Source organism: Type-D symbiont of Plautia stali (genome assembly GCF_001485335.1).
In the GTDB taxonomy this organism is placed as follows: Bacteria; Pseudomonadota; Gammaproteobacteria; order Enterobacterales; family Enterobacteriaceae; genus Pantoea; species Pantoea vagans_C.
Genome location: NZ_BBOC01000009.1, coordinates 1 through 56470, shown reverse-complemented (window position 1 = coordinate 56470; position 56470 = coordinate 1). Strand labels below are relative to the sequence as shown.

The following is a 56470-nucleotide window of genomic DNA, read 5'->3' as shown; positions in this document are numbered from 1 at the left end:
CGCCTTTGGTAAGTTCAAGCTGAACCTCGGTACGCGTGAAATGTTCCGTGAAGATGAGCCAATGCCGTTAACCAGTGGTGAGTTTGCCGTGCTGAAAGCCTTGGTGAGCCATCCGCGTGAGCCGCTGTCACGTGACAAGCTGATGAACCTGGCGCGTGGTCGTGAGTACAGTGCGATGGAGCGTTCTATCGACGTGCAGATCTCGCGTCTGCGTCGCATGGTAGAAGAAGATCCGGCGCATCCACGCTACATTCAGACCGTATGGGGTCTTGGCTACGTCTTTGTTCCGGACGGCAGCAAAGCATGAGGCGATTGCGCTTCTCTCCTCGCAGTTCGTTTGCCCGCACTTTGCTATTGATCGTTACCTTGCTGTTCGTCAGCCTGGTAACGACCTACCTGGTGGTGCTGAATTTCGCCATTCTTCCCAGTCTGCAGCAGTTCAATAAAGTTCTCGCATACGAAGTCCGTATGTTGATGACTGACCGGTTGCAGCTGGAAGATGGTACGCAGTTGGAAGTGCCTCCGGCATTTCGCCGCGAGATTTATCGTGAACTGGGTATTTCGTTGTATACCAACGCGGCGGCGGAAGAGAGCGGCTTGCGCTGGGCTCAGCATTACGAATTCCTCAGCGAGCAGATGGCGCAACAGCTTGGTGGCCCGACCGATGTGCGTGTCGAGGTGAATAAGAATTCCCCAGTGGTCTGGCTGAAAACCTGGTTGTCGCCAGACATCTGGGTGCGCGTTCCACTGACGGAAATCCATCAGGGCGACTTCTCGCCGCTGTTCCGCTACACCCTGGCGATTATGTTGCTGGCGATTGGCGGCGCCTGGCTGTTTATTCGTATTCAGAACCGACCCCTGGTCGACCTGGAGCACGCAGCGCTGCAGGTCGGTAAAGGCATTATTCCTCCACCGTTACGTGAGTACGGCGCCTCTGAAGTACGTTCAGTGACGCGGGCATTCAATCAGATGGCTGCGGGGGTCAAGCAGTTAGCCGATGACCGCACACTATTGATGGCTGGCGTCAGCCACGATTTGCGTACCCCATTGACGCGTATTCGTCTCGCGACTGAGATGATGGGTGAGCAGGATGGTTATTTGGCAGAGTCGATTAACAAGGATATCGAAGAGTGCAATGCCATCATTGAGCAGTTCATCGATTATCTGCGTACCGGTCAGGAGATGCAGACCGAACGTGCCGATCTGAACAGCGTGTTGGGTGAAGTGGTGGCTGCAGAGAGTGGCTACGAGCGTGAGATTGAGAACGCGGTGATGCCAGAAGAGTTAATGCTGGATATCAACCCGCTATCGATCAAACGCGCGGTAGCGAATCTGGTGGTCAATGCGGCACGTTATGGCAATGGCTGGATTAAAGTCAGTAGCGGTCAGGAGCTGAATCGCGCCTGGTTCCAGGTGGAAGATGATGGCCCGGGCATTAAGCCGGATCAGCTTCAACATCTGTTCCAGCCGTTTGTTCGCGGTGATAGCGCGCGCAGTACCAGTGGCACCGGCTTAGGCCTGGCGATTGTGCAGCGTATTATTGATGCGCACGATGGGTCGCTGGAGATTGGTGACAGCGAACATGGCGGATTGCGTATCCGCGCGTGGCTACCGATTCCCGAGCATAGTGCACCGGCGGTGATCAGCAATCATCAAAGTTAAAAAGTAGCGGCGCAATTTATTGCGCATCATTCAGCGATATTACCGCTTCAGGTATGCGCGATAAATCGCGCCGCTACCGAATTTGCGCCCAACGAGCCGCCTTCTGGCGGCTCGTTCATATCACAACTGCGGGCCAGCCTGCACCAGCGCCTTACCTGCATCGTTATCGGTGTACTTCTCGAAGTTAGTGATAAAACGCTGCGCCAGATCTTGCGCGGCTTGCTGCCATGCGGCTTCGTCCTGCCAGCTGCGACGCGGATCCAGAATCGCATCGTCCACCTGCGCCAGCGAAGTGGGCATCTGCAGGTTAAATACCGGCAGCGTCTTCGTCTCGACGTCATCCAGCTCACCCGCCAGAATCGCGTTGATAATGGCACGCGTCTCTTTCAGGGAAATACGTTGGCCACTGCCGTTCCAACCGGTGTTCACCAAATACGCTTGTGCCCCAGCCGCTTCCATACGCTTCACCAGCACATCAGAGTACTGCGTTGGGTGTAGCGTCAGGAAAGCGGCACCAAAGCAGGCAGAGAACGTTGGAGTGGGCTGCGTGACACCGCGCTCGGTACCCGCCAGCTTGGCCGTAAAACCTGACAGGAAGTGATACTGCGTCTGTTCCGGCGTTAAGCGTGAAACCGGCGGCAGCACACCAAAGGCATCTGCCGTCAGGAAAATCACGCGCTTGGCATGCCCTGCTTTAGAAACCGGCTGCACAATGTTGTCGATGTGCTCAATCGGATAGGAGACTCGGGTATTTTCGGTCTTGCTGGCATCTGCGTAATCCACACTGCCGTCGGTGCGGACCACTACATTCTCCAGCAGAGCATCACGGCGGATGGCGCGATAGATTTCCGGTTCGGCTTGCTCAGACAGATTGATGGTTTTGGCGTAGCAGCCACCTTCAAAGTTAAACACGCCATCGTCATCCCAACCGTGTTCGTCGTCGCCAATTAACTGGCGATCGGGATCGGTGGAGAGGGTGGTCTTGCCGGTACCAGACAGGCCGAAAAACACCGCGACATCGCCAGTTTTACCGACGTTTGCGGAACAGTGCATGGCAGCGATGCCTTTTAACGGCAGCAGGTAGTTCATGATGGCGAACAGGCCTTTCTTCATCTCACCACCGTACCAGGTGCCGCCAATCAGCTGCATGCGTTCGGTGAGATTGAAGGCGACAAAGTTCTCAGAGTGCAAACCCTGCGCCTGCCAGTCTGGATTCGTGCACTGTGCCGCGTTCATCACCACGAAATCGGGCTTGAATGCCGCCAGTTCCGCTTCACTTGGGCGAATAAACATGTTTTTGACGAAGTGCGCCTGCCATGCCACTTCCATCACAAAGCGCACGCTGAGGCGGGTGTCCGAATTTGCGCCGCAGTAAGCGTCCACAACAAACAAACGCTTGCCCGAGAGCTGTGCGGTGCAGCGGTCTTTCAGCGCCTGCCAGGTTTCCTGTGACAGCGGCTGGTTGTCGTTCTTGCCGTTGCCGACGTCGTTCCACCACAGGGTGTCACGCGTGGTGTCATCCCGCACAATGTACTTATCTTTTGGCGAGCGCCCAGTGAAGATGCCGGTATCCACGGCAACAGCGCCGCTCTGCGTCAGGATGCCTCGCGCATAACCTTCCAGTTCCGGGCGGGTTTCTTCCTGAAACAGCGTATCAAAGTCAGGGTTGTACACCACTTCCGTGGTGCCGCTGATGCCCAAAGTGGCGAGGTCTTGCGATGTCAGGCCGTTAGCGCGCATGTGGCTGCTCCTTAAATCGTACTTCATAGCATTTTATGTGGGGGATTCTGCGTCCTGCCTCGCATAGCCGGGCAGGGCAGATCGCGCGCAGTCTACACGTCTCGGCGGGCTGTAAAAGTGAGGATAGTTAAAAATGCGAGCTGGAACGTGACAAGCAGCGAAATCTGCCACTTAAGAAATTAAAGTCAGCGTAAATTAGTTAATTTTCGCCGGGAGTGATGGGGGAATGTCTGAAGAAATGCGGGCGGCATCACCGCCCGACAGAGAATTAATGCACTTGATCGCTGTTGTTGGTTGGTGCATTGCGAATAGCTGCAATGTCTACCGCATCGTACACATAGTGCGAACCGCAATAGTCGCAATGCATATCGATTTTACCGTCTTCCTCAAGGATCTCGTCCACTTCCTCAACAGGTAACGTATTCAGCACTTCGCCGCAGCGTTCGCGTGAGCAGGTGCATTTGAAGCTGACTGGTGTAGGGTCAAATACCGTCGCTTCTTCCTGATGGTAGAGGCGCCACAGTACATCGGTCGCAGGCAGTTCGATCAGCTCTTCGCTCTTCACGGTTTCGGTCAGCGTGGCGAGATGGTTGAAGTCATCCTGGCTTGATTCCTGCGCAGGCAACACCTGCAGCAGAATACCGGCTGCGCCTTTCTCGCTGGTGCGAATAAACAGACGTGTTGGCAACTGCTCAGAGCGCATGAAGTAATCTTCGAGGCAGCCTGCCAGCGTATCCGCTTCCAGACCGACCACGCCCTGATAACGCTCGCCTTTTTCAGGTGAAATGGTGATCACCAGATAGCCGTTGCCGACCATCTCTTTCAGGCTGCTGCCTGGGGCAATCTCCGCGTCTTCTTTTACGCGCGCCACACCGCGCAGTTCCTGATTATTATTGCCATTAATCACTGCCAGCGTCAGCGGGCCATCGCCCTGTAACTGCACAGTGATGTCGCCGTCAAATTTCAGCGTAGCGGTCAACAGGCTGGTCGCAACCAGCAGTTCACCCAGCAGGATTTTTACCGGCTCAGCATAGTTGTGGTCCTTGACGATTTCGCGCCAGGTTTCAGAAACGTTGACCAGCTCGCCGCGCACGGCGACGTTTTCAAACAGGTAACGGTGCAGTTGATCTTGAACAGACATAGTGTTTCTCTCGTTGGGGCGGATATTACTCATCGCCCGACAATTTAAATTTCATCAGATCGCGACGCTCTTTTTTATCCGGGCGGCGATCGGGATGCGGCATCGTAAGGGCGTTCATCTTGCGTGCCAGCGCGGTTTTCTCACGCTTATCAATACTGGCGGCAGTTTCCGCGTACATCTCTTGCGCTTCGCTGGCGGGGCGGCGTTGCTCACCAATCGCTGTGATGATGACCGTGCGCTCATCGTTGCCCTGACGCAGCGTTAGCTCGGCCTGCAATTCAACGATTTTGCTCGGTTTGCTGCGTTGACCGTTGTAATGCACTTTGCCGCCTTCGATCATTTCGCGGGCGATGGCGCGGGTTTTATAAAAGCGCGCAGCCCACAGCCATTTGTCGAGGCGGACGCCTTCGCTGGTTTTCTCTTTCATTGCGGCTCCTGCTTTAGCGCAGCGTTTCACACAACTGGCGATAGTCTCGCACTGCCGTATGACGCTGGAAAGTTTGATCGGGCCGACCGGAATCCGGGTTGCTGACACCTAAGCACCAGCGAATCCCCCAACGGGCAGCCGCATCCAGAATCGGCTCACTGTCATCAATGAAAAGCGTGCGCGCACTGTCGAATGCAGTTTGCTGCTGAACGGCCTGCCAGAGACGTGGATCCTCTTTCGGATACCCAAAGGTATGGGTGGAAAGTAATAAATCAAGGTGGGCAGCTAATCCGGTCTGTTCCAGCTTCACATCAAGATTGTACGGGTGTGCATTGGTCAGCAAAATGGTGCGCTTGCCCGCAGCCCGCAGCGCCTGCAAAAAAGGCACTGTGTCATCACGCATCGCCGCGCGGTGGCGTTTTTCCCACGTCATGGCGCGGATATCCAGCGCCAACTCCTGTGACCAGTAATCAAGACAATACCAGTTTAGCGTATGCGCCACGGCTTGATACTTTTGCTGAATCAGCAGATGCGCTTCCGCCAGCGTGATGTCACGTTCGCGGCTCAGGGTTTCCGGAACATGTTCCAGCCAGAAATGGCGATCAAAGGCGAGATCAAGCAACGTGCCATCCATATCCAGCAGCACGGTATCGATCTCAGACCAGTTAAGCATTGGCATCTTCACCCCCTAAAAACAGGGCGACAGGGTAGCACAGAAGGAAAGGGCTCAGAACAGGGAGCGCACGCTCTGCATAGTGCTGAGATTGTGGTTGAAGCACTTGTCGTAATATTGCTGGATTTCCACCATCCGTAGGCGATTTCGGTGAATGCGGCGCAGAGCCAGCAAGCCGTTGGTGACCCCACAGAGAATCAGCACCAGCATCAACAAGGCGGTACCCAGATAGCGCCACTGCGCCATGGTATCGGGTTCATTATGCAGCGCAATGTGACGCGTGCCGTTGGCGTCAGTGGTAATGCTGGTAATGATGCCATTGGCGGCGAACGGCGTATGTAACAGCATGCCGGACATGCGTTGCAATTCACGCCACTGAGACGGCGCATCAAGGTCAAACAGCGAAACTGACGGCTGCGGCTGTGTCACCATCTGACGGCCCTCATCGCTGATAATCAGGAAACCACCGGGTGGTGGACTATTCAGCGTTTCCGCTGCGCGACGGGTTTCACGTGAGAAGAAAGTGGAGGTGGCGGTATTGACCAGATTCTCCAGTGCTTCGGCGCTCACCGGACGCAGCAGAACGTTCATACCGTTGAGCTTGCCCGTATCTGCGCGATGGATGAGTGAATCCCAGTCTTTCGCATTACCCAAATTCACCAGCGCGTTCTTCAACCGCACACAGTCTTGCTGCTGGCTGCACAGATCCTGCGTTTTCAGCACCAGATCGGAGAAGTCATCCAGCAGAATCATGCCTGACTTTTGAATGGCAGAGGCGAGCTGCGGGTTGAGTTTAGGATCGGTATTGGTTTCCGGATGCAGCTGGCGCGTGGTGGTATCCAGCAGCGCGGCAGCCTTATCAATGATGTCAGACTGAGGTTGCGGCAAAGGTGCTGCATTGTTCCAGTAAATCGCTGAGCAGTCGAACGGCATATAAGCATAGCTACGATTGCTCTGGTAATTTCCTGGCACTGAACACATGCCGGTACCACTCACTTTCAGGCTGTCGCCAATGTGCAGCGGCAGTGCACTTAGCTTATCGACGCTATTGACCTCAATGCTTTCTGTGCCTTTTACCCACGCGAGACTGAGCTTGATCGGCATGCTCAGTGGAATCCAGGTAAACAGCATCACCAGTACCAGCAGTGAACCACAGGCCAGCACCAGATTTCGGCGCCAGCGCTGCACGGGGAAGTTGCGCACTTCATCATGGAGTGAGAGGAAGCGGCCCTGGCGCACGACCTGGCGGTTAAGGTAAATATCGACATCCGTCATCTGACCCAAGTCATGTGCAACGTAGGGCTGCCAGTGGGTCGGGTAAACTAAATCGATAATACCGAGTGAGATGTTGCTCTGCTCCTGATTGGATTCACCAAACAGGCCCCAGCGTTTTGGCGCGCCGCGCAGGCAGTGCACTTCTCGCAATCCTTTCTCGCCAGGGAAACGGTAGAGGAACCATAAACTGGTGGCGATGATCAAGCCGGCGGGCAGGGCAATCCACACCATCAGGCTACCTGGCAGCACCAGACTGAGGAACAACAGCAAGAAAGCGAAACAGATCGCGACGGCTTCGCGTGTGCCGTCCGGACGTGACAAACGATACTCTTCGGGCGTTTCTTTACGCACCTGCAGCAATTCGACATTCTCACTCTCTTCCTTGCGGATGGAGGCGTTCGTCGACATTGACCGCACCAATGGCGGCAGCGCAGGCTGCTCGATGGCATAGTTCACCAGTGAGTGACCGTTGAGAGAGATCACCAGCGGCATTGTCTGCGTGCGAATCAGTTCTACATAGTTCTCTTCAGCGATGTACTGTTCCCACAACGGAGGAAGATGGACTTCCACTTCATCCAGGTAATAGCGCCATTGATGGGCGTCATCGGTAGAAAGGCCGTAGCGGGTAATAGAACGCGTGACGGGATAGACATTGTTGCTTTGCGCGGTAAGCGTCAGGGCTTCTGGCTCTCGGGACTTCTTAGAGGAGCGGGCATCGCTGCGTTGTCGCTGTTTCGCCAGTGACGCAATGTAGGTTTCCACTGCACTGCGTTCTTCATCGGTGAGTTTACGGCAGGGCGGACTAATAAACGGCAGTGGTTTCGCCAACGGCGGACGATGCCGCATAGCGTACCAGTAGCCAATGCCTGCTACTAATGAGCAGACCAGCATGACAGCCAGAATGATGATAAAAGTGCTCATGCTTTGCTCAATCTAGCCAAAAAACTGCCTTCACGTTTAAGATGTACTCCCGGTGGAACCATCAATACAAGTCAATTTTGGCGAGCAGAAGTCATTCTGACAAGAAAAAACTCAGATAAAATAACGCACAAAATCATTGAATTATAAATTATTAGATTATTCCTTAGTAGGATGTTAACCAGGCGGCACTCAATTAAATATCGGTATTTTCTGAATTTAGTCAAACCGGGTTGACTTATTGTGAAAATTTAAGTCTAGCGATAACAAGAAGTTGTTAGCAGCTGTAAGTGGATATGTGTCACCATGCTTTCCATTCGTTGCGTGTCGCACAATGCTTCGGGCTTCGGTATGCTGGCATTATCGCGTTTCACAAGGTTGTGCAAAGTTTGAGGCTGATATGAAAATGACATTGAAAAAACCTGACATCCTCAACGTGGAAGCTGTCGCTCGCTCCCGCTTATTCACCATCGAAGCGGTTGATCTCGCTTTCAGTAATGGTGCACGCCGCGTCTATGAACGTATGAAACCTTCCGATCGTGAAGCGGTGATGATCGTGCCGATTATCGGTGAGGATGTCATCCTGATTCAGGAATATGCCGTCGGGTTGGAAAGCTACGAGTTGGGCTTCCCAAAAGGGTTGATTGATCCTGGCGAAAGCGCCTTTGAAGCGGCCGACCGTGAACTTAAAGAGGAAGCGGGTTTTGGTGCCAGAAAGCTGGAAACGCTGGGCAAACTCACCATGGCACCCTCCTATTTCTCCAGCAAGATGAACATTGTGGTGGCGGAAGAGTTGTATGAAGAGAAGCTGGAAGGGGATGAGCCAGAACCGCTAATTGTACGGCGTTGGCCGCTTAACAACCTGCTGGCACTGCTGGACGAACCGGATTTCCGTGAAGCGCGTAACGTCAGTGCGCTGTTTTTGGTACGTGAATGGCTGGTGAAGCAAGGGCGCTTAACCTACTGATTTACGCCCTGCACAGATAAAAAAGCCGGCAAACAGTGCCGGCTTTTTTCATTAGAACAGTTCGTGGCTTTCGCCGTTGTCCATGATAGTGGTGCCGACATCATGGGACGAGTACTCGGTGGGCTGAGTACCGTTGATAAAGTACTCCTGACGGGTATTGCCTCCGCCGTTAGCCAACTTGCCGGTACCACGATCGATGGTCACGGTGACCACGCCATCCGGCGGTGTCAGAGGCTGGACAGGCACACCATCCAGAGCGGATTTCATGTACTCATCCCACGCTGGCTGCGCACTCTTCGCGCCACCTTCATAGCCAGAGATCTGATCTGGAATGGCACCTGACATGGTCGAGCGGCCCAGCGCACGCGAATCATCGAAACCGATCCACACCGAGGTCACTACGCCTGGACCATATCCAGAGAACCAGGCGTCTTTCGAGCTGTTGGTGGTACCGGTTTTTCCGCCGATATCATTACGCTTCAGATCGCGGCCTGCACGCCAGCCCGTTCCCATCCAGCCCGGTTCGCCAAAGATATTGGAGTTCAGCGCGCTTTTGATCAGGAATGACAGCGGCGTGTTAATCACGTGCGGTGCATATTGCTGATCGCCAGCCGGCTGTGGCTGAGCGGGTACTTGCTCCAGTTCCGGTTGTGGCACGGTCTGGTTTTGCGATTGATCGGAAGTCGAAATGTTTTCCACACTCTCTTCGTTCAACGCCACGGATTTCTTGGTTTCACCGTAAATCACCGGCAGGTTGCACTGCGGACAGGCAATTTTCGGCTTCTCTTCGAATATCACGCCACCCTGTTCATTTTCAATTTTGGTGATGAAGTAAGGGTCGATCAGGAAGCCACCGTTCGCCATCACCGAATAACCGCGCGCCATTTGCATTGGTGTAAATGAAGCCGCACCTAAAGCCAGTGACTCGGTATGGATAATGTTCTGCGCCGGGAAGCCGAAGCGCTGCAGATACTCTGCGGCATAATCCACGCCCATGGCGCGCATCGCACGGACCATCACCACGTTCTTAGACTCACCCAGGCCCTGACGTAAGCGAATGGGACCCGCGTAAGTCGGTGGGGAGTTTTTCGGACGCCAGTCGGCGCCGGCACCGGCATCCCAACGCGAAATTGGTACGTCGTTAAGGATAGAAGCCAGCGTCAAACCACGGTCCATGGCGGCGGTATACAGGAACGGTTTGATATTTGAACCCACCTGACGCAGCGCCTGCGTTGCGCGGTTAAACATACTCTGGTTGAAGTCAAAACCACCCACCAGCGCGCGTACCGCACCGTCTTCCGGATTGAGCGACACCAGTGCTGAGTTCACCAGCGGCACCTGACCTAACCACCAGTCATTATTCACTTTGCGCACCCAAATCTGCTGGCCGGTTTGCAGCACCTGCGTCACGCTGCGCGGCGTTGGGCCCTGCAACGTGTCAGATTTGTACGGACGCGCCCAGCGGACGCCTGCCAGACTCAGCGATACGCTGCTGCCATCTTTCATCATTGCAGTCGCTTCATCAGCGCTGGCGCTGGTGACCACGGCGGCATTTAATGGGCCGTAAGTCGGCAAGTCTTTCAGGGCGTTTTGAATACGGCTCTTATCCCAGCTGGCTTCACCCACTTTCCACAGTACGTTGGTGGGGCCGCGGTAACCATGACGCATGTCGTAAGCCATCACGTTATCGCGCACGGCTTGCTGCGCGGCTTCCTGCAGATGACGAGTGACAGTGGTATACACCTTGTAGCCATCTTCGTAGGCGCTATCACCGTAACGCTTCACCATCTCCTGGCGCACCATTTCGCTCAGATAAGGGGCAGAGAACGCAATTTCGGGGCCGTGGTAGACCGCGACCAGTGGCGTATTGCGCGCCTCATCATACTGCTGCTGGGTGATGTAATTCTGGTCGAGCATACGCGCCAGCACCACATTACGACGCGACAGCGCGCGGGCATGTGAGTAAAGCGGGTTGAACGTTGAAGGTGCTTTCGGCAAACCAGCGATCATCGCCATTTCGCTTAACGACAGCTGATCAACGGGTTTACCAAAATAGACCTGTGCCGCCGCCCCTACGCCATAGGCGCGATAGCCGAGATAGATTTTGTTGAGATACAGCTCGAGGATTTCATCTTTACTCAGCAGCTGCTCAATGCGAATCGCGAGGAAGGCCTCTTTGATCTTACGCATCAGCGTGCGTTCAGGACTAAGGAAGAAGTTACGCGCCAGCTGTTGCGTAATGGTACTCGCACCCTGTGAGGCGTGTCCGGATACCAGCGCAATGCTGGCGGCACGGAAAATCCCCACCGGATCGACACCATGGTGCTCGTAGAAACGGCTGTCTTCGGTCGCAATGAACGCTTTAATCAGCTCAGGCGGCATCTGTTGCAGGGTGAGCGGCACGCGGCGCTTCTCACCATACTGGGCGATCAACTCGCCGTCAGCGCTGTAAACCTGCATGGGGGTTTGCAGACGCACGTCTTTCAATGTGTTCACGTCTGGCAGCTGTGGCTCAATGTACTTGTACAAGCCATAGACCGTGCCGGCTCCCAGCAAGATGCAACACACTGCAAGAATCAATAAATACTTTACGAACTTCACCTGAGAATTCCCATCTGTTGTCGTTTGGGCAGTTTATAAACAATCGCGCGGTAGTATAAAGGCAAGCCTGACGCTTTGATATACCCGTCATACTTCAAGGGGTAGGTGCGCCAGGGTAGACCTTTTTTTACCTTTAAAGATAAGGAGATCGCGCACATGGCTTTTCAGCGCTGGCAAATCGGACTGGACATCCAAAATGGACAACTCTGCGCCCTGGGCATTGAACGCCGACGTCATGGTTGGCAACTGCGACACTGGTGGCAGCAACCGGTGCCGCACGATACGTTACGCAACGGCGTGTTGCAAACGACCCCGTTGTTACAGGAGATGTTAACGCGCTGGCAGCGTCATCTGCCTAAGCGTTATTCTCTCCGCGTTGGGCTGCCTCCACAGTTGGTGCTGCAACGCACGTTGCCGTTGCCGGAGACTTCTCTGAGTGAGCCGGCCATGAGCCGCTATGTTGCCTCTTCGGCGCAACGTTTATTTCCTGTCGAGCCCGCTTCGCTGTCAATTGACTACCGAGCCGCAGGGAAAGCTTCGCAGATATGCATCACCGCCGCGCGGCGCGAGGTGATTGCACAGTGGCTCTCACCGTTGAAGCAATCCGGCTTGCGGCCTGATGTGTTTGAACTCAGTAGCCTGGCGCTAACCCAGATTGCCATGCGCATGCCACTGCAGCGTGACCAGCTGTTGATCCATCCTCTGCACGACCACTGGCTGTGGACGCTAGCGGGCGAACAGACCACATCAGGTGCCGGGTCTGAACCTTTGACACTGGCGCAATTACGCGACACTTTCCCGCAGGCCGCTGCAGTATTCTGTACCTCTTCGCAGATACTGTCTGAACCCGGCGTGACCTGCTGTAAACCCCTCTCATTACTGCAATATCGACAGCCGCCGTTGCCTGCTCACGAAGGTGACTTTTCAATTGCGCTTGGTTTAGCGCTGCGTCCAGAGGATGCATGATGCTGGCCGTCAATCTGCTTCCCTGGCGCAGACAGCAGTGGCAGCGTCGCCGTCGGCAGAGCGTTGTGCTGTTGGGATGTAGCCTGACAATAACCGGGATTGCTTTACTGGCAGGGTGGTGTCGCAGCAGCGAGGCCTTGTACCAGCAACAGGCGAGGTTAAACGAAGTCAGCCATCTTCGAGACGGTCTACAACAACAGCTCAGGTTACAGCATTCACTGCTTCAGCAGCGTGACGCACTCCTGCGTACGCGCTTTGTCTGGCAACAACAGCAGGCGGAACATCAGCGTTGGCAGCTATTCTGGCAACAGTTGCCCGCGTTGATGCCAGACACGCTGTGGTTGAATCGAGTGGAGCGGCGGCAAGGCGTGCTGGTGCTGGAAGGGCAGGCACAGAGCATGTTGTCAGTAAGAGATTTCCGCCAGCAACTGATGACGCAACCGCTGTTGGCCAAAGTCAGGCCGGGCCACGTGCAGCGTCTGTCTGGCGGTGATTATCGCTTCACATTACAAGCGCGTGTACAGGAGATAGCGAATGAATGAAGCGCTGCTTCGTTGGCTGGCACTCTCTCTGGCCATACGCATGGCGTGCCTGGTCATGATGTCAGCGCTGCTGCTGGCGCTGGCGTGGTGGGTTCTGTTGCGACCACTACAGCATCAGCACGATGTACTGGTGCGACAGCAGGATGAAATGACACAGCAGGTTCACCTGCGTCAGCAGCAACTCGCCGCGCGCCCACACATCAATACGTTAGAAAGTGAGATCGCGCTGTTATTGCAGCCCGCGAGGGCAAACGTCGTGCGGCAAACCCTCGAAAATCTGGTGGCGGCACGCGGAACACAGCTGGAGAGTTGGCAGCCCTCGAGCCAACCTCAGCAACTGCATCTGCGGCTTGACTGGCCACAATTTCTACCGCTATTCGATGAGCTGGCACAGGCGCACGTTTCTGTTCCGCAGCGCTTTGAGCTGCGCACAGAGAAGGGGACGCTGATAACGCAGATGTGGCTGGAGGATGAAAATGCGGATTAGTGTCGGGCTGTTGCTGCTGTGCAGCAGCCTGGCGCTGGCTCGCGATCCTTTTCAGCCGTTGACAGAAAGGCTCTGTCTGCCGCAGGCGGCAGAACCCGATGGCTGGCGTTTGCAGGGCATTGTCGGGACGTCGCAGCGTTATGTCGCCTGGCTGGTTTCACCACAGGGCAAAAGTCATCGCCTCACGACGCAGGCCACATTGCCACACACCGCGTGGCAGGTTACAGAACTCACCTCGCGTAGCCTCACATTGCGTGCAGCACAGCGTTGCCCGCCACAGCAAATCACTTGGGTAATAAAAGGAGGATTTTATGAAATGGATGGCCCTGACATTATGGCTGATCCTGAGCGCGCCACTGCTGGCCCGTGAGGATCGGTTAAGCCTGGTGTTTGATGATGCGCCGGTTGAACGCATTTTGCAGGCGCTGGCCGATTACCAGCAAACCAACCTGTTGATTGCACCGGGCGTTGAAGGGCGACTATCACTGCGCCTTGAGGATATCGGCTGGGACCGCGCGTTGGCGTTGGTGACGCAATTGGCAAAATTGACCGTGGTACAGGAAGAGGGCGTGCTATTGGTGTATCCGGAGAGCTGGCAGCAAATGCAGACGCAGCAGGCTAAAGCGGAGCAGGATGAGCGACAGCAGCAGTTACCCCTTGAGCAGCAGACCATCATGTTGCATTACGCCAGTGCCAACGATATTTATCGCAGTTTACTCGCAGAGCGCTCACTACTGACGCCTCGCGGTAGCGTGACGGTGGATAGCCGTACCAACAGCTTGCTGCTGCGAGACACCGCTAAAGCACTGCAAGACACCACGCGCTGGTTGAAGGCTTTGGATAGGCCACTGGAACAAATCGAGTTAGCGGCTCACATCATTACCATTAATGAAGAACACCTGCGTGAGTTAGGTGTGAGCTGGAACACATCTCCGGCTCAGAGTGTGACAGCGGCGTTGCGCCAACCTCAGTTAGCCATTCCCTTAGCGTTGGATAATCCCGCTTTGCGCGCAGGCGTGACGCTTGGCCAGGTCAGCGGTGAGTTACTTAACCTTGAGCTCAGCGCGCTGGAGCAGGAAAACCACATCGAAATCATCGCTAGCCCGCGCCTGTTTACCTCTAACCAGCAGACCGCTTCTATCAAACAGGGGACTGAGATTCCTTATCAGGTGAAGTCCGGTAATAGCGGCGCGACGGCGATTGAATTTAAAGAAGCGGTATTGGGCATGGAAGTGACGCCAGTGGTGTTGGGCAATGGGCGTATCCAGTTAAAACTGCGATTAAGCCAAAATATGCCGGGACGCAGTCTGAACGTGGGGGAAAACAACGTGTTGAGCATTGATAAGCAGGAAATTGAAACCCAGGTGACGCTGCGCGATGGTGAAACCCTGGCGCTGGGCGGTATTTTCCAGCAACAGCGTTCGCAGGGTGAAAAGCGTGTGCCAGGCTTAGGCGACATCCCCCTTGTAGGAGGGTTGTTCCGTCAGCAAACGGAAGAGCATAAAAAGAAAGAACTGGTGATCTTCATTACCCCTCGACTGGTCAGGGAAGCAGCGCTTACTGCAGGATAAAGCGGAAAATTCACTCTGAATGACCAACTGCGTTGACGCAGGGCAGGAATTAGCTTACAAGGTTTAGCGATTTTTAAAACGGTGTAACGGAACGCGGCAGGATAACCTTCCGATGGGCGTCAGTCACAAGCGATACTGGCGTCAGAATAGATTTTCCCTAAAAAAATCGAGTTAAAGTTCGATGGCAAAAACGTGAATTCCAGCACTGATAAGCATCAGTTATTGGAATGCTCACATGCGGCCAACACGCTTGTAGCTTGAAGTGTGAGGGAAAAAAGGAGGGGCGTTACCGTCTCGCGAACCACAGACCGGTCCTGTTCGTAGGTCGCCGGGGGCAATTTATTCGGTTGCCAAACGGCCATGAGTGTTGAGATAATTTTCCGTCTGACTCTTGTTAATGCTCATGAGGTCTCAGTTCCTGTCCCGCCAGCAACGCTGAACGCGGGGTATCATCAACGAATTCTTAGTAATACCGATAAAATGGCAGAGAAACGCAATATCTTTCTGGTTGGGCCGATGGGTGCCGGCAAAAGCACTATTGGTCGTCAGTTAGCTCAGCAACTCAATATGGAATTTTTCGATTCCGATCAGGAAATTGAGCGACGTACCGGAGCGGATGTAGGCTGGGTATTTGATGTGGAAGGCGAAGCTGGCTTCCGCGATCGCGAAGAGAAGATCATCAACGAACTGACCGAGAAGCAAGGCATTGTCTTGGCAACCGGTGGTGGTTCTGTCAAATCCCGTGAAACCCGCAATCGTCTCTCCGCCCGCGGCGTGGTCGTGTATCTCGAAACCACTATCGAGAAGCAACTTGCTCGTACTCAGCGTGATAAAAAACGTCCGCTGTTGCAGGTTGATGAGCCACCGCGTGAAGTACTGGAAGCGCTAGCTGGCGAACGTAATCCGCTTTATGAAGAGATCGCTGACGTCACCATTCGCACTGATGATCAAAGTGCAAAAGTTGTCGCCAATCAGATCATCAACATGCTGGAAAAAAATTAATCCAGCGCCCTGAGGGCTCAGCAAATAGGTATCGGTCATCATGGAGAAGATCACTGTCTCACTCGGGGATCGCAGTTACCCCATCACCATCGCTGCCGGACTGTTTAACGATCCGGCTTCTTTTTGGCCCCTAAAGGCAGGCGATAACGCCATGCTGGTGACCAATGAGACGCTGGCCCCGATCTACCTTGATAAGCTCTCGTCACTGCTTAGCCAGGCGGGAGTAAAGGTGGATCAGGTGATTTTACCTGATGGCGAGAAGTACAAGACGCTGGCCGTGATGGACGAAGTCTTTACCGCATTGCTGCAGAAACCACACGGCCGTGATACCACGCTGATTGCGCTTGGTGGTGGTGTGATCGGTGATCTCACTGGATTTGCAGCAGCCAGCTACCAACGTGGCGTGCGCTTTATCCAGGTGCCTACCACGCTGCTCTCTCAGGTCGACTCCTCTGTCGGCGGCAAAACGGCCGTCAACCATCCGCTTGGCAAAAACATGATTGGTGCTTTCTACCAGCCCGCTTCTGTGGTGGTGGATACCCAATGTCTGGCGACGCTACCCGCACGCGAACTGGCGTCGGGTCTGGCGGAAGTGATCAAATACGGCATTATCCTTGATGGTGATTTCTTCCAGTGGCTGGAGCAGAATCTTGATGCGCTGCTGGCCCTGGATGAAAAAGCCATGGCGTACTGCATTCGCCGCTGCTGTGAACTCAAAGCCGAAGTGGTTGCCGCCGATGAACGTGAAACCGGTCTGCGTGCACTGCTCAATTTGGGCCATACTTTTGGTCATGCGATTGAAGCGCACATGGGTTATGGCAACTGGTTACATGGTGAAGCGATCGCGGCGGGCATGGTGATGGCAGCGCGCACTGCTGAACGCCTGGGGCAGTTCTCATCTTCAGATACCGATCGCATTATCGCGCTGTTGCTGCGTGCCGGGTTACCGGTGCATGGCCCAGCCAGCATGAAGGCAGAAGAGTACTTGCCGCACATGATGCGTGATAAAAAAGTGCTGGCGGGTGAAATGCGTTTGGTGCTGCCTCTCGCAATTGGTCGCTCTGAAGTGCGTGCCGGTGTTGCGCATGATATGGTGCTGGCAGCGATTAACGATTGTAATAATTCCTAATGAAGACCCTCATCATTCGAGTCGCAGCCAGTCGATAATTGAATGTGTGATTAAGCACAGCCAGCCTGGCAGCAGCTTGAAGTATGACGGGTACAGCGGTGAGTTGTGATGCGGTGCGTGGGAAGCGTGCCGTTTTACGGAGGAGGCTAGATGGATGAGTTCAAACCGGAAGATGAGTTAAAACCTGATGCCAGTGACCGCCGTCCAACGCGGCCTCGCAAACAGTCTTCCGCCCCGAAAACCAAGGTTCCGGTATCACGTCAGCATATGATGATGGGCATCGGGATCCTGGTACTGCTTTTAGTGGTGCTGGGCATCGGTTCCGCATTAACCGGCCCGGATGAGAAGAAACCCGCGGCTACAGCCAGCAATGGCAGCGCGGCGCCAGCTTCTGGTGGCGGTGAAAAAAGCATCGACCTTTCCGGTTCGACGTCCATGAGTGGCCAGCAGAACGCTGCGCCGTCTGCAGACGGTAGCGTGACTCAGACTCCTGCGGGTACGCAAGCTCCTGCGAACAGCGATCCCAACGCCATCTCGATGCCTGCGGTCTCCTCGACGCCGACTCAGGCTGCGCCAGTGGATACTCCCGCTAATCAGCAACGTGTGACATTGCCGGGCGATCTCAACAGCGCGTTGAACAATCAGCAAGGCCAGGTGGATAACGCCGCGCAGGGTGCACAGGGCAATAGTTCATTACCGACTGCACCGGCAACGGTCAGTGGCAACGGTAAAGCGATAACACCGCCAGCCATGCGCTCTGAAACACCATCACGTACCAGCAGCAACGGCACGCGTGAGACGCACAACGGCACCACGCACAAAGCCCCAGCGGCGACCACCAAGCCTGTGCCAGTGGTCAAAGAGAATAAAACGCATGCCACTGCAGCGCACAATGCACCGGCTGGCGCCAGCAAGTCTATCCCAACGGGCGGCAACTATACGCTGCAGTTGAGTGGGGCTTCAAAAGAAGAGAGCCTGAATGCGTGGGCGAAGAAACAGAATCTGAGCGGTTACCACGTGTATAAAACCACGCGTAACGGTGAGCCGTGGTATGTGTTGGTGAGCGGTGCTTATGCCACTCCAGCAGATGCCAAGCGCGCGGTGGCGTCACTGCCTGCCGAAGTGCGTGCGGCAAATCCGTGGGTGAAACCGCTGAGCCAGGTGAAAAAAGAAAGCCAGTAATTGATGTGGGGCTGCGGAAACGTGGCCCCGTTTAAAGCGCAGAGCTGCTGTCGGTTCCACCACAGCCAATAATTAAGATGTAATAACCACGACAGCATGAAGAAAAATCGCGCTTTCCTTAAATGGGCCGGAGGGAAATACCCGCTGCTTGACGATATTCGTCGTCATTTGCCACAAGGTGATTGTCTAATCGAACCCTTTGTCGGTGCCGGTTCCGTATTCCTCAACACTGATTATGACCGCTATCACCTGGCGGACATTAACGGTGATCTGATCAATCTGTATAACATCGTCAAAACCCGCACTGCTGACTTTATTGACGATGCGCGTCTGCTGTTTACGCCTGAAGGTAATATGGCGGAGACCTACTATGCGCATCGTCTGGCGTTCAACGCCAGCAAGGATGCGTATCAGCGCGCGCTACTGTTCCTGTATCTCAACCGCCACGGCTACAACGGTCTGTGCCGTTATAATCTGCGCGGTGAGTTTAACGTGCCTTTTGGCCGTTATCGGAAACCTTACTTCCCAGAAGCGGAACTGCTGTGGTTTGCCGAGCGGGCACAAAAAGCGACCTTTGTCTGTGAATCGTACGATGTTACTCTGAACAACGCCCCTGCTGGTTCAGTGGTTTATTGCGATCCGCCGTATGCGCCCTTGTCAGCGACGGCCAACTTTACCGCTTATCACACCAACAGTTTTAGCCTGCGCGAGCAGCAGCATTTGGCTGAACTGGCCAACAAGCTGGCGCAGGAAAACGGTATACCGGTACTGATTTCTAACCACGACACGCTGCTCACTCGCGAGTGGTATCAGAATGCGGTGTTAAATGTAGTCAAAGCCCGGCGTTCCATCAGCCGAAGCATAAGTGGTCGCACTCAGGTTGACGAACTGCTGGCGCTTTTCCGCTAGTCTGTTTCGTCCGCGACCAACGCATTTCGCCAGCTGTGGCTGGCGCACAACATTGGGAGAATCGGATGAAACAATTTTTGCTGGCCCCTTCAATTCTTGCTGCTGACTTTGCCCGCTTAGGTGAAGACACCGCGAAAGCACTGGCGGCAGGAGGAGATGTGGTTCATTTCGACGTGATGGACAACCACTATGTTCCCAATCTGACCATGGGGCCAATGGTGCTGAAAGCGCTGCGCGATTACGGCATCACCGCGCCCATTGATGTGCATCTGATGGTCAAGCCGGTTGATGCGCTGATCCCTGAGTTTGCCAAAGCCGGTGCGACTTACATTACTTTCCATCCTGAAGCCAGCGAGCATGTGGATCGCACACTGCAACTGATCAAAGAGCACGGTTGCAAAGCCGGTCTGGTATTCAATCCCGCCACGCCACTCGATTACCTCGATTATGTGATGGATAAACTCGACATTATTCTGTTGATGTCAGTGAACCCAGGTTTTGGTGGCCAATCCTTTATTCCAGGTACGCTGGATAAACTACGCAAGGCGCGTCGTCTGATTGATGTGAGTGGCTACGATATCCGCCTGGAAGTGGATGGTGGTGTGAAGATCGATAATATCGGTCAGATCGCGGCAGCGGGCGCGGACATGTTCGTGGCCGGTTCAGCTATCTTTGGTCATCCTGATTACAAAAAAGTGATCGACGAAATGCGTGGCGAACTGGAGAAAGTTAATGGCTCATTTCACTGATATCCGTGCCTTAGCCTTTGATCTGGACGGCACGCTGGTGGATAGCGCACCAGGTCTGGCACAGGCCATCGATCATGCTTTGGGCGATTTGCAGCTGCCAGCGCCGGGTGTGGCACTGGCTTCAACATGGATTGGCAACGGTGCCGACGTGATGATGAGCCGCGCACTGACATGGGCCTTAGGCCGTGAGCCGCATGCCGAAGAGCAGCGCGATGCGCGTACCCTGTTTGACAAGTATTACGCCGAAACGGTGGAAGCCGGCAGCACGCTGTTTCCACAGGTAAAAGAGACGCTGGCCGCATTACACGCGAAAGGCTTGCCGATGGCGATTGTGACGAATAAGCCGACACCCTTTGTCGCGCCATTATTGCAGTCCTTGGGCATTGCCGAATTCTTCACGCTAATTATTGGCGGTGATGATGTCGTGGTGAAAAAGCCGCATCCCGCAGCGATCTTCCTTGTTTTGGGTCAATTTGGCGTACTGCAGAAAGAATTACTGTTTGTGGGTGATTCCCGTAATGATATTCACGCGGCCCAGGCAGCGGGTGTACCGAATATCGGCATGACGTTCGGCTACAACTACGGCGAGCCGATTGCTGCCAGCCAACCCGATTTAACTCTCGATACTTTTAGCGAACTTTTGCCCGCTCTCGGGCTGTAATTATCAGGACATATTATGAGCAAACCCATCGTTTTCAGCGGCGCCCAGCCTTCCGGTGAACTGACCATTGGCAACTACATGGGTGCGCTACGTCAGTGGGTGCAGATGCAGGATGATTTCCACTGCATTTACTGCATCGTTGATCTGCACGCCATCACCGTTCGTCAGGATCCGGCTGCGCTGCGTAAAGCCACGCTGGACACCCTGGCACTGTACCTGGCTTGTGGTATCGACCCGGCGAAAAGCACCATCTTTGTTCAGTCGCACGTGCCAGAACATGCGCAGCTGAGCTGGGTGCTGAACTGCTACGCCTACTTCGGCGAGCTAAGCCGTATGACGCAGTTCAAAGATAAGTCTGCGCGCTACTCAGAAAACATCACTGCAGGTTTGTTCGATTATCCGGTGCTGATGGCAGCGGATATTCTGCTGTATCAGACCAACCAGGTGCCGGTGGGCGAAGATCAGAAGCAGCATCTGGAACTGAGCCGCGATATCGCTGGTCGTTTCAACGCCCTGTATGGCGATGTCTTCAAAATCCCTGAGCCGTTTATTCCAAAATCTGGCGCCCGCGTGATGTCATTGCTGGAGCCGACTAAAAAAATGTCCAAGTCGGACGACAACCGCAATAACGTGATTGGTCTGCTGGAAGACACCAAAGCGGTGGTGAAGAAGATCAAACGCGCAGTAACTGATTCCGCTGAGCCACCCGTGGTACGTTACGATGTGAAAGAGAAAGCCGGAGTGTCAAACCTGCTGGATATTCTGTCTGGCGTCACCGGCAAATCTATCCCGCAGCTGGAGCAAGAGTTCGAAGGCAAAATGTATGGCCACCTGAAGGGCGAAGTGGCTGAAGCGGTTTCTGGCATGCTCACCGAGCTGCAGGAGCGCTATCATCGTTTCCGTAACGATGAGGCATTCCTCAATCAGGTGATGCGTGATGGCGCGACCAAAGCGCGTGCACAAGCGCAGGAAACGCTGAAGAAAGTCTACGAAGCCGTGGGTTTTGTGGCACAGCCATAAACCATGCGTGAAATGATCTAAAAAGGCGAGTCATCATGACTCGCCTTTTTTGTTTAGAACCAGCGTAACTGGCTGCGCAGGCCCACCACGTGCCCGACAATGATCAGCGCCGGGCTGGCAAACTGCTGTGCCAGCTGACTGAGTTCTGCCAGGGTGGCGGTTTCCACCTGCTGTTGCGGGGTGGTGCCATTCTGCACAATCGCCACCGGCGTGTTGGCGTCCATGCCATGTGCCAGCAGTTGACGCTGAATCTCTGGTGCCTGCGTCAGCCCCATATAAAACACCAGCGTCTGTTGTTCTGCGGCCAGTTTTCCCCACTCCATTTCACCCTGCTGTTGCAGATGCCCGGTGACAAAACGCACGCTCTGCGCGTGATCGCGATGGGTCAGTGGAATACCGCTGTAGGCCGCGCAGCCGGAAGCGGCCGTGATACCCGGCACCACGCTGAAGGGAATGTTGTGCTGTGCCAGCACCTCCAGTTCCTCACCTCCGCGACCGAAAATAAAGGGATCGCCACCCTTTAGTCGCACTACGCGTTTGCCGCGCTGTGCCTGCTCGAGCAGGAGCTGATTGATTTGCGATTGGGGCACACAGTGATTACCCGCCTGTTTACCGACAAAGATGCGTTCCGCGTCGCGACGCACCAGATTGAGGATCGGATCCGAGACCAGGCGGTCATAAACCACAACATCGGCCTGCTGGATACTCTGCAAGCCTTTCAGCGTCAGTAAACCCGCATCTCCTGGACCCGCGCCCACCAGCACCACCTCGCCTTGCTGGGCCAGCGGCGCGTCAAACAAGGTCTCGACGATGTGGTTCGCACGCGGTTTATCATGATTAGCCAGTGTTTGTGCCAGGCGATCGCTGGCAAAGAAGCGTTCCCAAAATGCACGTCGCTGCGCCATGCTATTGAAGGTCTGCTTGACTCGGCCACGTAACGAACCAGCAAGGGAAGCCAGTTGACCAAGATGCTGTGGCAGCATCGCCTCCAGCTTTTCACGTAGCAGGCGAGCCAGCACCGGCGCACGGCCACCCGACGAGACGGCAATCATCAGCGGCGAGCGATCAACAATCGATGGCATGATCGCGCTGGCTTCCTGTGGTGCATCCACCAGATTGCAGAAGATACGGCGCAGTTCGGCTGCATCCCCCACTTGTTGATTGACGGCGTCATCATCGGTGGCGGCAATCACCAGCCAGCAACCTTCCAGCCAGCTCTCCTGAAAGTGGCCGGGCAGTAACTGTAACTTTCCCTGTTCAGCCCACTGTTGAAAAACAGGGGAGAATTCCAATGCACCGACATGCAGATCGGCACCGGCGTCCAGCAGCAAACGCGCTTTGCGTTCTGCCACATCACCACCACCGACCAGCAAACACCGTTTACCCTGCAGACGGCAAAACAGGGGGAAATAGTCCATCGCTCATCCTCAAAAAAGCCCGCGAGCTGCGTGATGCTCGCCCATCGCGTCTTTTGGTCGCCATAAATGGCGCCCCTACATAACCGTAGGGTGCGCATTTATGCGCACCTGGAGCGATGCGCGAACGGATTGGCATCATGCGGGCTTTAAAACGTTAAACCGATTTAAGCGCAGCGGCTTGTGTTGCCGCTTGCGGTCTCTGAGCGTGCGGTGTGGCATACCAGTAACCAAGGCCCATCAATACCATGCCGGAGAACATGTTACCCAGCGTGACCCACAGCAGGTTATGGCCGATCCCGCCCAACGTCAGGTCGGCATTATGCTGGCCAAACCACGACAGTGCAAAGACCGTCATATTCGCTACCGAGTGCTCGTAACCGGAAGCGATAAACGCCAGCAGGCACCACCAGATGGCGATAAATTTTGCCGTGCCCTCGGTACGTACCGCCATCCAGATCGCCAGACAAACCAGCCAGTTGCAGAGTGCGCCCTTAAAGAACAGTGCCATCGCAGGTTGCGTAGTTTTCGCCAGCGCCGCGCTGTGAATCAGCGCATTAGCATTCGGCAGCATGGCACCCGCTGCGTAATAGTAGAGCAGGGCAACAAACACCGAGCCAATCAAGTTACCCAGCCAGGTTTGTGGCAGCACACACCACATTTGCCCGTGGCTGATGGTGCCGGACTTGGCGCCAATCATCAGGAACATCGTGTGCCCAGTGAACAGCTCGGAACCGGCGATAATCACCAGCGTTAAAGCGATACCAAAAGTCGCGCCCATGATCAGCGGTCGATAAGCCGGGTCCGCAAGATTACCGAGGGTAAAAATCAGGACGATAGCCAAGCCAACATAAGCACCGGCCATGGCCGAGCTGATCCAGAAGGCCAGCGGGCTCTGCTGTGCAGTACGTACGATGCGCGCCGCATTGGCGGCGCATTTGTTCAGGGTGTCAGTAAACATAGTGACGTCTCATAAAGTGAAGGAATTCTGTCAGGCGCACACTTCGACCAGCCCCTCAGTGACGCGCACCGGATAGCTCGCCACTGAACGGGATTCATCTTCCATGCAAACACCATCGCTCAAGCGGAAGCGCTGTTTTTTCAAGGGGCTGGCGACCCACAACGTCTTCTGGTGCTCGGCAATCAGGCCGCGCGATAACACGCTGGCTTCAGAAAAAGGATCGATATTGCTTAATGCAAACAGTTGCTCATCGTCACGCGGACGGAAGATGGCGATCTGCTGGCCTTTGACCAGCGCACAGACGCCGCTGGCAGGCAGGATTTGCTCTATTTCACACACCGGATGCCACTGGCTCATGCGTCGATCTCCTCAATCAGGGCAACGGCAATGCGCTCGGCGGGACGTGCCGGGCGATGTTGATCGCGCTGGTGAATGTGCTGAATCAGCGGATCTCGCTGATCGCTGTTGATAAAGGTGCTGAAGTGGCTTTGCTGCTGCGGATCGTTCACCGTCGCGGTCCATTCGCACGCGACTTCACCGCGCAGGCGGGTCAGTTCGCTTTCCAGCTGCGCATTGATGCTGAGTTTGTCGTCGATGATCACGCTACGCAGATAGTCGATGCCGCCTTCCATACTTTCCAGCCACAGCGAAGTGCGCTGCACGCGGTCACCGGTGCGGATGTAAAACATCATGAAGCGATCAAGGTAGGTCAGCAGCGTGTCGCGATCGAGATCGGCGGCCAGCAGATCGGCGTGGCGCGGCTTCATGCCACCGTTGCCACAGACGTACAGGTTCCAGCCTTTCTCGGTGGCGATGATGCCCACGTCTTTACCTTGCGCCTCCGCACATTCGCGGGTACAGCCTGAGACGCCAAACTTCATTTTGTGCGGGGTACGGATGCCTTTGTAGCGATGCTCCAGCTCGATGCCAAAACCGAGGCTATCTCCGACACCATAGCGGCACCAACTGCTGCCGACGCAGGTTTTCGCCATACGCAGCGCTTTGGCATAGGCCTGGCCGGTTTCAAATCCCGCATCGATGAGCTGAGCCCAGATAGCGGGTAGATCGTCGCGCTGGGCGCCAAACAAGCCAATACGCTGTGAGCCGGTGATTTTGGTGTAGAGGTTGTACTGACGCGCCACGGCCCCCACGGCCATCAAGCCTTCAGGGGTGATTTCACCGCCGGGTGAACGTGGGATCACGGAATAGGTGCCATCTTTCTGGATATTGCCGAGGAACAGATCGTTACTGTCCTGAAGCGGTGCATGCTGCGGTTTCAGCACATACTCATTCCAGCAAGACGCCAGCAGCGAGGCCACGGTGGGTTTGCACACCTCACAACCGTAACCTTGGCCATATTTCGCCAGCAGCGCCTCGAAGGATGTGATCTCTTCAACGCGCATCAGGTGATACAGCTCTTGGCGCGAATAGGGGAAGTGCTCACACAGGTGATGATTGACTTCAATCCCTTGACGGCTCAGTTCCGCGTTGAGAACTTGGGTGATCAGCGGGATACAGCCGCCGCAGCCGGTGCCGGCACGGGTTTCAGTTTTCAGCATCGCCACGGTATGGCAGCCGCCTTGCACCGCGTTGATGATATCGCCTTTGCTGACATCGAAGCAGGAGCAGATTTGCGCGCTGTCCGGCAGCGCATCCACGCCCATTACCGGTTTGTCGCCGCTGCCAGCGGGCAGAATCAGCCTCTCCGGTTGGTCTGGCAGTGGGATGTTATTCAGTGCCAGCTGCAGCAAATTGCCGTAGTCGCTGGTATCACCCACCAGCACTGCGCCAAGCAGGGTGCGGTTGTCTTCGCTGACGATCAGGCGTTTATAGATGTGTTTCTGCTCGTCGAGCCACATATAGCTGCGTGCGCCCGGCGTACGTCCTTGCGCATCGCCAATGCCGCCCACGTCGACGCCCAGCAGCTTGAGCTTGGCGCTCATATCCGCCCCGGCGAAGGCATTGTCACGGCCCAGCAACACGTCACTGGCAACCTGCGCCATTTTGTAGCCTGGCGCCACCAGGCCGAAAAGACGATTGTTCCATGCGGCACACTCCCCGACGGCGTATATGGCCGGATCGCTGGTTTGGCAGCGGTCGTTAATGGCGATACCGCCGCGTTGTCCAAGCGCCAGCCCGCACTGTTTTGCCAGTTTGTCTTGTGGGCGAATACCGGTAGAGAAGACGATGAAATCGACATCCAGCATGCTGCCGTCGGCAAACTCCAGCGTTTTGCCGCCATTGGCATGATGTACAATCTGCTGGGTGTTTTTGCCGGTGTGCACCCGCACACCCATCTGTTCGATCTTACGGCGCAGCTGTTCGCCGCCTTGTCCGTCCAGCTGTTCCGCCATTAAGCCAGGCGCGAACTCAATGACGTGGGTTTCAATGCCGAGGTTTTTCAAGGCACCAGCGGCTTCCAGCCCCAGCAGGCCGCCACCCATCACGGCACCACGTTGACTGCGGCGCGCGCAGGCTTCAATGGCATTGAGGTCTTCGATGGTGCGATAGCAAAGCAGTCACTGCCCTCTGCTCCCTTAATCGGCGGGATCCACGGATAGGAGCCAGTGGCGAAGATCAGCGTGTCGTAATGCACCGCGCGACCAGTGTTGGAGTGAATCAGTTTTTCATCACGGTTGATGGTGACAGCACGTTCACCCATCAGCAGATTCACCTGATGCTTTTCGTAGTAACCGGGACGCACCAGTGAGAGTTCTTCAGCAGTGTGATGGGAAAACCAGGCGGAAAGGTGGACGCGGTCATAGGCGACGCGGGGTTCTTCACAAAAGACGGTCAGGGCGAATTGGCCGGGGTCGGCTTTGTCGATCAGTTCTTCGATAAAGCGGTGGCCAACCATGCCGTTACCAATAATCACGACATTGTGCTTGCTCATGCTTGCCTCAAAATTTGCGGTATCTGCGCCTACCTTAGCGCGCTACTTTTGCCGCTCATTGATGTATATCAAGCGTCACGCCATATACTCATTTTGAGGTATGTAACTGATTTTGAACATTTTTCATAAGTGGCTCATTTGGTTGATCATTGTGCAATGCGGGCAATCCAAAAATCGATGACGCTGGCGAATGGCTATTCGTGCTAGCTTAAGCTGTTGCTTTAAAACAGGAGAGAGGCATGGCGAACCGGTCACTGAAGTGGATCAACAACCTGCGCTTAGCGGGCCAGCAAGGCCTGTGGCAGATGGAAATCAACGGCGGGAAAATTGCGGCGATTCGCCCCCAACCACCGCAGGTGCAGGAGCAGGACGATGCGCTGGATGCCGAAGCCGGGCTGGCAAGTGCACCTTTTATTGAGCCGCATATTCACCTCGACACCACACAAACCGCCGGTCAGCCTGCGTGGAACCAATCCGGCACGCTGTTTGAGGGCATTGAGCGTTGGGCAGAGCGCAAAGCGCTGCTCAGCCATGAAGATGTCAAACAGCGCGCGCAGCAGACGCTGAAGTGGCAAATTGCCAACGGTATTCAGCATGTGCGCACTCACGTTGATGTCTCCGATCCCACACTTACCGCGTTGAAAGCCATGCTGGAAGTGAAAGCCGAGATGGCACCGTGGATCGACATCCAGATTGTGGCTTTCCCTCAAGAGGGGATCCTCTCCTATCCCAACGGCGAAGCGCTGCTGGAAGAGGCGCTGCGCCTCGGTGCGGATGTGGTCGGTGCTATTCCGCATTTCGAATTCACCCGTGAGTATGGCGTGGAGTCACTGCACAAAGCCTTTGCCCTCGCCAATCGCTATGACCGAATGGTGGATGTGCACTGCGATGAGATCGATGATGAGCAATCGCGCTTTGTCGAAACGGTGGCGGCACTGGCGCACCGTGACGGCAATGGCGAGCGGGTGACCGCCAGCCACACCACGGCGATGCATTCCTATAACAATGCCTACACTTCACGTCTGTTCCGGCTGCTGAAGCTGTCAAAAATCCACTTCGTGGCGAATCCGCTGGTGAATATCCATCTGCAGGGGCGTTTTGACAGTTATCCGAAACGACGGGGCATCACGCGCGTGAAAGAGCTGCTCGACGCCGATATCAACGTCTGCTTTGGCCATGATGATGTGTTTGATCCCTGGTATCCGCTGGGCACCGCCAGCATGTTGCAGGTGCTGCACATGGGGTTGCATGTCTGTCAGCTGATGGGCTACGAGCAGATCGACAATGGCCTGAAACTGATTACTGAGAACAGCGCCAAGGCGATGCAACTGGAGCACTACGGTCTTGCCGTAGGAGATGATGCCAGCCTGATTATCCTGCCTGCGGAGAGTGGATTTGATGCAGTACGCAGGCAAGTGCCGGTGCGTTATTCGATACGTCAGGGAAGGGTGGTGGCCGCAACGCAGCCTGCAAGGAGTGAGATTTACCTGGGCGCAGCAGAAGCGGTCACGTTTAAACGGTAGTGAGACCGACGTGGGCGGCCTGAAGGCCGCCCACTCAAGCGCGTTAGTGCGTCACATGGCCGTGCTGGCGATGTTTGGTCACAAAGCCGAGCAGTACACACATCACAAACACCACGGCATACAGACCGTTAGCGGTAGAGAGTGCCGCATGTGCGCCACCGCTCGCCACAATCGGGCCGGTCACGACGAAGGTCAGCATGGTGCCGACGGTGCCGCATGTCAGGATAAAGTTCACCAGTTTCGGTGAAGAGACTTTGGTTTGCAGCGATCCCAGCGTAATGATGGTGGTGTAGATAGCGCTGGAGCTGAAGCCCAGAATCATGATGATCCAGTGCAGCATGCTGGCATCATTTGTGGTGACGAACCAGTACATCAAGCCCGTTGCCAGGGCGGCCAGAACCATCAGAATACGTTGCAGATCGAAGAAGCGCAGCAGGAAGCTGAACACCCACATACCCACCATGTAGGCGGTCCAGAAGTTACCCACCAGCTGACCAGCCGCGGCGATATCCATGCCCATCGACTTGGTAGCGTACTCCGGTACCCAAGAGATAAAGCCCAGCTGACCAAGGATGTAGCAGAGTGCGGCAATCGACAGGAACAGCACGCCAATGCCCCATTTCTCTTTCTCGCCGCCTTGCACCGCAGCTTCGCTTTTCAGCTCAGGGAATTCCACCATCAGCGTGAGTACGAAGATCGCCAGGTAAATCACGCCAATGCAGGCATACACCCAGTACCACGGCAGTGCACGCGCCAGCAGTACACCCGCGATGATCGGGAAAATAGTGCCGGCCATGCTAAAGAAAGAGTCGGTAAACAGCAAACGTGAACCGCGCTGGCGGCCATCATACAGATGCGTAATCAGGAAGGTACCGATCGACATCGTAATACCGCTCACCACGCCAAGCACAAACATGCACAGCGAGAAGATGGTCAGATCGTGGCTGGTCATCAAGCCCGCGACGGCAAGGATCATCAGCACAAAGCCAAAGATCAGCTGGCGTTTCAGCGGCACAATCACCATCAACCAAGCGTTCAGGAATACCGCGACCAAAATACCGGCATTCAGGAAGGTGAAGGTGTTGCTCATTTCTGAAATCGGCAACTGGAAGTACTGGGCAATATTATCCAGCACCATGCCGGTAACAATAACCAGCGCGCCGGTGAGTGCGTAAGAGAAAAAGCTGATCCAGGTAAGGCCAATGCGATTACGGTTTGTCATGTTCTGAACCTGTGAAGCGCCGGGATGGGCAAAAAGTGTCATGAATTGTAAATGGAACTGTGATCTTAATAAACAACGAGTGAAACAAGCGCGAAATATTTCATTAATAGTGTGATTCTCGTCACGCAAATGATTGCGTAAGCGCAAAAGTATGACAATCGCAACATCAGCGTAAATATCGGTAAAACGCTGGCTCTTGTATAACTTGCTCTTTACAATCAATCTCGTTTTGAGCTTGCACTCCATGGTAAGGAATCATTCATGTTTAAACGTACTTTGACAGCGGCGGTTGCCCTGTTAGCGCTCTCTTCTGTATCCGCTACTGCTCTTGCAGCCAAAGGGGATACGCATGTGCTGCTCACCACTTCTGCGGGCAATATCGAACTCGAACTGAACAACCAGAAAGCCCCGGTTTCGGTGAAGAACTTTGTCGACTACGTCAACAACGGTTTCTACAACAACACCATTTTCCATCGCGTGATCCCTGGCTTTATGATCCAAGGCGGCGGCTTCACAACGGACATGCAGCAGAAGCAGACCGTTGCACCGATCAAGAACGAAGCCGACAACGGTTTGCGTAACCTGCGTGGCACCATTTCGATGGCGCGCACTGCAGATAAAGATAGCGCGACCAGCCAGTTCTTCCTGAACGTTGCGGATAATGCCTTCCTCGATCACGGTCAACGTGATTTCGGTTATGCGGTATTTGGTAAAGTTGTGAAAGGCCAGGATGTGATCGATAAGATTGCGCAGGTGCCAACCAAAGATGTCGGCCCATACCAAAATGTGCCGTCAAAACCGATTGTTATCCTCTCTGCCAAAGTCCTGCCTTAATCGTCTGACGCGCCATTCTCCAGTGGCGCGCTCTGCCGTGCTCCGGCAAAGCTAAAATTTGCTCTTATACTTAGGGCAAATCGCTTGCCGGAGGCCCTATGACCAGCAAACTCACTGAAAAACAGAAAACCACACTGTGGCAGCAGCGCCGTGCGGCCAGTTATCAGGCCAGTTGCCGCCTGGCCGGTTATGCGCCTATCGACATCCCCACTGAGCAGCAGGAAGATCGACTGGAATCATTGAGGAGGCAATATGGCGGATAACAGTCTGGCGGTGCGCGATCCCTATCTATGGCATAACGACAGGGTGCTAAAAAATCGTCTCGATATTCATGATGAAGCGCAATTGCGTAAAGCGGAGTTGGCTTTTAGCGCGGCACGTCTGGCGACGCTGGAGTTAGGACCGCGCAGCAGAGGGATGCCGTGGCTGTGCCATATTCACCGCACCCTGTTTCAGGACCTCTACAGTTGGGCCGGTGAAGTGCGCAGCATAGATATCTGGCGCGACGAAACGCCATATTGCCACTGTGAATATATTGAGAAAGAGGGCAATGGGCTGATGGCGGCGCTGGAGGATGAGCAACAGTTGGTCAACCTGCCGCAGACGGAGTTTGTGGCGCGCCTGGCGCACTATTACTGCGAGATATTCGTGCTGCACCCGTTCCGCGCGGGAAATGGCCGGACACAGCGTATTTTCTTTGAACAGCTGGCGCTGCATGCTGGTTATCTGCTGACGTGGGATAAACTGGAGCGAGATGCCTGGCGCAGCGCGCTCTTTGCCGGTGTGGCGGGCGATCTGGCACCGTTGACGGCGCAGTTTGCGAAAGTGGTGAGCCCCGCTCGTTAAAATGCGTAGAATAGCGGCGGTTTTTCTGGCCTGAGGGCACTATGCTGCTGCTAATTGATAACTACGACTCCTTCACCTGGAATCTCTACCAGTACTTCTGTGAACTGGGCGCGGATGTGCGCGTGGTGCGTAATGATGCCATTACCGTGGCGGAAATCGAGGCGCTGCCGCTGACACATCTGGTGATTTCTCCGGGTCCCTGTACCCCGGATCAATCCGGTGTCTCGCTGGAGGCGATTCGTCACTTTGCTGGACGCCTGCCGATACTTGGCGTGTGCCTTGGCCATCAGGCGATTGCGCAGGCATATGGTGCGCAGGTGGTCCGTGCGCGCCAGGTAATGCATGGGAAAACTTCCGTGATCCAGCACACCCAGCAAGGCGTGTTTCGCAACCTTAATAATCCTCTCACCGTGACGCGCTACCATTCACTGATTGTGGCGCGCGATACGCTGCCCGCTGAATTCGAAGTCACCGCCTGGAGCCTGCGCAACGGCGAGCCGGATGAGATCATGGGCTTCCGCCATCGCACCTTGCCGCTGGAAGGGGTGCAGTTCCATCCTGAGAGCATCCTCAGCGAGCAGGGCCATCAACTCTTGGCTAATTTTCTGAACGCGTAACTTATGTTTGCCTTCGTATGATTTTTTATGCATATTTTGTGATTATAATTTCACTTCAGCTCAACAAATAACCCAATGAGGTCGGCAATGGCAGCGGAAAAACTAGCGGTAACCCGGGAAACGTTCGATAACGTAATTTTGCCTGTTTATGCACCTGCGCAGTTTGTGCCGGTTAAAGGCAAGGGCAGCCGAGTCTGGGATCAGCAGGGCAAAGAGTATATCGACTTCTCCGGCGGCATCGCGGTGACTGCTTTAGGCCATTGCCATCCGGCGCTGGTGGAAACGCTGAAATCGCAGGGCGAAACCTTGTGGCACACCAGCAACGTATTCACCAACGAACCGGCACTGCGTCTGGCCAGCAAACTGATTGCCGCGACATTCGCCGATCGCGTGTTCTTTGGTAACTCAGGCGCGGAAGCCAACGAAGCGGCCTTCAAACTGGCGCGTTATTACGCCTGCAAGAAACACAGCCCGTTTAAAAGCAAAATCATCGCCTTCCACAACGCGTTCCATGGCCGTACCCTGTTTACCGTCACTGTAGGCGGTCAGCCGAAATACTCTGACGGCTTTGGACCGAAGCCTGCCGATATCGTGCATGTGCCGTTTAACGATCTGGATGCCGTCAAAGCAGTGATTGATGACCACACCTGCGCCATTGTCGTCGAGCCGATTCAGGGCGAGGGCGGTGTGGTGGCAGCGACCGCAGAATTCATGCAGGGCCTGCGCGCGCTGTGTGATGAGCATAAAGCGCTGTTGGTGTTGGATGAAGTCCAAAGCGGCATGGGGCGTAGCGGCAAGCTGTTTGCTTACGAGCATTACGGCATCAAACCCGACATCATCACCAGTGCAAAAGCGCTGGGCGGCGGTTTCCCGGTGAGTGCGATGTTGACCACCAACGAAATTGCCTCTGTGATGGCGCCAGGTGTGCACGGCACCACTTACGGCGGTAACCCGCTGGCCTGTGCGATTGCCGAAACCGCGCTGGATATTATCAATACACCAGAAGTGCTAAATGGCGTGGAAGCGCGTCGCCAGCAGTTCGTGGAAGGTCTGCAGGCCATCAACAGTCAATTTGAACTGTTCAGTGAGATTCGCGGCAAAGGTTTACTGATTGGTGCGGCGTTGAAACCGCAGTACGCCAGCAAAGCACGCGACATCCTCAATGCATCAGCCGCAGAAGGATTGATGGTGCTGACGGCGGGCACCGACGTGATTCGTTTTGTGCCTTCGCTGGTGATCGAGCCAACCGATATCGCAGAAGGTATGGCGCGTTTCGCCAAAGCCATTGAGAAGGTGCTGGCGGCGTAACTAGCTTTTCGGTCGTAACACCTTGAGCCAGCGACCATGATGCGGTCGCTGGCTCCATGCCAGTGAAGAGATAGTGTGCATCACGTTCAGGTGTTGCAGGATGCGCTTCACATGCTGTTCCACAATCGTCACCGGCCCCTCATTCAGATTCTCCGGCGCTTCCAGAATGTTGCTGTCATTGCCTGGTCCATCGTATGCCAGCCGCTGCTGACAGCGTTGCAGCGCAATTTCACAGGATTGCAGATAACGCTCCGCCAGTTTCGGCGTCAGCATGGTGTGCTCACGTGCCAGAATCGTCATGGCGTTGAGATGCTCGACGATAAACTGACTGTGTGTTACCCACATGCGCATATCTTTCAGGTACTGCGCGTTGAAGCCCGGTTCGCTTGATGCCTGGTTAAGCGAGTTGAACAGCGCATTGTGCGCTTGGTTGACCTTCATGCGTTGGTACGCCAGTTTTTCCGGCGATTGTTCCGGCCCCAACAGCATTCGTAACGCTTCCTGATAGGCTTCCAGCGCATCATGGGCGTTGCTGCGCAGCAATCCGCTCTGCCACTGCGGCCACAGCCAGATCATGCCTGCAAACGCAATCAGACAGCCCATCAGCGTATCCATCATGCGTGGCAATAAGAACTGTGCGCCATTGAGCGACAGCAGCTGTAACGAATACACGGCGGTAACGGTGAAGCCAATCATCGACCAGCCATAATATTTGCGCGTCACCAGATAGCTGGCGAGGGTGATGGCCAGCATAAACAGTAAGGTGACCGATTCGGGTACGGCCAGTCGCAGTGAGGCGGCGGCAATCAGCAAGCCGGCAAAGGTGCCGAGCGCACGGTGCTGAATGCGCACCCGCGTGGCGCTGTAGCCATTCTGACTGACAAACATGATGGTCATCAGAATCCAGTAGGGCTTAGGAATGTTGAAGAACAGCGCGACTGCGCTGCCGAACATTAGCATCACCGAGATGCGTGCGGCGGTGCGTAAAGCGGCAGATTTCAATGACAGATAGCTGCGCAACGCGGGGAAGAACGGCAGACGGCGCTGACGATCCGCCATCAGGTCACGCGTGTACAACGGCTTCTGTGTGCGTAAGACGCGTGCGATACGGCTGAAGTGGTAGTAACAGAAGTTGCCGACCGGATTATCCGGGTGCTGGCGCGCGATTTTTTCCAGCGCCCCGAGTGGCTTTTCCATATGGAAGCGGTCCGGCAACTGATGATAGAGAATCGCATCGGCGAGGATGCGCAGGCGCGCGGAGATGGTTTTCGCATTCCAACGGATCACCGCCTCAGCGTGGCTCTGCTCGACCAGCTTTTGCACCTCTTCCGGCTGATGCAGGCTCACCGAAATGTGTTCCTGTAAATCCAACGCCACCTGAAACGCTCGCGTCAGACGCTTATGGCTGTTATCGCGGCTGGCCGAGAGCATATGCATTTGCTGATAACAGGTGGTGATCAGATCGACGGCTTTTTGCTGGCGTGCCAGTAGCGGCGGTAACGCTTTTTCAGGATCGGTGAGTTGCGTCAGCAGCGTGTACTTCGCATCACAGTAATCTGCCAGTTCGCGATACAGCAGGCTCAGGGTTTCACGCATCGGCTGCTCTTTCCACAGCCAGAACCAAAACCAGTTAAACAGGCCGTACCAGAACGTACCGCCGATATACAGCAGCGGCGGCACCCAGACCGGCATCCTTCCAACCAGGCTGAGGCTAAAGATGGCGGCGATCAGGGTGGCTGGCAGCAAGCGGCCATGCAACGGGCTGATTTCGCCGGTGACACCAATCAGCAGCGGCAGCACAAACAGAATGAGCGGCAGCGGAATCTGATAATCCGTGAGCAACTGGATCGAAAAACTGCCGATGGCAAACAGCGAACCGCCGACAATCAGACGTTTGAAGAAGCGTTTATGCGGGGTATCCAGACCGGCCATGTTGCAGCAGGCAGGCACTAATGAGAACAACAGGCCTTTTTGCAGATCGCCAAACAGCCAGCCAAGTGCCACAGGCAGGCACAGCACCAGCGTTTGCCGCAGGGCGTAGTTGACCTCAGGATGATAGATGATTCGGCGCCACATCAGCTCATCGCAAACAAAAACGGCGCGATGTTGCCATCACGCCGTGGGTGATAAGAAATTAGCGGGTGCCGTAAACGACGATGGTTTTACCGTGTGCGGAGATCAGGTTCTGATCTTCCAGCATTTTCAGGATGCGCCCCACGGTTTCGCGTGAGCAACCCACGATCTGACCAATCTCCTGACGGGTGATTTTAATCTGCATCCCGTCTGGGTGAGTCATCGCATCTGGCTGTTTGGCCAGATTAAGCAGTGTTTGCGCGATACGGCCCGTCACATCGAGGAAGGCAAGGTTGCCCACTTTCTCGGAGGTGATTTGCAGACGACGCGCCATTTGCGACGAGAGTCGCATCAAAATATCCGGGTTTACCTGAATCAGCTGACGGAATTTTTTGTAGGAAATTTCAGCCACTTCGCAGGCAGTTTTGGCACGTACCCAGGCACTACGTTCCTGACCTTCTTCAAACAGGCCGAGTTCGCCGATGAAATCTCCCTGATTGAGGTAGGAGAGGATCATCTCTTTGCCTTCTTCATCTTTGATCAGAACCGCAACGGAACCTTTCACGATGTAGTACAGCGTTTCCGCTTTCTCACCCTGATGGATGAGCGTGCTCTTTGACGGATATTTGTGAATATGGCAATGGGACAGGAACCATTCGAGTGTAGGGTCTGTTTGCGGTTTGCCGAGAACCATTCGCTATTATCCTCTATTGTAATCGTGCCCAAAGCACAGGGGGCAGTTTTCCCTGTCAGGCGGTGTAATCGTCGAGCGTTTTATTTCCGGGTGATTCTTAAGCTACGCTTTTGATTCTTCCCGCCTTCGTCTGTTACGACGAAAATATTTTCAGCACTGTTTGTAGCACAGCTTTTGCAAGCTGTCTTCTGTTGTCTCGCTTCAGCAACAGGCGGAAGAGTCTGGATTGCTGTTTATCAACTGAAAGCGTACTCTGGCGGCAAAATAGCCACTTCAGGAGAAAGAATAATGCAGGCACGAGTGAAATGGGTGGAGGGGTTAACCTTTCTCGGAGAATCCTCATCTGGCCATCAGGTATTAATGGACGGTAATTCAGGGGATAAAGCGCCGAGTCCAATGGAGATGGTTCTGATGGCGGCGGGCGGCTGTAGCGCGATTGACGTGGTGTCTATCCTGCAAAAGGGCCGTAATGATGTGGCCGATTGCGAGGTGAAGCTCACGTCTGAACGCCGTGAAGAAGCGCCACGTATTTTTACCCACATCAACCTGCATTTTATTGTCAGCGGCAAAGCGTTGAGTGATAAAGCCGTGGCCCGCGCGGTTGATCTCTCCGCTGAGAAGTATTGTTCGGTGGCGATCATGCTGGGTAAAGGTGTGGAAATCACCCACAGCTATGAAGTGGTAGAGTTGTAATCCTACTGTCGCGGCGCGATTTATCGCGCGGTGTGATGCACGCCATACATCGTGCCGCTACAGAAATTCTGGATTATTCAATCCGTTTACCTTCGATCAGCCGTTGCACCAGCGGTGTCATGATCAATTCCATCGCCAGCCCCATTTTGCCCCCCGGCACCACCAGCGTATTCATGTGTGAAATGAACGAGCCCTGAATCATTGCCAGCAGGTAAGGGTAGGCAATCCCCTCCAGACCACGGAAATGGATCACCACAAAACTTTCGTCGAGTGAAGGGATCTCACGTGCGGCAAACGGGTTGGAGGTATCCACGGTCGGCACGCGCTGGAAGTTGATGTGGGTGCGAGAGAACTGCGGCGTGATGTAGTTGATATAGTCCTCCATCGAACGCACCACCGAATCCATCACCGCTTCACGAGAATGCCCACGTTCGCTGGTATCGCGCACCAGCTTTTGAATCCACTCCAGGTTCACAATCGGCACCACACCCACCAGCAGATCCACATGCTCTGCCACGTTATGCGGTTGCGTCACCACACCGCCGTGTAACCCTTCATAGAACAGCACATCGGTGTTGTCCGGCAGCGGCTGCCATGGCGTAAAGGTGCCCGGCACCTGATTCCACGGCACCGCTTCATCATAGGTGTGCAGATACTTGCGCGATTCGCCCTGACCGGTTTTTCCGTAGTGCTTAAACGTCTGTTCTAATAAACCAAAGTCATTGGCTTCGGGGCCAAAGTAGCTAATGTGACGACCCAGATCGCGCGCCTTACGGATCGCCATGTCCATCTCTGGACGGGTGTAGCGATGGAAGCTGTCACCTTCGACTTCCGCAGCGTGCAGATCCAGCTGCTGGAATATTTTACGGAAGGCGAGGCTGGTGGTGGTGGTACCGGCTCCGCTGGAACCGGTAACGGCAATAATTGGATGCCTGGCTGACATAACAGAACTCCCTGTGAGGTCCGGCGATGAGCATTGTTACCACGAATTGCCGCGCGGTGCATTAACCGCGAAAATCTCGCGCTGGCATGATATTCACTGATTCATGCAGTTCAGACCACACCAGCACGACTTCTCCGCGTTCCAGTTGGCGGCGCACATCGGCCACCTTCTGCGCCAGGCTGCGCTCCTGCTCGCCGTAATCGGTGCCTTCACGTAACACGAAGGTTTCAATCAGGTTTTCCAGCGTTGTCACTTCAAGTTCTTGCCAGGGAATAATCACGATCACACATCCAGATAGGTTGAAAGCCAGTCAGGCACACGCTGTTCCAGCCACATTTTCGGCTTCAGCAAGGTGCCGCCGACAAAACCAACATGACCGCCTTGTTGCGTCAGCTGATATTCAATGGAGGGTGACAGCTGTTCTGGCTGCGGTATCACCGCGTCAGTCATAAACGGGTCGTCTTTGGCGTGAATGATCAGCAACGGCTTGCGCACGCCCGTGAGCAGCGGCATGGCGCTGGCACGTTGATAATAGTCATTGGCATCCAGAAAACCGTGCGCGCGTGCGGTAATCGCATCATCGAACTCGCGAATGCGGCGAAAGGCGCGCAGCTGGCTCAGTTCCACCGGCAGCGTGCCGGGCCAGGCCAGCAGTTTACGCGTGGCGTTCTGTTTCAGCTTGGTCAGCAAATAGTGCTGATAGAAGCGCGAGAAGCCGGCATCCAGCTTTTCGCTACAGGGTTCAAGGGCAAAGGGGGCCGAAATCGCAACGGCGGCATCAACCAGAGCATCGTTGCCCTGCATGCCCAGCAAATAGGCCAGCATATTACCACCGAGTGAAACGCCCACCGCTGCCGTCGGGACCGTACCCCATTCGCGCTGGAGCCAGTGCAGGAAAAAGGTGGCGTCTTCCGTTTCACCGGAATGATAAATGCGCTGCAGGCGATTGGGCTCGCCACTGCAACCCCGGAAGTGCATCACTACTGCCAGCCATCCGCGTGCCTGGCAGGCCTGCATCAGGCCGTGGGCGTAGGGGCTGCGGAAGCTGCCCTCCAGGCCGTGGAACATCACCATACGAGGTTTGTGGCGCGCCTGCGCAGGATCTTCGCTCCACGCGAGATCAACAAAATCGCCGTCCGGCAGGTCAAGGCGCTGCCAGTGCGGGCGTAAGGTTACACGCCGACGCAGAATGCGCGGCAGCAGTGTTTGTAGATGCGCGTTACTGAATCCGCGCAGCGGTGTAAAGCGCTCGCCGTCGGGGCGATCAAAATAGCTTGGGTAAAGGCTTGTCTGATGCATAAGTCGCTGATAGCTTCGATGGGTTGTCCGCTTTACTGGGTGAGGAGCACCCGAATATACATGGAACTGAGTCTTTTTTTATCAATGTTGGGCTTTCTTTGGGTCGCTGCCATCACGCCTGGCCCCAATAATATGTTACTTACCGCCTCAGGTGCTAATTTTGGCTTCCTGCGCACCATTCCGTTGCTCATTGGTATCATGATTGGCATGCAAGTCATGTTGCTGATGGTGGCATTTGGTATCGGTGGTCTCATCCTGCTTTATCCTTCTCTGCATCTGGTGCTGAAGATTGCTGGTAGCCTCTACTTACTGTGGCTGGCGTGGAAAATCGCGACTGCGGAGTACGAGAAGCTGGAAACGGAAGACGCCAGCGTGAAGCAGATGCCATTCTGGCAAGGCGGATTGCTGCAACTGATCAACCCTAAAGCCTGGTTGATGGCATTGGGTGCGGTCGCCAGCTTCAGCCTCGCAGGCGATGCTTACCTGCATTCGGTGATAGCCATCAGCATCGGCATGGCACTGGTCAACGTGGTATCCGGCGTAATCTGGATGGGGTTTGGTTCGATGATCGGCCGCCTGCTGCGCAGCCCGCGCGCGTGGAAAATCTTCAACCTCGCCATGGGAGTATTGACGGCCGCCTGCGTGCTGTTGATTTGGCGTTGAGTCAGCTGGAGGCGCGTTCGACGCGCTTCCAGGGTAATACCTCGCGCACTACCTCACTCTGCGGCTGACGGATGCGGTTCAGTAACAGCTGAACACTGCGCGCGCCCAGCCGGTTCATCGGTTGTTCAATGGTCGTCAGCGGCGGGTTGAGGCTGCTGGTAAACGGAATACCATCAAATCCCACCACCGCCAGATCTTCCGGCACGCGCAATCCGGCTTCCAGCGCGGCATGGATCACACCGACGGCCAGCACATCCGACACCGCAAACACCGCGTCAGGTCGTTCCGGATGCAACAACAACTCCCGCAGCGCAGCGCTTCCCGACTCGCACGAAATATTTTCAGCATAGGCCACGGCACCCCAGCTCAGTTCTAACTGCTCCAGCGCCTCACGGTAACCACTCTCTCGCTGATGGGAATAGAGGTAGCGCATATCGCAATTCACCAACGCAATGCGGCGACGGCCTTTACTGGCCAGGTAACGCACGGTTTCAAAGGCGGCTTCTTTATTATCGATGGTGACGCTGGAGGTCTGGATCGACGGATCGTATTCCGCGCACTGTACCCAAGGCGCATCACCAATCATTCCCTTCAACTCTTGCAGGCAGGCGGCAGCGTCCATGGTGATGACGCCATCCACCACTTTGCCGCTGAGCAATGCCAGATAGGCTGCTTCACGGGGTAGCTGCGAGGCCGAATTGCACAACAGGATGTGATAACCCTGTGCCTCGGCTTCAGCTTCAATGCCTTGCACCACGCGCGAACAGAAGGGATTGGTGATGTCTGAAATTAACACCAGTAACATATGGCTTTGCGCGGTACGCAGCTGACGTGCCAGCAGATTGGGTTGGTAGTCGCAGTGCTCAATGGCTGCGAGCACCTTTTCACGCGTGTCCGGCCGCACACCGGGATGTTGATTTAACACCCGTGATACCGTGGCTTTTGATACGCCAGCGAGATGCGCAACTTTCTCAATCGACATGGATTCAGTACCGGCAACTGGGTTGTAAAATCAGGAGCCTATCAATAACACAGGCAGGATGTGAGCGCGTGACATATTTCTGTCTTTACGCCTTCTTTGCAATTGCGTATTCCGCATAGCCTTGCCCGATGTTGATCTAAGAACAGATTTTCATTAGGGATAATTTTTAATTCCTTTATGAAATTACCCGCACTGGAGAAACTGCCGTCACGACATAACATTGGGGTGAACGATGATGGCAGTGAAAAAAACAATAACAGCAGTGGCAGCAGCATTCGCCCTGATGGCCTTTCAGGCGCAAGCGGTTAACGTGACGGTGGCGTATCAAACTTCGGCAGAGCCGGCCAAAGTGGCGCAAGCCGATAACACCTTTGCCAAAGAGAGTGGCGCAACCGTTGACTGGCGTAAATTTGATAGCGGTGCCAGCGTGCTGCGCGCATTGGCCTCGGGCGATGTGCAGATCGGCAATATCGGTTCGAGTCCGCTCGCCGTGGCAGCCACGCAACAGCTGCCGATTGAAGCCTTTCTGTTGGCCTCTCAGCTCGGCAATTCCGAAGCGCTGGTGGTCAAGAAATCCATCACCCAACCTAAAGATCTGATTGGCAAACGTATTGCGGTGCCTTTCATCTCCACGACGCATTACAGCCTGCTGTCTGCGCTCAAACATTGGGGCATCAAGCCATCACAGGTGCAGTTAGTGAACCTGCAACCGCCCGCCATTATTGCCGCGTGGAAACGCGGTGACATCGATGGCGCCTATGTCTGGTCTCCTGCGGTGAATGAGCTGGAGAAAGACGGCACGGTGTTGACTGACTCTTCTCAGGTGGGCAAATGGGGCTCACCGACGCTGGATGTCTGGGTGGTGCGCAAAGACTTCGCGCAACAGCATCCTGAGATCGTCACCGCCTTCGCCCGCAGCGCGATTGACGCACAACAGGCGTATATCGCCAATCCCGATCAGTGGCTCAAGCAGCCAGACAACCTGAGCAAGCTGTCACGCTTAAGCGGCGTGCCGGAGAGCGATGTGCCGGTGCTGGTGAAAGGCAACACTTACCTGACTGCGCAACAACAGCTCGAACAGCTGGGTAAACCCGTGAACAAGGCGATTGTCGACACCGCGCACTTCCTGAAAGAGCAGGGCAAAGTGCCGGATGCCGCCAGCGACTACAGCAGCTACGTCACCACACGCTTTGTTGCACCCTTAGCGAAGTAACGGAGGTTTTATGCTCAGCATCACCAACCTGAATGCGCGTTACGCCGGACAACCCGCGCTGCAAGATATCAATTTGCAGCTCGACCAACGCGACCTGCTGGTGGTGCTGGGGCCTTCTGGTTGCGGAAAAACCACACTGCTCAATCTGATTGCCGGTTTTCTGCCGCTGGAGTCGGGCAGCATTACGCTGGATGGCAAAGCGGTGAACGGGCCTGGTGCCGAGCGCGGTGTGGTATTCCAGAACGAGGGATTGCTGCCGTGGCGTAACGTCATCGATAACGTGGCCTTTGGTTTACAACTGGCGGGAATGGCGAAAGCCGAGCGCCACGCTATCGCCCGACGTTTGATCCGCAAAGTGGGACTGGAAGGGGCAGAAAAGCGTTTTATCTGGCAGCTCTCTGGGGGTCAACGTCAGCGCGTGGGTATTGCCCGTGCGCTGGCGGCTGACCCTCAGCTGCTGCTGTTAGATGAGCCGTTTGGTGCGCTGGATGCTTTTACCCGCGAACAGATGCAAACACTGCTTCTGACGCTGTGGCGGGATACCGGTAAACAGATTTTGCTGATAACCCACGATATAGAGGAAGCGGTGTTTCTCGCCAGCGAACTGGTGCTGCTGTCACCGGGGCCGGGGCGCGTGGTTGAGCGTATCAAACTCGACTTTGGCCAACGGTTTGCCGCGGGTGAGCCGTGCCGCAGCATTAAGTCCGATCCGGCTTTCATCGAACGTCGTGAGTATGTATTGAATCAGGTCTTTTCCCAGCGGGAGGCGTTTGTATGAGTGCGGTGATTGATGAGAAAACCCAGACGCGGCGCCGCTCGCTGCGCTGGCCGTTTTCACCCCAGTTTTCTCTCAGCTTGCTGAGCGTAGCTTTGATGCTGCTGGTGTGGTGGGCGGTGACCGCCCTCGGTTTAGTCGCGCCTTTATTCCTGCCGCCACCCCAGCAGGTGTTGCAAAAGTTACTGCTGATCGCCAGTCCGCAAGGCTTTATGGATGCGACGCTGTGGCAGCACTTAGGTGCCAGCCTCACGCGCATGCTGGTGGCGTTGTTCTTTGCCGCACTGATCGGTATTCCGGTGGGCATTGCGATGGGGTTGAGCCCTGCGATTCGTGGGCTGCTGGACCCGCTGATTGAACTCTATCGCCCGGTGCCGCCGCTGGCTTATTTACCGCTGATGGTGATTTGGTTCGGCATCGGTGAAACCTCGAAAATTTTACTGATTTATCTGGCGATCTTCGCGCCGGTGACGCTCTCGACGCTGGCAGGCGTGAAAAATGCCCAGCAGGTGCGGATTCGTGCGGCTCAGGCATTAGGCGCGTCGCGCTGGCAGCTGTTGCGTTACGTGATTTTACCGGGAGCACTGCCGGAAATTCTGACCGGATTACGGATTGGCTTGGGCGTGGGATGGTCAACGCTGGTGGCCGCCGAACTGATTGCCGCCACGCGCGGACTCGGATTTATGGTGCAGTCGGCGGGCGAGTTTCTCGCCACCGATGTGGTGCTGGCGGGTATCGCGGTGATTGCGTTAATTGCCTTTAGTTTAGAACTGGGTCTGCGCGCTCTGCAGCGCCGTCTGACACCCTGGAATGGAGAACAACAATGAATGAACGTGTGACTTTTACCGCGCTGGGCCCGCATATCGGCGCACAGGTCGACGATCTCGATCTCAGCCGCCCGTTAAGCGATGCGCAGTTTGAGCAGCTTTATCACGGCCTGCTACGCCATCAAGTGTTGTTTCTGCGTAATCAGGTGATCACACCCGCACAGCAGCGTGCGCTAGCGGTGCGCTTCGGCGATCTGCATATCCACCCGGTTTATCCGCATGCGGAAGGGGTGGAAGAGATTATCGTGCTGGACACCCATCAGGACAATCCACCGGATAATGATAACTGGCACACCGATGTGACCTTTATCGACACGCCCCCAGCGATTGCGATTCTCGCCTCGAAGCTGTTGCCGGAGAGTGGCGGCGATACCTTGTGGTCCACCGGGATTGCAGCTTATGAAGCGCTGTCTGAACCCTTTAAGCAGCTGCTGAGTGGCTTGCAGGCCGAGCATGATTTTAAAAAATCGTTCCAGGAGTATAAGTACCGCAAGACCGAGGAGGAGCATCAGCGCTGGCAGCAAGCCGTCGCGAAAAATCCACCGGTGCAGCATCCGGTAATCCGAACCCATCCGGTGAGCGGACGCAAAGCGCTGTTTGTGAATGAAGGTTTTACCACGCGCTTGCTGGGATTGAGTGAGAAAGAGAGTGATGCACTGTTGGGCTTTCTGTTCGCACATACCGCCAAACCCGAGTTCCAGGTGCGCTGGCGCTGGCAGGAGAATGATGTGGCAATCTGGGATAACCGCGTGACGCAGCATTACGCCAATGCGGATTATTATCCGGCACGAAGGGTGATGCATCGGGCAACGGTGTTGGGGGACAAACCGTTTTAAAACGTCCGTAGCGTGTTGCGATTGCGTTGCCGCGGCGCGGCATCATGCCGCACCTGGCGCCTTATCTCGCTACGCTACGATCGTTTTCAGCATACTGTGATGCTTTAACTCGCCAGCATCTGCTCCAACTGCTCTTGCGCATCCAGCCATGCCATTTCAACGTCTTCCAGCGCGGATTTACTTTCGGCCTGACGTTGCAACGCGGTGTTGAGATCGGCTTTACGGCTCTGATCGTAAATCGCACTGTCGGAGAGTAAGGCTTCGGCTTCGCTCAACTGGCTTTGCCATTTCGCCATCAGCTTCTCAAGTTTCTCGATCTCTTTACGCAACGGCTGAGTCTGCGAACGCAGTTCGGCATCGCGGCGTTTCTGATCTTTGCGTGACTGGGCGCTGTTGGCGTTATCCTGCTTTGGTGCGGCATCCTGTTGCGCTTGTTGCTTCTGCAAGTCGCTCAACCACTGCTGATAGTCATCGAGATCGCCTTCGAAGACATCGACTTTACGGTCATGCACCAGATAGAGGTCATCGGTGGTCGAACGCAACAGATGGCGGTCATGCGAAACCACAACCAGCGCGCCTTCGAAGTCAATCAGGGCTTCGGTCAGTGCCTGGCGCATGTCGAGATCAAGGTGGTTGGTCGGTTCATCAAGCAGCAGCAGGTTAGGGCGCTGCCACACGATCAACGCCAGCACCAGTCGCGCTTTTTCACCACCGGAGAAGCGTTCGGTGATCTCGCTGACTTTGTCACCCTGGAAGCCGAAACCGCCCAGATAGTCGCGCAGCTGCTGTTCCAGCGTTTGTGGCGCAATGCGCGCCAGATGCTGTAAAGGGGACTCGTCGGCGCGCAAATACTCAAGTTGATGCTGCGCGAAGTAACCGAGTTTGATGCCTTTGGCCAATCCGACTTTGCCATCCAGCGCTTCAATTTCACCCGCCAGCAGTTTAATCAGCGTCGATTTACCGGCACCGTTACGGCCCAGCAAGCCAATGCGTGAACCGGGCACCAGGTTGAGTTTGATGGCATCAAGGATGATGCGCTCACCGTAACCCGCCGTCACTTTCTCCATTTTTAACAACGGATTTGGCAGGCTTTCTGGCGCACGGAAGCTAAAACTGAAGGGATTATCGACGTGTGCCGGGGCAATCAACTCCATGCGCTCCAGCATTTTGATACGGCTCTGCGCTTGCTTGGCCTTGGTGGCCTGCGCGCGGAAGCGATCGATGTACTTTTGCAGGTGTTGTACTTTTTCCTGCTGACTCTGGAACAACGCCTGTTGCTGTGCCAGTTTGGCTACGCGCTGGCGTTCGAACGAGCTGTAGTTGCCGGTATATTCGAACATCGTCTGCTGCTCGATATGGATAATCTTATCCACCACCGGATCAAGAAAATCTCGGTCGTGCGAGATCAGGATCAGCGTGCCTTCGTAGCTTTTTAACCAACGCTCAAGCCAGATCACCGCATCGAGATCGAGGTGGTTGGTGGGTTCATCAAGCAGCAGCAGATCGGAGCGGCACACCAACGCCTGCGCCAGGTTAAGGCGCATACGCCAGCCACCGGAGAAATCACTCACCGGCCGCATCAACTGTTCCTGGCTAAAGCCCAATCCGTGCAGCAGGCTGGAAGCGCGTGCGTGTATGCTCCATGCCTGAATCGCATCGAGCTTGCCGTGTACCAGAGCGATGGCATTACCATCATCTTTGGCATTGGCTTCCGCTAATTCGGATTCAAGCTGACGATATTCGCGGTCGCCATCAATAACATATTCCAGCGCGGCTTTACTTAACGCGGGGGTTTCCTGATTTACCCATGCCAGTGCCCAGCTATTGGGAAAGGTGAAGTGACCTGCATCGCTGCTGAGTTCACCTTTAAGCAACGACAGCAGCGTAGATTTGCCACAGCCGTTTTTGCCCACCAGACCGACTTTTTGGCCGGGATTAATGGTGGCTGTTGCGTTATCCAGCAGCACATTGGTGCCGCGGCGGATTTGTAATGAGGAAAATACAATCATAAGCGCCGTATCGTCAGAATATGTTAATTTATCGGCAACATAATTCGAGAATGTTTAGTTGCGTCGAGCATGGTAGCGGAATTCCTCTGCTGTGACGACGCTTTGGAGGGGAACGATGTCGCAGCCACCCAAAATTTTGCTGCTTTACGCCCATCCGGAATCACAGGATTCGATTGCTAATCGGGTTTTGCTGCAGTCGGCTATGGAACTGGACCACGTCACGGTGCACGATTTATATGCCCACTATCCGGACTTTTTTATTGATATTCACCACGAGCAGCAACTGTTACGTGAGCATCAGATCGTGGTGTTTCAGCATCCACTTTATACCTACAGCTGCCCAGCACTGCTTAAAGAGTGGCTGGACCGCGTCTTGTCACGCGGCTTTGCCAGCGGTACAGACGGCAATGCATTAGAAGGTAAGTATTGGCGCAGCGTGGTAACCACCGGGGAGCCGGAAACGGCTTATCATGCGCATGGGTTAAATCGCTATCCCATGAGCGATATCATGCGTCCGTTTGAGCTGACGGCCCAGATGTGCCGTATGCACTGGATGACGCCGATGGTGATCTACTGGGCACGCCGCCAGACGTCAGATGTGATGCGTAATTATGCGCAGGCATACCGCGACTGGCTCGCTGCGCCATTGCCACAGGGAGTCATGTAATGGAAGGGCAAACCTTACTGACTGCCGGGGTGATCTATCTGGTTGCCGCGGTGCTGATCGTGCCGATTGCGGCGCGCCTCGGTATTGGCGCGGTGCTGGGCTATTTGCTGGCGGGCATCGCCATCGGCCCTTGGGGCTTAGGTTTTATCAGCGACGTCGATGAAATTCTGCATTTCTCTGAACTCGGCGTGGTGTTCCTGATGTTCATCATCGGCCTTGAGCTGAATCCTGCGAAGCTCTGGGCGTTGCGCCGCTCGATCTTTGGCGTGGGGGCGGCGCAGGTGCTGGTTTCTGCCGCCATTCTTGGGGTGCTGCTGTGGCTCACGAACTTTAGCTGGCAAGCAGCGGTGATTGGCGGGATTGGTCTGGCCATGTCTTCAACCGCCATGGCGCTGCAGCTGATGCGAGATAAAGGCATGAACCGCAGTGAAGCGGGTCAGCTTGGTTTCTCGGTACTGCTCTTTCAGGATTTAGCGGTCATTCCCGCTTTGGCGTTGGTCCCGCTGCTGGCAGGGGGGGACAGTGGCCATGTCGACTGGCTGAAAGTGGGGATGAAGGTGCTGGCGTTTGCCGGCATGCTGGTGGGCGGCCGCTATTTGCTGCGTCCTATCTTCCGCTTTATTGCGGCTTCGGGGGTGCGTGAAGTGTTCACCGCAGCCTCGTTGTTGCTGGTGCTCGGCTCTGCGCTGTTTATGGATGCGCTGGGGCTGTCGATGGCGCTGGGTACCTTTATTGCCGGTATCCTGCTGGCAGAAAGTGAATATCGCCATGAGCTGGAAGTGGCGATTGAACCCTTTAAAGGGTTACTGCTGGGGCTGTTTTTTATCTCCGTTGGCATGGCGCTGAATCTTGGCGTGCTCTATACCCACATCCTCGAAATCATTCTTGGCGTGGTGATTCTGGTGGCGGTGAAAACGCTGGTGCTCTATGTGCTGGCGCGTATTTACGGGCTGCGCAGTTCTGAGCGCCAGCAGTTTGCTGGCGTGTTGAGCCAAGGCGGTGAGTTTGCGTTCGTGCTGTTCTCGGCGGCTTCCTCCGCCAAATTGTTCAGCGGCGATCAACTGCCGCTGCTGCTGGTGACAGTGACGCTATCGATGATGACCACCCCTCTGCTGATGCAGGGCGTGGATAAATTGCTCGCGCGCCGTTTCAATGAGCCAGATGATGACAGTGAAAAGCCGTTTGTCGAAGACGATCAGCCGCAGGTGATTGTGGTGGGCTTTGGGCGTTTCGGTCAGGTGGTGGGCCGCCTGCTAATGGCCAACAACAAACGTATCACCGTACTGGAACGTGATATCTCTGCAGTCAGCCTGATGCGCAAATATGGCTACAAGGTTTACTATGGCGATGCGACCGAGCTGGAACTGTTGCGCGCTGCCGGCGCAGAAAATGCGCAATCGATCGTGATTACTTGCAATGATCCGGAAGATTCGATGACCATCGTGCATCTTTGCCAGCAGCACTTCCCGCAGTTGGAAATTCTGGCGCGAGCACGTGGTCGTGTTGAAGCGCATGAGTTGTTGCAGGCGGGTGTGAAGCTGTTCTCACGCGAAACCTTCTCGAGTGCGTTGGAGCTAGGCCGCAAAGCGCTGATCTCATTGGGTATGCATCCGCACCAGGCGCAACGTGCTCAGCAGCACTTCCGTCGGCTGGATATGCGTATGCTGCGTGAACTGGTGCCAAGCCACGATGACAGTGCCCAGGTTTCACGTGTGAAAGAAGCGCGCCGTGAGCTGGAGGATATCTTCCAGCGGGAAATGCAGCACGAAAAACGCCAGTTTGACGGCTGGGATGACGAGTAGAACTACACTTAACGTATCCGTTCACTAATGACGGGCAGGAAAGAGTATGCGTAAACGATTTATTGCCGGTGCAGTTTGTCCGCAATGCCAGGAAAAAGACACCCTGGCGCTGTGGCGTGAAAACAATGTCGATGTGGTGGAGTGCGTAAAGTGCGGCCACCAAATGCGCGAAGCGGATAAGCAGGTTCGCGAGCAGGTGCGCAGCAACGAACAAGTGATCGGCATTTTTCATCCTGAGTAGCGGAATGGCGCAGCTTTTTTTAAGCTTAAACTTACAGCGGGATTGAATTCCGTTACAATCGGCGCCATTAACGCTGAGCAGTATGCAGCAACACATTTGTTGGCATCCTCAGTCTTGAACCTTTCTGGTTGGTTATTGCACGCAAATAGACCAATGAGACGGGATCTCAGTTCTCAACGGTTAGGAGATATCATGAAAGTAGCAAAAGACCTGGTGGTGAGCCTGGCGTATCAGGTTCGTACCGAAGACGGTGTGTTGGTTGACGAGTCACCGGTGAGTGCACCGTTGGACTATCTGCACGGTCATGGTTCCCTGATTTCTGGTCTGGAAAAAGCGCTGGAAAATCATGATGTAGGCGATAAGTTTGATGTGCATATCCCAGCAAACGATGCTTACGGTCAGTATGATGACAATCTGGTTCAGCGCGTACCTAAAGACGTGTTCATGGGCGTGGATGAACTGCAGGTTGGCATGCGCTTCCTGGCAGAAACAGATCAAGGCCCGGTTCCGGTTGAAATCACCGAAGTGGAAGACGAGCATGTTGTGGTTGATGGTAACCACATGCTGGCAGGTCAGAACCTGAACTTTAACGTGGAAGTGGTCGCGATCCGTGAAGCTACGGAAGAAGAAATCGCTCACGGTCACGTACATGGCGCACACGGCCACGATCATGATCACGACCATGGTCACGATCACGGTCAAGGCGGCTGTGGCACTGGCGGTTGTGGCTGCAGCCACTAAGTTTTGCCTGAAGAGACAAGAGGCCACCGTTAGGTGGCCTTTTTTATGCTAGCAGCACAACCATTCTGGACATCAGTAGTGCGGCGGCGGCGTCTCTTCTGACTGCGAAGCCAGCAATGAAGGTGTCGCGGCTTTCACCTTGTCGACCAGCAAACGCACCTGTTCACGCATCCTGCTCATCTCCAGTTCATGCTGGGTCACCGTGTGATTGAGCTGATCGATAGTGTCTTCCTGAAAAGCCAGCTTGCTCTCCAGTGCCTCAAGGCGTTGTTCCCACTCTTCCTGTTGCATCATCTCTTCTCCTCTTACGGTGCTGCGCCTGGCGCGTATCGGGCGTGATTCTACGGCCTTTAGCACCAGAATCACCCGATTTTTAAGCTTAATATCGGCAGAAGGTTGAAAACAGCGCGAATGCCTTCATCTCTGGTGAAACTTCCTGATGCAAAAAAGGTCGGATGTTAAGCGGGTAATTACGTTGTGGGAGTGTTCGCCGCTGCCACGTAAAGTTATAGTGTGGGCCACTGTCCGCAATGATTCCCGAGGTTTAGATGCTTCGGTTTTGGAGAAAGGATGAAATCACTGTTTAAAGTCACATTGTTAGCTACCACCATGGCCGTCGCGCTGAATGCACCGCTGGCAATGGCAGCAGAAACCACCGCAGCTCCGGCTGACGCAGCGCAGGCTGCGCCACAGGCACCTAAGAACGCTGCCTTCAAAAACGAAGACCAGCAGTCAGCCTATGCGTTGGGCGCCTCTTTGGGTCGCTACATGGACAATTCTCTGAAGGAACAAGAGAAACTGGGCATCAAACTGGACAAAGATCAGCTGATCGCAGGTGTTCAGGATGCATTCGGTGGCAAGAGCAAGCTGTCTGATCAAGAGATCGAGCAGACGCTGCAAGCCTTCGAAGGCCGCGTGAAAGGCGCAGCACAGGCGAAGATGGAAAAAGACGCGAAGGAGAACTCTGATAAGGGTGCCGCTTACGCTGACAAATTCGCCAAAGAAAAAGGCGTGAAGAAAACTGAATCAGGCTTGCTGTACCAGGTAGAGAAAGAAGGTACTGGCGACGCACCAAAAGACAGCGATACGGTTGTCGTGAACTACAAAGGTACGCTGATTGACGGTACCGAGTTCGATAACTCTTACACCCGTGGCGAGCCACTGTCGTTCCGTCTGGATGGTGTGATCCCAGGCTGGACCGAAGGTCTGAAGCACGTGAAGAAAGGCGGTAAGATCAAGCTGGTGATCCCACCAAACCTGGCTTACGGTAAAAATGGCGTTCCGGGCATTCCGGCTAACTCCACCCTGGTGTTTGATGTTGAACTGCTTGATATCAAACCCGCGCCTAAGGCGGATGAGAAAGCTCAGGCACCAGCCGAAGCTGACAAGAAAGCGCAGTAATCTGCCATTTCTTATACCGCCGCCTCCGGGCGGCGGTTTCATTTCTACTGAATTATTTAGGTGGCTAATAACCACGACATTTGCCAGACTAGCAGCTGCATAATAATCACCACATGAGTCTGCCCCAATGCTGTCGAGACAGGCTCCAGCCATTTAGGGTAATGTCTTCGATGTCTAATCCATTCAATCCCGGTGAACTGACTGACTTCGATTTACTGGAGCAACGTCCGTTCGAGCAAGCCGACTACGATATTCTCAAATCTTACGAAGCGGTGGTCGATGGTCTGGCGATGCTGATCGGTTCGCACTGCGAAATCGTGCTGCACTCACTGGAAGATTTGAAATGCTCGGCAGTGCGTATTGCCAACGGCGAACATACCGGCCGTAAAGTGGGTTCACCGATTACCGATTTGGCACTGCGTATGCTGCACGATATGCACGGCGCAGACAGCAATGTGTCTCGCGCCTACTTTACGCGCGCGAAAAGTGGCGTGCTGATGAAATCGGTGACTATCGCCATTCGCAATCGCCAGCAGCGTGTCATTGGTTTGCTGTGCATCAACATGAACCTTGACGTGCCTTTCTCCCAAATCATGTCGACATTTATGCCGCCAGAAATGCAGCAGGTTGATTCCAATGTCAACTTCGCCAGTTCCGTTGAAGACCTGGTGATGCAAACGCTGGAGTTCACCATTGAAGAGGTGAGTGCTGACCGTAATGTGTCGAACAACGCGAAGAATCGTCAGATTGTGCTCAATCTGTATGAGAAAGGTATCTTCGATATTAAAGACGCGATTAATCAGGTGGCTGACCGCCTGAATATCTCCAAGCATACGGTTTACCTTTATATCCGCCAGTTTAAAAACGGTGATTTTCAGGGGCAGGATCGCTAATGCGCTACATCTTGCTGGTCACCGGCCCGGCGTACGGTACGCAGCATGCCAGCAGCGCGCTGCTGTTTGCGCGTGCGCTGATCGGGGCGGGACATCAGCTGGAAAGCGTCTTCTTTTATCGTGAGGGCGTGTTGAATGCCAATCAGCTGACGGCACCCGCCAGCGATGAAATCGATATGGTGCGGGAATGGCAGCATCTGCATGACCAAAGCGGCGTGGCGTTGAATATTTGCGTGGCGGCGGCACTGCGTCGTGGCGTGACCGATGCGCAGGAAGCCGCGCGATTGCAACTTTCTGGCAGCAATCTGCAAGCGGGTTTTGAACTCAGTGGATTGGGTGCGTTAGCGGAAGCCGCACTCAGTTGCGATCGGCTGGTGCAATTCTGATGAATCGAGTGGCTTTTCTGTTTACTCAGGCTCCGCACGGCAGCAGTGCCGGCAGGGAAGGGCTGGATGCAGTGTTGGCGACAGGGGCGTTAAGTGAAGATATTGCGCTGTTCTTTGTGGGTGATGGCGTGCTGCAGCTTAACCCGCACCAGCAGCCGGAAAAGATTCTGGCACGCAACTACATTGCTACCTTTGGTGTGCTGGAGCTTTATGACATCGACCAGTGTTTTGTCTGCGAGGAGTCACTGCTGGCACGTGGGCAGCGTGTGACGGCCAACCGCGTGTTGACGGCGGAGGTGCTGAATGCAGCCGCTCTGCGCCAGAAACTCGCGACTTATCACCGTATCATCCGCTTCTGAGAAACGACCATGCTTTACACGCTGTTGCAATCCCCCTGGCAATGCGACCTCGATAGCCTTCTGCTGCTGTTGCAAGAGGGGGATGATGTATTGCTATTACAGGATGGCGTCACCGCCGCGCTCGAGGGCAGCCAGATGTTCCTCAAGCTGTCGTCTTCGCCTGCAACGCTGTGGGTTTTAGAAGAAGATGTGCTGGCACGTGGTCTTGTTGGCCAAATTTCGACCAATATCCAGCCTCTGGACTATACTGGGTTCGTTGCCTTGACGATAAAGCACCAACAACAAGTGGCCTGGTAACAGCGAAAACCTGGTTATTTCTTGACACCCTTTTGACACAGTCCTAGAATTCTGCCTCCTCGTAGAAATACGAGGCGATTTATTACGTGTTTACGAAGCAAAAAGCTAAATCCCAGGAGCTATTTAATGGCAACAGTTAACCAGCTGGTTCGCAAACCACGCGTACGCAAAGTTGCAAAGAGCAACGTGCCTGCGCTGGAAGCTTGCCCGCAGAAACGTGGTGTTTGTACTCGTGTGTACACCACTACCCCTAAAAAACCAAACTCAGCACTGCGTAAAGTTTGCCGTGTGCGTTTGACTAACGGTTTTGAAGTTACCTCCTACATCGGCGGTGAAGGTCATAACCTGCAGGAGCACTCAGTGATCCTGATCCGTGGCGGTCGTGTTAAAGACTTGCCAGGTGTGCGTTACCACACCGTTCGTGGCGCGCTGGACTGCTCAGGTGTTAAAGACCGTAAGCAGTCACGCTCCAAGTATGGCGTGAAGAAGCCAAAGGCTTAATGGTTCTCCGTTAAGTAAGGCCAAACGTTTTAACTTTAATGTCAAAATAAACTCGTAGAGTTTTGGACAATCCTGAATTAACAACGGAGTATTTCCATGCCACGTCGTCGCGTCATTGGTCAGCGTAAAATTCTGCCGGATCCTAAGTTCGGATCAGAGCTGCTGGCTAAATTTGTAAACATCCTGATGGTAGATGGTAAAAAATCTACTGCTGAATCTATCGTCTATACCGCACTTGATACCCTGGCTCAACGTGCTGGTAAAGATGGTCTGGAAGCTTTCGAAGTTGCACTCGAAAACGTACGTCCGACTGTAGAAGTTAAGTCACGTCGCGTTGGTGGTTCAACCTACCAGGTTCCAGTTGAAGTCCGTCCGGTTCGTCGTAATGCTCTGGCAATGCGTTGGATCGTAGAAGCTGCTCGTAAACGCGGTGATAAATCTATGGCTCTCCGTCTGGCGAACGAACTTTCTGATGCTGCAGAGAACAAAGGTACTGCAGTTAAGAAACGTGAAGACGTTCACCGCATGGCAGAAGCCAACAAGGCGTTCGCACACTACCGCTGGTAACAGCTGCGTAGTTGTTATTAACCCAGCGGGCGTCCCAGTGACTCACCTGCTGGGCTTTTTTAACTTAGAACGTCTCAGAATCAGAGGAATCAAATGGCTCGTAAAACACCCATTGAGCGCTACCGTAACATTGGTATCAGTGCGCACATCGACGCCGGTAAGACTACTACTACCGAACGTGTTCTGTTCTACACCGGTGTAAACCACAAAATCGGTGAAGTACATGACGGCGCAGCAACCATGGACTGGATGGAGCAGGAGCAGGAGCGTGGTATTACCATTACCTCTGCTGCGACTACCTGTTACTGGTCTGGTATGGCTAAGCAGTTCGAACCACACCACGTAAACATCATCGACACCCCGGGACACGTTGACTTCACCATCGAAGTTGAGCGTTCTATGCGTGTGCTTGATGGCGCGGTAATGGTTTACTGTGCAGTTGGTGGCGTTCAGCCACAGTCTGAAACCGTATGGCGCCAGGCTAACAAATATAAAGTTCCACGCATCGCGTTCGTTAACAAAATGGACCGTATGGGTGCTAACTTCCTGAAAGTTGTTGGTCAGATGAAAGATCGTCTGGGTGCAAACCCAGTACCACTTCAGCTGGCTATCGGCGCAGAAGAAGGCTTCACCGGTGTTGTTGACCTGGTGAAAATGAAAGCAATCAACTGGAACGAGGCCGATCAAGGCGTCACCTTCGTTTACGAAGATATTCCAGCGGATATGCAGGAACTGGCTGAAGAATGGCGTGCTAAGCTCGTTGAAGCTGCAGCTGAAGGTTCTGATGAGCTGATGGATAAATTCTTCGGCGGCGAAGAGCTGACTGAAGAAGAGATCAAAACCTCTCTGCGTAAGCGCGTTCTGAACAACGAAATTATCCTGGTAACCTGTGGTTCTGCATTTAAGAACAAAGGTGTTCAGGCGATGCTGGATGCGGTAGTTGAATACCTGCCAGCACCAACTGACGTTACCGCGATTAACGGTATGCTGGACGACGGTAAAGACACGCCGGCTGAGCGTCACTCAGACGACAAAGAGCCGTTTGCTGCACTGGCGTTCAAAATCGCTACCGACCCGTTTGTTGGTAACCTGACCTTCTTCCGCGTTTACTCAGGTGTTGTTAACACGGGTGATACCGTTTACAACCCGGTTAAGTCAAACCGTGAGCGTCTGGGCCGTATCGTACAGATGCACGCTAACAAACGTGAAGAGATCAAAGAAGTTCGTGCGGGCGACATCGCAGCAGCGATCGGCCTGAAAGATGTGACCACTGGTGACACCCTGTGTGACCCAGACAACGTCATCATCCTTGAGCGCATGGAATTCCCTGAGCCAGTAATCTCAATCGCCGTTGAACCAAAAACCAAAGCTGACCAGGAAAAAATGGGTCTGGCTCTGGGCCGTCTGGCTAAAGAAGACCCATCATTCCGCGTATGGACTGATGAAGAATCTAACCAGACCATCATCGCCGGTATGGGTGAACTGCACCTCGACATCATCGTTGACCGTATGAAGCGTGAGTTCAACGTGGAAGCAAACGTGGGTAAACCACAGGTTGCTTACCGTGAAGCGATTCGCTCTAAAGTTACCGATATCGAAGGTAAACACGCCAAGCAGTCTGGTGGTCGTGGTCAGTACGGTCATGTTGTTATCGACATGTACCCTCTGGAGCCAGGTGTTAACCCGAAAGGTTACGAATTTGTCAACGATATCAAGGGCGGTGTGATTCCAACTGAATACATCCCTGCGGTTGATAAAGGCCTTCAGGAGCAGCTGAAATCAGGTCCACTGGCGGGTTATCCGGTAGTAGATCTGGGTGTTCGTCTGCACTTCGGTTCATACCATGATGTCGACTCCTCAGAGCTGGCGTTTAAACTGGCTGCTTCTTTAGCGTTCAAAGAAGGCTTCAAAAAAGCACAACCTGTGCTGCTTGAGCCAATCATGAAGGTTGAAGTTGAGACTCCGGAAGAGAACACCGGTGACGTTATCGGTGACCTTAGCCGTCGTCGTGGTATGCTCAAAGGACAGGAATCTAACGCTACTGGCGTTCAGATCCATGCTGAAGTTCCACTGTCTGAAATGTTCGGATATGCAACTCAGCTGCGTTCTCTGACCAAAGGCCGTGCTTCTTACTCCATGGAGTTCCTGAAGTACGATGATGCGCCGAACAACGTCGCTCAGGCCGTTATTGAAGCTCGTAGCAAATAAGCTACGGTTTAAAAATTGTGAACTGCTGCCTTCATGACTCATGAAGGCACAACGTAAGGAATTATCGCCATGGCGAAAGAGCAATTTCAGCGTAACAAACTGCACGTAAACGTCGGCACCATCGGTCACGTTGACCATGGTAAAACCACTCTGACTGCA

General features: G+C 54.6%; 58 protein-coding genes and 1 pseudogene (1 of these 59 cut by a window edge). 40 read left to right on the top strand and 19 right to left on the bottom strand.

All coding sequences use genetic code 11. From position 1 onward, the window contains the following. Positions 1 to 307: the end of an osmolarity response regulator transcription factor OmpR gene (ompR, locus tag PSSD_RS04860; protein WP_001157751.1), read on the top strand. Its footprint begins 413 nt before the window's first position; the window shows 307 of its 720 coding nt (coding positions 414–720); its start codon lies off the left edge, out of view; its stop codon occupies positions 305 to 307. Beyond that, entirely contained in the window at positions 304 to 1662 is a 1359-nt protein-coding gene (gene envZ / locus PSSD_RS04855; protein WP_058969762.1) for a two-component system sensor histidine kinase EnvZ, read from the top strand. Before ompR ends, envZ begins: the two co-directional genes overlap by 4 nt. 120 nt (positions 1663 to 1782) lie before the next feature. Here envZ and pckA read toward each other — a convergent pair whose 3' ends face one another. The 5 genes from pckA to PSSD_RS04830 all read right to left on the bottom strand — a co-directional run bounded on the left by pckA (position 1783) and on the right by PSSD_RS04830 (position 7839). Next, entirely contained in the window at positions 1783 to 3402 is a 1620-nt protein-coding gene (gene pckA, locus PSSD_RS04850; protein WP_058969761.1) for a phosphoenolpyruvate carboxykinase (ATP), read from the bottom strand. A 268-nt stretch (positions 3403 to 3670) separates the two neighbouring features. Continuing rightward, positions 3671 to 4543, bottom strand: coding sequence for an Hsp33 family molecular chaperone HslO (gene hslO, locus PSSD_RS04845; protein WP_039332675.1), 873 nt, complete (start codon positions 4541 to 4543; stop codon positions 3671 to 3673). 25 nt (positions 4544 to 4568) lie between these two features. Continuing rightward, a complete protein-coding gene (hslR, locus tag PSSD_RS04840; protein WP_058969758.1) occupies positions 4569 to 4970 on the bottom strand; it encodes a ribosome-associated heat shock protein Hsp15 in 402 nt (133 codons plus the stop codon). Positions 4971 to 4983: 13 nt separating this feature from the next. Next, positions 4984 to 5643, bottom strand: coding sequence for a GMP/IMP nucleotidase (yrfG, locus tag PSSD_RS04835; protein ID WP_058969777.1), 660 nt, complete (start codon positions 5641 to 5643; stop codon positions 4984 to 4986). Between the two features lie 54 nt (positions 5644 to 5697). Beyond that, the gene (locus tag PSSD_RS04830) at positions 5698 to 7839 is read right to left on the bottom strand and encodes an intracellular growth attenuator family protein (protein ID WP_058969756.1); all 2142 of its coding nucleotides are present in this window, start codon (positions 7837 to 7839) and stop codon (positions 5698 to 5700) included. 397 nt (positions 7840 to 8236) lie between these two features. On the opposite strand from PSSD_RS04830, the gene nudE reads away from it, so the two are divergent. After that, the gene (gene nudE, locus PSSD_RS04825) at positions 8237 to 8803 is read left to right on the top strand and encodes an ADP compounds hydrolase NudE (protein ID WP_058969754.1); all 567 of its coding nucleotides are present in this window, start codon (positions 8237 to 8239) and stop codon (positions 8801 to 8803) included. A 51-nt stretch (positions 8804 to 8854) separates the two neighbouring features. On the opposite strand, the gene mrcA is transcribed toward nudE, so the two are convergent. After that, positions 8855 to 11404: a peptidoglycan glycosyltransferase/peptidoglycan DD-transpeptidase MrcA gene (gene mrcA, locus PSSD_RS04820; RefSeq protein ID WP_058969752.1), complete on the bottom strand. Its 2550-nt coding sequence runs from the start codon at positions 11402 to 11404 to the stop codon at positions 8855 to 8857. Positions 11405 to 11560: 156 nt separating this feature from the next. Here mrcA and pilM point away from each other — a divergent pair, with 156 nt between their 5' ends. From pilM to trpS, 12 genes are all read left to right on the top strand, one after another. After that, positions 11561 to 12370, top strand: coding sequence for a pilus assembly protein PilM (pilM, locus tag PSSD_RS04815; RefSeq protein ID WP_039332683.1), 810 nt, complete (start codon positions 11561 to 11563; stop codon positions 12368 to 12370). After that, positions 12367 to 12912 carry a PilN domain-containing protein gene (locus PSSD_RS04810; protein ID WP_235589181.1) on the top strand — a complete coding sequence of 182 codons (546 nt, stop codon included), beginning with the start codon at positions 12367 to 12369 and terminating at the stop codon, positions 12910 to 12912. Before pilM ends, PSSD_RS04810 begins: the two co-directional genes overlap by 4 nt. Continuing rightward, a complete protein-coding gene (locus tag PSSD_RS04805) occupies positions 12905 to 13399 on the top strand; it encodes a HofO family protein (protein ID WP_058969749.1) in 495 nt (164 codons plus the stop codon). The genes PSSD_RS04810 and PSSD_RS04805 overlap by 8 nt, the downstream gene beginning before the upstream one ends. Next, positions 13389 to 13769 (top strand): HofP DNA utilization family protein, encoded by a 381-nt coding sequence (locus PSSD_RS04800; RefSeq protein WP_058969747.1) that lies wholly within the window; start codon positions 13389 to 13391, stop codon positions 13767 to 13769. Before PSSD_RS04805 ends, PSSD_RS04800 begins: the two co-directional genes overlap by 11 nt. Then, positions 13711 to 14970, top strand: coding sequence for a DNA uptake porin HofQ (gene hofQ, locus PSSD_RS04795; RefSeq protein ID WP_072214946.1), 1260 nt, complete (start codon positions 13711 to 13713; stop codon positions 14968 to 14970). Before PSSD_RS04800 ends, hofQ begins: the two co-directional genes overlap by 59 nt. A 480-nt stretch (positions 14971 to 15450) precedes the next feature. Beyond that, positions 15451 to 15972 carry a shikimate kinase AroK gene (gene aroK, locus PSSD_RS04790; protein WP_010617392.1) on the top strand — a complete coding sequence of 174 codons (522 nt, stop codon included), beginning with the start codon at positions 15451 to 15453 and terminating at the stop codon, positions 15970 to 15972. Positions 15973 to 16012: 40 nt separating this feature from the next. Further along, positions 16013 to 17101: a 3-dehydroquinate synthase gene (aroB, locus tag PSSD_RS04785; RefSeq protein WP_039332693.1), complete on the top strand. Its 1089-nt coding sequence runs from the start codon at positions 16013 to 16015 to the stop codon at positions 17099 to 17101. Between the two features lie 150 nt (positions 17102 to 17251). Continuing rightward, a complete protein-coding gene (locus tag PSSD_RS04780; protein ID WP_058969745.1) occupies positions 17252 to 18283 on the top strand; it encodes an SPOR domain-containing protein in 1032 nt (343 codons plus the stop codon). A gap of 96 nt (positions 18284 to 18379) precedes the next feature. Then, positions 18380 to 19192: an adenine-specific DNA-methyltransferase gene (gene dam / locus PSSD_RS04775; RefSeq protein ID WP_058969743.1), complete on the top strand. Its 813-nt coding sequence runs from the start codon at positions 18380 to 18382 to the stop codon at positions 19190 to 19192. Between the two features lie 65 nt (positions 19193 to 19257). After that, a complete protein-coding gene (rpe, locus tag PSSD_RS04770; RefSeq protein ID WP_058969741.1) occupies positions 19258 to 19941 on the top strand; it encodes a ribulose-phosphate 3-epimerase in 684 nt (227 codons plus the stop codon). Further along, positions 19925 to 20602 carry a phosphoglycolate phosphatase gene (locus PSSD_RS04765; RefSeq protein WP_058969739.1) on the top strand — a complete coding sequence of 226 codons (678 nt, stop codon included), beginning with the start codon at positions 19925 to 19927 and terminating at the stop codon, positions 20600 to 20602. The genes rpe and PSSD_RS04765 overlap by 17 nt, the downstream gene beginning before the upstream one ends. Positions 20603 to 20617: 15 nt before the next feature. After that, the gene (gene trpS / locus PSSD_RS04760; protein ID WP_034819607.1) at positions 20618 to 21622 is read left to right on the top strand and encodes a tryptophan--tRNA ligase; all 1005 of its coding nucleotides are present in this window, start codon (positions 20618 to 20620) and stop codon (positions 21620 to 21622) included. A gap of 53 nt (positions 21623 to 21675) precedes the next feature. On the opposite strand, the gene cysG is transcribed toward trpS, so the two are convergent. The 4 genes and pseudogenes from cysG to nirB all read right to left on the bottom strand — a co-directional run bounded on the left by cysG (position 21676) and on the right by nirB (position 26891). Further along, entirely contained in the window at positions 21676 to 23040 is a 1365-nt protein-coding gene (gene cysG, locus PSSD_RS04755) for a siroheme synthase CysG (RefSeq protein WP_058969737.1), read from the bottom strand. Between the two features lie 154 nt (positions 23041 to 23194). Further along, positions 23195 to 23998 (bottom strand): nitrite transporter NirC, encoded by an 804-nt coding sequence (nirC, locus tag PSSD_RS04750; RefSeq protein WP_058969735.1) that lies wholly within the window; start codon positions 23996 to 23998, stop codon positions 23195 to 23197. 30 nt (positions 23999 to 24028) lie between these two features. After that, the gene (gene nirD, locus PSSD_RS04745) at positions 24029 to 24355 is read right to left on the bottom strand and encodes a nitrite reductase small subunit NirD (protein WP_058969733.1); all 327 of its coding nucleotides are present in this window, start codon (positions 24353 to 24355) and stop codon (positions 24029 to 24031) included. Next, positions 24352 to 26891: pseudogene (gene nirB, locus PSSD_RS04740) on the bottom strand (nitrite reductase large subunit NirB). The gene nirD and the pseudogene nirB overlap by 4 nt, the downstream one beginning before the upstream one ends. Positions 26892 to 27130: 239 nt before the next feature. Between nirB and PSSD_RS04735 the strand changes: the two are divergent. After that, positions 27131 to 28414 carry a cytosine deaminase gene (locus tag PSSD_RS04735; RefSeq protein WP_058969731.1) on the top strand — a complete coding sequence of 428 codons (1284 nt, stop codon included), beginning with the start codon at positions 27131 to 27133 and terminating at the stop codon, positions 28412 to 28414. A 43-nt stretch (positions 28415 to 28457) separates the two neighbouring features. Here the strand turns inward: PSSD_RS04735 and tsgA are convergent, their stop codons facing one another. Next, positions 28458 to 29636 (bottom strand): MFS transporter TsgA, encoded by a 1179-nt coding sequence (gene tsgA / locus PSSD_RS04730; protein WP_039332716.1) that lies wholly within the window; start codon positions 29634 to 29636, stop codon positions 28458 to 28460. Between the two features lie 261 nt (positions 29637 to 29897). Between tsgA and ppiA the strand changes: the two genes are divergently transcribed. From ppiA to argD, 5 genes are all read left to right on the top strand, one after another. Further along, positions 29898 to 30470, top strand: a complete 573-nt coding sequence (ppiA, locus tag PSSD_RS04725; protein ID WP_034819591.1) for a peptidylprolyl isomerase A — start codon at positions 29898 to 29900, stop codon at positions 30468 to 30470. Between the two features lie 98 nt (positions 30471 to 30568). Next, positions 30569 to 30733, top strand: coding sequence for a YhfG family protein (locus tag PSSD_RS26415; protein WP_072214944.1), 165 nt, complete (start codon positions 30569 to 30571; stop codon positions 30731 to 30733). Further along, positions 30723 to 31316, top strand: coding sequence for a putative adenosine monophosphate-protein transferase Fic (locus PSSD_RS04720; RefSeq protein ID WP_058969728.1), 594 nt, complete (start codon positions 30723 to 30725; stop codon positions 31314 to 31316). The genes PSSD_RS26415 and PSSD_RS04720 overlap by 11 nt, the downstream gene beginning before the upstream one ends. Before the next feature lie 41 nt (positions 31317 to 31357). After that, positions 31358 to 31933 (top strand): aminodeoxychorismate synthase component II, encoded by a 576-nt coding sequence (locus PSSD_RS04715; protein WP_058969726.1) that lies wholly within the window; start codon positions 31358 to 31360, stop codon positions 31931 to 31933. 87 nt (positions 31934 to 32020) lie between these two features. After that, positions 32021 to 33241, top strand: coding sequence for a bifunctional acetylornithine/succinyldiaminopimelate transaminase (argD, locus tag PSSD_RS04710; RefSeq protein WP_058969723.1), 1221 nt, complete (start codon positions 32021 to 32023; stop codon positions 33239 to 33241). Here argD and PSSD_RS04705 read toward each other — a convergent pair whose 3' ends face one another. Further along, positions 33242 to 35317, bottom strand: coding sequence for a YccS/YhfK family putative transporter (locus PSSD_RS04705; protein ID WP_058969721.1), 2076 nt, complete (start codon positions 35315 to 35317; stop codon positions 33242 to 33244). A 58-nt stretch (positions 35318 to 35375) separates the two neighbouring features. Next, positions 35376 to 36008: a cAMP-activated global transcriptional regulator CRP gene (gene crp / locus PSSD_RS04700; RefSeq protein WP_039332728.1), complete on the bottom strand. Its 633-nt coding sequence runs from the start codon at positions 36006 to 36008 to the stop codon at positions 35376 to 35378. A gap of 288 nt (positions 36009 to 36296) precedes the next feature. On the opposite strand from crp, the gene PSSD_RS04695 reads away from it, so the two are divergent. After that, positions 36297 to 36701, top strand: coding sequence for an OsmC family protein (locus PSSD_RS04695; RefSeq protein WP_021507440.1), 405 nt, complete (start codon positions 36297 to 36299; stop codon positions 36699 to 36701). A gap of 73 nt (positions 36702 to 36774) precedes the next feature. Here the strand turns inward: PSSD_RS04695 and PSSD_RS04690 are convergent, their stop codons facing one another. From PSSD_RS04690 to PSSD_RS04680, 3 genes are all read right to left on the bottom strand, one after another. Beyond that, complete coding sequence (locus tag PSSD_RS04690; protein ID WP_039332731.1) at positions 36775 to 37644, bottom strand: phosphoribulokinase; 870 nt, start codon at positions 37642 to 37644, stop codon at positions 36775 to 36777. A gap of 61 nt (positions 37645 to 37705) precedes the next feature. Beyond that, positions 37706 to 37924, bottom strand: coding sequence for a YheU family protein (locus tag PSSD_RS04685; protein WP_039332733.1), 219 nt, complete (start codon positions 37922 to 37924; stop codon positions 37706 to 37708). 2 nt (positions 37925 to 37926) lie between these two features. Continuing rightward, on the bottom strand, positions 37927 to 38943 hold the full coding sequence (locus PSSD_RS04680; RefSeq protein ID WP_058969720.1) for a hydrolase: 1017 nt from the start codon (positions 38941 to 38943) through the stop codon (positions 37927 to 37929). A gap of 60 nt (positions 38944 to 39003) precedes the next feature. Between PSSD_RS04680 and PSSD_RS04675 the strand changes: the two genes are divergently transcribed. Continuing rightward, entirely contained in the window at positions 39004 to 39606 is a 603-nt protein-coding gene (locus PSSD_RS04675) for a LysE family translocator (RefSeq protein WP_039332737.1), read from the top strand. Between the two features lies 1 nt (position 39607). Here the strand turns inward: PSSD_RS04675 and PSSD_RS04670 are convergent, their stop codons facing one another. After that, positions 39608 to 40588, bottom strand: coding sequence for a LacI family DNA-binding transcriptional regulator (locus tag PSSD_RS04670; protein WP_058969718.1), 981 nt, complete (start codon positions 40586 to 40588; stop codon positions 39608 to 39610). A gap of 232 nt (positions 40589 to 40820) precedes the next feature. Between PSSD_RS04670 and tauA the strand changes: the two genes are divergently transcribed. Genes tauA through tauD form a run of 4 tightly spaced genes read left to right on the top strand, consistent with a single transcriptional unit; the run spans position 40821 to position 44239 of the window. Further along, positions 40821 to 41801, top strand: a complete 981-nt coding sequence (tauA, locus tag PSSD_RS04665) for a taurine ABC transporter substrate-binding protein (protein ID WP_039332741.1) — start codon at positions 40821 to 40823, stop codon at positions 41799 to 41801. 10 nt (positions 41802 to 41811) lie between these two features. Beyond that, a complete protein-coding gene (tauB, locus tag PSSD_RS04660; protein WP_058969716.1) occupies positions 41812 to 42579 on the top strand; it encodes a taurine ABC transporter ATP-binding subunit in 768 nt (255 codons plus the stop codon). Further along, the gene (tauC, locus tag PSSD_RS04655) at positions 42576 to 43403 is read left to right on the top strand and encodes a taurine ABC transporter permease TauC (RefSeq protein WP_058969714.1); all 828 of its coding nucleotides are present in this window, start codon (positions 42576 to 42578) and stop codon (positions 43401 to 43403) included. Before tauB ends, tauC begins: the two co-directional genes overlap by 4 nt. Continuing rightward, complete coding sequence (tauD, locus tag PSSD_RS04650) at positions 43400 to 44239, top strand: taurine dioxygenase (RefSeq protein WP_058969712.1); 840 nt, start codon at positions 43400 to 43402, stop codon at positions 44237 to 44239. Before tauC ends, tauD begins: the two co-directional genes overlap by 4 nt. Positions 44240 to 44343: 104 nt before the next feature. On the opposite strand, the gene PSSD_RS04645 is transcribed toward tauD, so the two are convergent. After that, a complete protein-coding gene (locus PSSD_RS04645) occupies positions 44344 to 46248 on the bottom strand; it encodes an ABC transporter ATP-binding protein (protein ID WP_058969710.1) in 1905 nt (634 codons plus the stop codon). A 115-nt stretch (positions 46249 to 46363) separates the two neighbouring features. Between PSSD_RS04645 and kefG the strand changes: the two genes are divergently transcribed. From kefG to slyD, 4 genes are all read left to right on the top strand, one after another. Further along, on the top strand, positions 46364 to 46915 hold the full coding sequence (kefG, locus tag PSSD_RS04640) for a glutathione-regulated potassium-efflux system ancillary protein KefG (RefSeq protein WP_058969708.1): 552 nt from the start codon (positions 46364 to 46366) through the stop codon (positions 46913 to 46915). Continuing rightward, the gene (kefB, locus tag PSSD_RS04635; RefSeq protein ID WP_058969706.1) at positions 46915 to 48717 is read left to right on the top strand and encodes a glutathione-regulated potassium-efflux system protein KefB; all 1803 of its coding nucleotides are present in this window, start codon (positions 46915 to 46917) and stop codon (positions 48715 to 48717) included. The genes kefG and kefB overlap by 1 nt, the downstream gene beginning before the upstream one ends. 46 nt (positions 48718 to 48763) lie before the next feature. After that, complete coding sequence (locus tag PSSD_RS04630) at positions 48764 to 48958, top strand: YheV family putative zinc ribbon protein (protein ID WP_039336336.1); 195 nt, start codon at positions 48764 to 48766, stop codon at positions 48956 to 48958. Positions 48959 to 49150: 192 nt separating this feature from the next. Beyond that, positions 49151 to 49699, top strand: coding sequence for a peptidylprolyl isomerase (gene slyD, locus PSSD_RS04625; RefSeq protein WP_039336337.1), 549 nt, complete (start codon positions 49151 to 49153; stop codon positions 49697 to 49699). Between the two features lie 72 nt (positions 49700 to 49771). On the opposite strand, the gene PSSD_RS04620 is transcribed toward slyD, so the two are convergent. Next, positions 49772 to 49990, bottom strand: coding sequence for a SlyX family protein (locus tag PSSD_RS04620; RefSeq protein ID WP_039336354.1), 219 nt, complete (start codon positions 49988 to 49990; stop codon positions 49772 to 49774). Between the two features lie 279 nt (positions 49991 to 50269). On the opposite strand from PSSD_RS04620, the gene fkpA reads away from it, so the two are divergent. The 9 genes from fkpA to PSSD_RS27340 all read left to right on the top strand — a co-directional run. Continuing rightward, the gene (gene fkpA, locus PSSD_RS04615) at positions 50270 to 51100 is read left to right on the top strand and encodes an FKBP-type peptidyl-prolyl cis-trans isomerase (RefSeq protein ID WP_039336338.1); all 831 of its coding nucleotides are present in this window, start codon (positions 50270 to 50272) and stop codon (positions 51098 to 51100) included. 170 nt (positions 51101 to 51270) lie between these two features. Continuing rightward, positions 51271 to 51993, top strand: a complete 723-nt coding sequence (locus PSSD_RS04610; RefSeq protein WP_039336339.1) for a helix-turn-helix transcriptional regulator — start codon at positions 51271 to 51273, stop codon at positions 51991 to 51993. Further along, positions 51993 to 52379 carry a sulfurtransferase complex subunit TusD gene (gene tusD, locus PSSD_RS04605; RefSeq protein ID WP_058969705.1) on the top strand — a complete coding sequence of 129 codons (387 nt, stop codon included), beginning with the start codon at positions 51993 to 51995 and terminating at the stop codon, positions 52377 to 52379. Before PSSD_RS04610 ends, tusD begins: the two co-directional genes overlap by 1 nt. Beyond that, the gene (gene tusC / locus PSSD_RS04600) at positions 52379 to 52738 is read left to right on the top strand and encodes a sulfurtransferase complex subunit TusC (RefSeq protein ID WP_039336345.1); all 360 of its coding nucleotides are present in this window, start codon (positions 52379 to 52381) and stop codon (positions 52736 to 52738) included. Before tusD ends, tusC begins: the two co-directional genes overlap by 1 nt. A 9-nt stretch (positions 52739 to 52747) precedes the next feature. Further along, the gene (gene tusB / locus PSSD_RS04595) at positions 52748 to 53035 is read left to right on the top strand and encodes a sulfurtransferase complex subunit TusB (RefSeq protein ID WP_039336347.1); all 288 of its coding nucleotides are present in this window, start codon (positions 52748 to 52750) and stop codon (positions 53033 to 53035) included. Between the two features lie 126 nt (positions 53036 to 53161). Beyond that, on the top strand, positions 53162 to 53536 hold the full coding sequence (gene rpsL, locus PSSD_RS04590; protein WP_006120575.1) for a 30S ribosomal protein S12: 375 nt from the start codon (positions 53162 to 53164) through the stop codon (positions 53534 to 53536). A 96-nt stretch (positions 53537 to 53632) separates the two neighbouring features. Further along, positions 53633 to 54103: a 30S ribosomal protein S7 gene (rpsG, locus tag PSSD_RS04585; RefSeq protein WP_007886246.1), complete on the top strand. Its 471-nt coding sequence runs from the start codon at positions 53633 to 53635 to the stop codon at positions 54101 to 54103. A 93-nt stretch (positions 54104 to 54196) separates the two neighbouring features. Then, positions 54197 to 56311 carry an elongation factor G gene (gene fusA / locus PSSD_RS04580; RefSeq protein ID WP_039336352.1) on the top strand — a complete coding sequence of 705 codons (2115 nt, stop codon included), beginning with the start codon at positions 54197 to 54199 and terminating at the stop codon, positions 56309 to 56311. Positions 56312 to 56380: 69 nt separating this feature from the next. Further along, positions 56381 to 56470: GTP-binding protein (locus PSSD_RS27340; protein WP_235589182.1), on the top strand; the 90-nt coding region annotated here is incomplete at its 3' end.

Excerpts from the sequence above, each read along its gene's own strand:
- envZ (WP_058969762.1), top strand. The coding sequence starts at position 304 with ATGAGGCGATTGCGCTTCTCTCCTCGCAGTTCGTTTGCCCGCACTTTG.
- pckA (WP_058969761.1), bottom strand. The coding sequence starts at position 3,402 with ATGCGCGCTAACGGCCTGACATCGCAAGACCTCGCCACTTTGGGCATC.
- hslO (WP_039332675.1), bottom strand. The coding sequence starts at position 4,543 with ATGTCTGTTCAAGATCAACTGCACCGTTACCTGTTTGAAAACGTCGCC.
- hslR (WP_058969758.1), bottom strand. The coding sequence starts at position 4,970 with ATGAAAGAGAAAACCAGCGAAGGCGTCCGCCTCGACAAATGGCTGTGG.
- yrfG (WP_058969777.1), bottom strand. The coding sequence starts at position 5,643 with ATGCTTAACTGGTCTGAGATCGATACCGTGCTGCTGGATATGGATGGC.
- PSSD_RS04830 (WP_058969756.1), bottom strand. The coding sequence starts at position 7,839 with ATGAGCACTTTTATCATCATTCTGGCTGTCATGCTGGTCTGCTCATTA.
- nudE (WP_058969754.1), top strand. The coding sequence starts at position 8,237 with ATGAAAATGACATTGAAAAAACCTGACATCCTCAACGTGGAAGCTGTC.
- pilM (WP_039332683.1), top strand. The coding sequence starts at position 11,561 with ATGGCTTTTCAGCGCTGGCAAATCGGACTGGACATCCAAAATGGACAA.
- PSSD_RS04810 (WP_235589181.1), top strand. The coding sequence starts at position 12,367 with ATGATGCTGGCCGTCAATCTGCTTCCCTGGCGCAGACAGCAGTGGCAG.
- PSSD_RS04805 (WP_058969749.1), top strand. The coding sequence starts at position 12,905 with ATGAATGAAGCGCTGCTTCGTTGGCTGGCACTCTCTCTGGCCATACGC.
- PSSD_RS04800 (WP_058969747.1), top strand. The coding sequence starts at position 13,389 with ATGCGGATTAGTGTCGGGCTGTTGCTGCTGTGCAGCAGCCTGGCGCTG.
- hofQ (WP_072214946.1), top strand. The coding sequence starts at position 13,711 with ATGAAATGGATGGCCCTGACATTATGGCTGATCCTGAGCGCGCCACTG.
- aroK (WP_010617392.1), top strand. The coding sequence starts at position 15,451 with ATGGCAGAGAAACGCAATATCTTTCTGGTTGGGCCGATGGGTGCCGGC.
- aroB (WP_039332693.1), top strand. The coding sequence starts at position 16,013 with ATGGAGAAGATCACTGTCTCACTCGGGGATCGCAGTTACCCCATCACC.
- PSSD_RS04780 (WP_058969745.1), top strand. The coding sequence starts at position 17,252 with ATGGATGAGTTCAAACCGGAAGATGAGTTAAAACCTGATGCCAGTGAC.
- dam (WP_058969743.1), top strand. The coding sequence starts at position 18,380 with ATGAAGAAAAATCGCGCTTTCCTTAAATGGGCCGGAGGGAAATACCCG.
- rpe (WP_058969741.1), top strand. The coding sequence starts at position 19,258 with ATGAAACAATTTTTGCTGGCCCCTTCAATTCTTGCTGCTGACTTTGCC.
- PSSD_RS04765 (WP_058969739.1), top strand. The coding sequence starts at position 19,925 with ATGGCTCATTTCACTGATATCCGTGCCTTAGCCTTTGATCTGGACGGC.
- trpS (WP_034819607.1), top strand. The coding sequence starts at position 20,618 with ATGAGCAAACCCATCGTTTTCAGCGGCGCCCAGCCTTCCGGTGAACTG.
- cysG (WP_058969737.1), bottom strand. The coding sequence starts at position 23,040 with ATGGACTATTTCCCCCTGTTTTGCCGTCTGCAGGGTAAACGGTGTTTG.
- nirC (WP_058969735.1), bottom strand. The coding sequence starts at position 23,998 with ATGTTTACTGACACCCTGAACAAATGCGCCGCCAATGCGGCGCGCATC.
- nirD (WP_058969733.1), bottom strand. The coding sequence starts at position 24,355 with ATGAGCCAGTGGCATCCGGTGTGTGAAATAGAGCAAATCCTGCCTGCC.
- PSSD_RS04735 (WP_058969731.1), top strand. The coding sequence starts at position 27,131 with ATGGCGAACCGGTCACTGAAGTGGATCAACAACCTGCGCTTAGCGGGC.
- tsgA (WP_039332716.1), bottom strand. The coding sequence starts at position 29,636 with ATGACAAACCGTAATCGCATTGGCCTTACCTGGATCAGCTTTTTCTCT.
- ppiA (WP_034819591.1), top strand. The coding sequence starts at position 29,898 with ATGTTTAAACGTACTTTGACAGCGGCGGTTGCCCTGTTAGCGCTCTCT.
- PSSD_RS26415 (WP_072214944.1), top strand. The coding sequence starts at position 30,569 with ATGACCAGCAAACTCACTGAAAAACAGAAAACCACACTGTGGCAGCAG.
- PSSD_RS04720 (WP_058969728.1), top strand. The coding sequence starts at position 30,723 with ATGGCGGATAACAGTCTGGCGGTGCGCGATCCCTATCTATGGCATAAC.
- PSSD_RS04715 (WP_058969726.1), top strand. The coding sequence starts at position 31,358 with ATGCTGCTGCTAATTGATAACTACGACTCCTTCACCTGGAATCTCTAC.
- argD (WP_058969723.1), top strand. The coding sequence starts at position 32,021 with ATGGCAGCGGAAAAACTAGCGGTAACCCGGGAAACGTTCGATAACGTA.
- PSSD_RS04705 (WP_058969721.1), bottom strand. The coding sequence starts at position 35,317 with ATGTGGCGCCGAATCATCTATCATCCTGAGGTCAACTACGCCCTGCGG.
- crp (WP_039332728.1), bottom strand. The coding sequence starts at position 36,008 with ATGGTTCTCGGCAAACCGCAAACAGACCCTACACTCGAATGGTTCCTG.
- PSSD_RS04695 (WP_021507440.1), top strand. The coding sequence starts at position 36,297 with ATGCAGGCACGAGTGAAATGGGTGGAGGGGTTAACCTTTCTCGGAGAA.
- PSSD_RS04690 (WP_039332731.1), bottom strand. The coding sequence starts at position 37,644 with ATGTCAGCCAGGCATCCAATTATTGCCGTTACCGGTTCCAGCGGAGCC.
- PSSD_RS04680 (WP_058969720.1), bottom strand. The coding sequence starts at position 38,943 with ATGCATCAGACAAGCCTTTACCCAAGCTATTTTGATCGCCCCGACGGC.
- PSSD_RS04675 (WP_039332737.1), top strand. The coding sequence starts at position 39,004 with ATGGAACTGAGTCTTTTTTTATCAATGTTGGGCTTTCTTTGGGTCGCT.
- PSSD_RS04670 (WP_058969718.1), bottom strand. The coding sequence starts at position 40,588 with ATGTCGATTGAGAAAGTTGCGCATCTCGCTGGCGTATCAAAAGCCACG.
- tauA (WP_039332741.1), top strand. The coding sequence starts at position 40,821 with ATGATGGCAGTGAAAAAAACAATAACAGCAGTGGCAGCAGCATTCGCC.
- tauB (WP_058969716.1), top strand. The coding sequence starts at position 41,812 with ATGCTCAGCATCACCAACCTGAATGCGCGTTACGCCGGACAACCCGCG.
- tauC (WP_058969714.1), top strand. The coding sequence starts at position 42,576 with ATGAGTGCGGTGATTGATGAGAAAACCCAGACGCGGCGCCGCTCGCTG.
- tauD (WP_058969712.1), top strand. The coding sequence starts at position 43,400 with ATGAATGAACGTGTGACTTTTACCGCGCTGGGCCCGCATATCGGCGCA.
- PSSD_RS04645 (WP_058969710.1), bottom strand. The coding sequence starts at position 46,248 with ATGATTGTATTTTCCTCATTACAAATCCGCCGCGGCACCAATGTGCTG.
- kefG (WP_058969708.1), top strand. The coding sequence starts at position 46,364 with ATGTCGCAGCCACCCAAAATTTTGCTGCTTTACGCCCATCCGGAATCA.
- kefB (WP_058969706.1), top strand. The coding sequence starts at position 46,915 with ATGGAAGGGCAAACCTTACTGACTGCCGGGGTGATCTATCTGGTTGCC.
- PSSD_RS04630 (WP_039336336.1), top strand. The coding sequence starts at position 48,764 with ATGCGTAAACGATTTATTGCCGGTGCAGTTTGTCCGCAATGCCAGGAA.
- slyD (WP_039336337.1), top strand. The coding sequence starts at position 49,151 with ATGAAAGTAGCAAAAGACCTGGTGGTGAGCCTGGCGTATCAGGTTCGT.
- PSSD_RS04620 (WP_039336354.1), bottom strand. The coding sequence starts at position 49,990 with ATGCAACAGGAAGAGTGGGAACAACGCCTTGAGGCACTGGAGAGCAAG.
- fkpA (WP_039336338.1), top strand. The coding sequence starts at position 50,270 with ATGAAATCACTGTTTAAAGTCACATTGTTAGCTACCACCATGGCCGTC.
- PSSD_RS04610 (WP_039336339.1), top strand. The coding sequence starts at position 51,271 with ATGTCTAATCCATTCAATCCCGGTGAACTGACTGACTTCGATTTACTG.
- tusD (WP_058969705.1), top strand. The coding sequence starts at position 51,993 with ATGCGCTACATCTTGCTGGTCACCGGCCCGGCGTACGGTACGCAGCAT.
- tusC (WP_039336345.1), top strand. The coding sequence starts at position 52,379 with ATGAATCGAGTGGCTTTTCTGTTTACTCAGGCTCCGCACGGCAGCAGT.
- tusB (WP_039336347.1), top strand. The coding sequence starts at position 52,748 with ATGCTTTACACGCTGTTGCAATCCCCCTGGCAATGCGACCTCGATAGC.
- rpsL (WP_006120575.1), top strand. The coding sequence starts at position 53,162 with ATGGCAACAGTTAACCAGCTGGTTCGCAAACCACGCGTACGCAAAGTT.
- rpsG (WP_007886246.1), top strand. The coding sequence starts at position 53,633 with ATGCCACGTCGTCGCGTCATTGGTCAGCGTAAAATTCTGCCGGATCCT.
- fusA (WP_039336352.1), top strand. The coding sequence starts at position 54,197 with ATGGCTCGTAAAACACCCATTGAGCGCTACCGTAACATTGGTATCAGT.